The sequence below is a fragment of the Pseudobutyrivibrio sp. genome (assembly GCF_015057185.1).
GTDB lineage: Bacteria > Bacillota > Clostridia > Lachnospirales > Lachnospiraceae > Pseudobutyrivibrio.
Genome location: NZ_SVEV01000022.1, coordinates 1 through 57,671 on the forward strand (window position 1 = coordinate 1; position 57,671 = coordinate 57,671).

At 38.3% G+C, this 57,671-nt stretch carries 52 protein-coding genes; 45 read left to right on the forward strand and 7 right to left on the reverse strand.

Translation table 11 applies throughout. The annotated features are described in order from the left end of the window. The 15 genes from E7276_RS09810 to E7276_RS09880 form a co-directional block, all read left to right on the forward strand. Positions 1-1,073: hypothetical protein (locus E7276_RS09810; RefSeq protein ID WP_294216917.1), on the forward strand; the 1,073-nt coding region annotated here is incomplete at its 5' end. Positions 1,074-1,238: 165 nt separating this feature from the next. Continuing rightward, positions 1,239-2,084 (forward strand): hypothetical protein, encoded by an 846-nt coding sequence (locus E7276_RS09815; RefSeq protein ID WP_294216919.1) that lies wholly within the window; start codon positions 1,239-1,241, stop codon positions 2,082-2,084. Between the two features lie 113 nt (positions 2,085-2,197). Next, on the forward strand, positions 2,198-2,956 hold the full coding sequence (locus E7276_RS09820; RefSeq protein ID WP_294216921.1) for a LytR/AlgR family response regulator transcription factor: 759 nt from the start codon (positions 2,198-2,200) through the stop codon (positions 2,954-2,956). Position 2,957: 1 nt separating this feature from the next. Continuing rightward, on the forward strand, positions 2,958-4,346 hold the full coding sequence (locus tag E7276_RS09825; RefSeq protein WP_294216923.1) for a sensor histidine kinase: 1,389 nt from the start codon (positions 2,958-2,960) through the stop codon (positions 4,344-4,346). 320 nt (positions 4,347-4,666) lie between these two features. Next, complete coding sequence (locus E7276_RS09830) at positions 4,667-5,653, forward strand: hypothetical protein (protein WP_294216924.1); 987 nt, start codon at positions 4,667-4,669, stop codon at positions 5,651-5,653. A gap of 172 nt (positions 5,654-5,825) precedes the next feature. Next, the gene (locus E7276_RS09835) at positions 5,826-6,191 is read left to right on the forward strand and encodes a VOC family protein (protein WP_294216927.1); all 366 of its coding nucleotides are present in this window, start codon (positions 5,826-5,828) and stop codon (positions 6,189-6,191) included. A gap of 333 nt (positions 6,192-6,524) precedes the next feature. After that, positions 6,525-7,814 (forward strand): GNAT family N-acetyltransferase, encoded by a 1,290-nt coding sequence (locus tag E7276_RS09840; RefSeq protein WP_294216930.1) that lies wholly within the window; start codon positions 6,525-6,527, stop codon positions 7,812-7,814. Positions 7,815-7,897: 83 nt separating this feature from the next. Beyond that, positions 7,898-8,371 (forward strand): Cys-tRNA(Pro) deacylase, encoded by a 474-nt coding sequence (ybaK, locus tag E7276_RS09845; protein WP_294216931.1) that lies wholly within the window; start codon positions 7,898-7,900, stop codon positions 8,369-8,371. Between the two features lie 17 nt (positions 8,372-8,388). After that, positions 8,389-8,673, forward strand: coding sequence for a hypothetical protein (locus E7276_RS09850; RefSeq protein WP_294216933.1), 285 nt, complete (start codon positions 8,389-8,391; stop codon positions 8,671-8,673). Positions 8,674-8,703: 30 nt separating this feature from the next. Further along, positions 8,704-9,342 carry a lactate utilization protein gene (locus E7276_RS09855; protein WP_294216937.1) on the forward strand — a complete coding sequence of 213 codons (639 nt, stop codon included), beginning with the start codon at positions 8,704-8,706 and terminating at the stop codon, positions 9,340-9,342. A gap of 209 nt (positions 9,343-9,551) precedes the next feature. Beyond that, positions 9,552-10,115, forward strand: coding sequence for an RNA polymerase sigma factor (locus E7276_RS09860; protein ID WP_294216941.1), 564 nt, complete (start codon positions 9,552-9,554; stop codon positions 10,113-10,115). Then, entirely contained in the window at positions 10,112-11,122 is a 1,011-nt protein-coding gene (locus E7276_RS09865; RefSeq protein WP_294216944.1) for a DUF4179 domain-containing protein, read from the forward strand. Before E7276_RS09860 ends, E7276_RS09865 begins: the two co-directional genes overlap by 4 nt. Before the next feature lie 150 nt (positions 11,123-11,272). Beyond that, positions 11,273-11,917 (forward strand): flagellar filament capping protein FliD, encoded by a 645-nt coding sequence (gene fliD / locus E7276_RS09870; protein ID WP_294216946.1) that lies wholly within the window; start codon positions 11,273-11,275, stop codon positions 11,915-11,917. A gap of 87 nt (positions 11,918-12,004) precedes the next feature. Then, positions 12,005-12,160, forward strand: coding sequence for a hypothetical protein (locus E7276_RS09875; protein ID WP_294216948.1), 156 nt, complete (start codon positions 12,005-12,007; stop codon positions 12,158-12,160). 23 nt (positions 12,161-12,183) lie between these two features. Next, positions 12,184-13,077, forward strand: a complete 894-nt coding sequence (locus tag E7276_RS09880) for a hypothetical protein (protein ID WP_294216950.1) — start codon at positions 12,184-12,186, stop codon at positions 13,075-13,077. An 86-nt stretch (positions 13,078-13,163) separates the two neighbouring features. On the opposite strand, the gene E7276_RS09885 is transcribed toward E7276_RS09880, so the two are convergent. Then, positions 13,164-14,693, reverse strand: a complete 1,530-nt coding sequence (locus E7276_RS09885) for an alanine/glycine:cation symporter family protein (RefSeq protein WP_294216954.1) — start codon at positions 14,691-14,693, stop codon at positions 13,164-13,166. A 232-nt stretch (positions 14,694-14,925) separates the two neighbouring features. On the opposite strand from E7276_RS09885, the gene E7276_RS09890 reads away from it, so the two are divergent. Together E7276_RS09890 and E7276_RS09895 are read left to right on the forward strand one after the other, a co-directional pair. Then, on the forward strand, positions 14,926-16,872 hold the full coding sequence (locus E7276_RS09890) for an ATP-dependent helicase (protein WP_294216956.1): 1,947 nt from the start codon (positions 14,926-14,928) through the stop codon (positions 16,870-16,872). Beyond that, positions 16,869-18,434 carry an ABC-F family ATP-binding cassette domain-containing protein gene (locus E7276_RS09895; RefSeq protein WP_294216958.1) on the forward strand — a complete coding sequence of 522 codons (1,566 nt, stop codon included), beginning with the start codon at positions 16,869-16,871 and terminating at the stop codon, positions 18,432-18,434. The genes E7276_RS09890 and E7276_RS09895 overlap by 4 nt, the downstream gene beginning before the upstream one ends. A gap of 16 nt (positions 18,435-18,450) precedes the next feature. Here E7276_RS09895 and nudC read toward each other — a convergent pair whose 3' ends face one another. Then, the gene (nudC, locus tag E7276_RS09900; RefSeq protein WP_294216960.1) at positions 18,451-19,281 is read right to left on the reverse strand and encodes an NAD(+) diphosphatase; all 831 of its coding nucleotides are present in this window, start codon (positions 19,279-19,281) and stop codon (positions 18,451-18,453) included. Between the two features lie 12 nt (positions 19,282-19,293). Continuing rightward, positions 19,294-20,067, reverse strand: coding sequence for a histidinol-phosphatase (locus E7276_RS09905; RefSeq protein ID WP_294216962.1), 774 nt, complete (start codon positions 20,065-20,067; stop codon positions 19,294-19,296). Between the two features lie 158 nt (positions 20,068-20,225). Here E7276_RS09905 and E7276_RS09910 point away from each other — a divergent pair, with 158 nt between their 5' ends. From E7276_RS09910 to E7276_RS09955, 10 genes are all read left to right on the forward strand, one after another. Further along, the gene (locus tag E7276_RS09910; protein WP_294216965.1) at positions 20,226-20,975 is read left to right on the forward strand and encodes an SGNH/GDSL hydrolase family protein; all 750 of its coding nucleotides are present in this window, start codon (positions 20,226-20,228) and stop codon (positions 20,973-20,975) included. 152 nt (positions 20,976-21,127) lie between these two features. Then, positions 21,128-21,589 (forward strand): LytTR family DNA-binding domain-containing protein, encoded by a 462-nt coding sequence (locus E7276_RS09915; protein ID WP_294216968.1) that lies wholly within the window; start codon positions 21,128-21,130, stop codon positions 21,587-21,589. Continuing rightward, the gene (locus E7276_RS09920) at positions 21,586-22,293 is read left to right on the forward strand and encodes a LiaF transmembrane domain-containing protein (RefSeq protein ID WP_294216969.1); all 708 of its coding nucleotides are present in this window, start codon (positions 21,586-21,588) and stop codon (positions 22,291-22,293) included. Before E7276_RS09915 ends, E7276_RS09920 begins: the two co-directional genes overlap by 4 nt. 186 nt (positions 22,294-22,479) lie before the next feature. Then, positions 22,480-23,220, forward strand: coding sequence for an ABC transporter ATP-binding protein (locus E7276_RS09925; protein ID WP_294216971.1), 741 nt, complete (start codon positions 22,480-22,482; stop codon positions 23,218-23,220). After that, positions 23,220-24,143: a SufB/SufD family protein gene (locus E7276_RS09930; protein ID WP_294216973.1), complete on the forward strand. Its 924-nt coding sequence runs from the start codon at positions 23,220-23,222 to the stop codon at positions 24,141-24,143. Before E7276_RS09925 ends, E7276_RS09930 begins: the two co-directional genes overlap by 1 nt. A 167-nt stretch (positions 24,144-24,310) precedes the next feature. Continuing rightward, positions 24,311-24,667 carry a hypothetical protein gene (locus E7276_RS09935; protein WP_294216974.1) on the forward strand — a complete coding sequence of 119 codons (357 nt, stop codon included), beginning with the start codon at positions 24,311-24,313 and terminating at the stop codon, positions 24,665-24,667. A gap of 195 nt (positions 24,668-24,862) precedes the next feature. Continuing rightward, positions 24,863-26,911 carry a methyl-accepting chemotaxis protein gene (locus E7276_RS09940; protein WP_294216976.1) on the forward strand — a complete coding sequence of 683 codons (2,049 nt, stop codon included), beginning with the start codon at positions 24,863-24,865 and terminating at the stop codon, positions 26,909-26,911. 83 nt (positions 26,912-26,994) lie between these two features. Next, positions 26,995-27,546, forward strand: coding sequence for a DJ-1 family glyoxalase III (locus E7276_RS09945; RefSeq protein ID WP_294216979.1), 552 nt, complete (start codon positions 26,995-26,997; stop codon positions 27,544-27,546). Between the two features lie 19 nt (positions 27,547-27,565). Next, complete coding sequence (locus E7276_RS09950) at positions 27,566-28,090, forward strand: S-ribosylhomocysteine lyase (protein WP_294216980.1); 525 nt, start codon at positions 27,566-27,568, stop codon at positions 28,088-28,090. A gap of 20 nt (positions 28,091-28,110) precedes the next feature. Next, on the forward strand, positions 28,111-28,797 hold the full coding sequence (locus tag E7276_RS09955; RefSeq protein WP_294216983.1) for a 5'-methylthioadenosine/adenosylhomocysteine nucleosidase: 687 nt from the start codon (positions 28,111-28,113) through the stop codon (positions 28,795-28,797). A 623-nt stretch (positions 28,798-29,420) separates the two neighbouring features. Here the strand turns inward: E7276_RS09955 and E7276_RS09960 are convergent. Then, positions 29,421-31,211 (reverse strand): sensor histidine kinase, encoded by a 1,791-nt coding sequence (locus E7276_RS09960; RefSeq protein WP_294216986.1) that lies wholly within the window; start codon positions 31,209-31,211, stop codon positions 29,421-29,423. Beyond that, positions 31,208-32,767 carry a response regulator gene (locus E7276_RS09965; RefSeq protein ID WP_294216987.1) on the reverse strand — a complete coding sequence of 520 codons (1,560 nt, stop codon included), beginning with the start codon at positions 32,765-32,767 and terminating at the stop codon, positions 31,208-31,210. Before E7276_RS09965 ends, E7276_RS09960 begins: the two co-directional genes overlap by 4 nt. Before the next feature lie 104 nt (positions 32,768-32,871). Between E7276_RS09965 and E7276_RS09970 the strand changes: the two genes are divergently transcribed. From E7276_RS09970 to E7276_RS10000, 7 genes are all read left to right on the forward strand, one after another. Further along, positions 32,872-34,389, forward strand: coding sequence for a sugar ABC transporter ATP-binding protein (locus E7276_RS09970; RefSeq protein WP_294216989.1), 1,518 nt, complete (start codon positions 32,872-32,874; stop codon positions 34,387-34,389). After that, positions 34,389-35,378, forward strand: coding sequence for an ABC transporter permease (locus E7276_RS09975; protein ID WP_294216991.1), 990 nt, complete (start codon positions 34,389-34,391; stop codon positions 35,376-35,378). Before E7276_RS09970 ends, E7276_RS09975 begins: the two co-directional genes overlap by 1 nt. 102 nt (positions 35,379-35,480) lie before the next feature. Further along, positions 35,481-36,485: an ABC transporter permease gene (locus tag E7276_RS09980; RefSeq protein ID WP_294216992.1), complete on the forward strand. Its 1,005-nt coding sequence runs from the start codon at positions 35,481-35,483 to the stop codon at positions 36,483-36,485. Between the two features lie 70 nt (positions 36,486-36,555). Beyond that, positions 36,556-37,662 (forward strand): rhamnose ABC transporter substrate-binding protein, encoded by a 1,107-nt coding sequence (locus tag E7276_RS09985; protein WP_294216994.1) that lies wholly within the window; start codon positions 36,556-36,558, stop codon positions 37,660-37,662. Positions 37,663-37,794: 132 nt separating this feature from the next. Continuing rightward, positions 37,795-39,477 carry a phospho-sugar mutase gene (locus E7276_RS09990; protein ID WP_294216996.1) on the forward strand — a complete coding sequence of 561 codons (1,683 nt, stop codon included), beginning with the start codon at positions 37,795-37,797 and terminating at the stop codon, positions 39,475-39,477. Positions 39,478-40,381: 904 nt separating this feature from the next. Next, positions 40,382-41,200, forward strand: coding sequence for an MBL fold metallo-hydrolase (locus tag E7276_RS09995; RefSeq protein WP_294216998.1), 819 nt, complete (start codon positions 40,382-40,384; stop codon positions 41,198-41,200). A gap of 150 nt (positions 41,201-41,350) precedes the next feature. Beyond that, the gene (locus tag E7276_RS10000; RefSeq protein ID WP_294217000.1) at positions 41,351-42,868 is read left to right on the forward strand and encodes a flotillin family protein; all 1,518 of its coding nucleotides are present in this window, start codon (positions 41,351-41,353) and stop codon (positions 42,866-42,868) included. Between the two features lie 99 nt (positions 42,869-42,967). On the opposite strand, the gene E7276_RS10005 is transcribed toward E7276_RS10000, so the two are convergent. Further along, a complete protein-coding gene (locus tag E7276_RS10005; protein ID WP_294217002.1) occupies positions 42,968-44,365 on the reverse strand; it encodes an MFS transporter in 1,398 nt (465 codons plus the stop codon). Positions 44,366-44,518: 153 nt separating this feature from the next. On the opposite strand from E7276_RS10005, the gene E7276_RS10010 reads away from it, so the two are divergent. Genes E7276_RS10010 through E7276_RS10025 form a run of 4 tightly spaced genes read left to right on the forward strand, consistent with a single transcriptional unit; the run spans position 44,519 to position 49,395 of the window. Continuing rightward, positions 44,519-45,583, forward strand: a complete 1,065-nt coding sequence (locus tag E7276_RS10010; RefSeq protein WP_294217005.1) for an AraC family transcriptional regulator — start codon at positions 44,519-44,521, stop codon at positions 45,581-45,583. Between the two features lie 31 nt (positions 45,584-45,614). Beyond that, positions 45,615-46,712 carry an acyltransferase family protein gene (locus E7276_RS10015; protein ID WP_294217007.1) on the forward strand — a complete coding sequence of 366 codons (1,098 nt, stop codon included), beginning with the start codon at positions 45,615-45,617 and terminating at the stop codon, positions 46,710-46,712. 11 nt (positions 46,713-46,723) lie between these two features. Then, complete coding sequence (locus tag E7276_RS10020; RefSeq protein WP_294217009.1) at positions 46,724-48,091, forward strand: MBOAT family O-acyltransferase; 1,368 nt, start codon at positions 46,724-46,726, stop codon at positions 48,089-48,091. A gap of 8 nt (positions 48,092-48,099) precedes the next feature. Continuing rightward, complete coding sequence (locus tag E7276_RS10025) at positions 48,100-49,395, forward strand: alginate O-acetyltransferase AlgX-related protein (protein ID WP_294217014.1); 1,296 nt, start codon at positions 48,100-48,102, stop codon at positions 49,393-49,395. Between the two features lie 612 nt (positions 49,396-50,007). On the opposite strand, the gene E7276_RS10030 is transcribed toward E7276_RS10025, so the two are convergent. After that, a complete protein-coding gene (locus tag E7276_RS10030; protein WP_294217016.1) occupies positions 50,008-51,072 on the reverse strand; it encodes an SGNH/GDSL hydrolase family protein in 1,065 nt (354 codons plus the stop codon). An 84-nt stretch (positions 51,073-51,156) separates the two neighbouring features. Between E7276_RS10030 and E7276_RS10035 the strand changes: the two genes are divergently transcribed. From E7276_RS10035 to E7276_RS10065, 7 genes are all read left to right on the forward strand, one after another. Beyond that, on the forward strand, positions 51,157-52,650 hold the full coding sequence (locus E7276_RS10035) for an NAD(P)H-hydrate dehydratase (RefSeq protein WP_294217018.1): 1,494 nt from the start codon (positions 51,157-51,159) through the stop codon (positions 52,648-52,650). 54 nt (positions 52,651-52,704) lie between these two features. Next, positions 52,705-53,523: an NUDIX hydrolase gene (locus tag E7276_RS10040; RefSeq protein ID WP_294217019.1), complete on the forward strand. Its 819-nt coding sequence runs from the start codon at positions 52,705-52,707 to the stop codon at positions 53,521-53,523. A 13-nt stretch (positions 53,524-53,536) separates the two neighbouring features. Then, entirely contained in the window at positions 53,537-54,286 is a 750-nt protein-coding gene (gene nadE / locus E7276_RS10045; RefSeq protein ID WP_294217023.1) for an NAD(+) synthase, read from the forward strand. Between the two features lie 9 nt (positions 54,287-54,295). Continuing rightward, on the forward strand, positions 54,296-54,715 hold the full coding sequence (locus E7276_RS10050) for a hypothetical protein (protein ID WP_294217025.1): 420 nt from the start codon (positions 54,296-54,298) through the stop codon (positions 54,713-54,715). A gap of 1 nt (position 54,716) precedes the next feature. Beyond that, positions 54,717-55,742: an asparaginase gene (locus tag E7276_RS10055; protein WP_294217029.1), complete on the forward strand. Its 1,026-nt coding sequence runs from the start codon at positions 54,717-54,719 to the stop codon at positions 55,740-55,742. Continuing rightward, positions 55,717-56,874: an alanyl-tRNA editing protein gene (locus E7276_RS10060; RefSeq protein ID WP_294217032.1), complete on the forward strand. Its 1,158-nt coding sequence runs from the start codon at positions 55,717-55,719 to the stop codon at positions 56,872-56,874. Before E7276_RS10055 ends, E7276_RS10060 begins: the two co-directional genes overlap by 26 nt. 78 nt (positions 56,875-56,952) lie before the next feature. Beyond that, positions 56,953-57,669, forward strand: a complete 717-nt coding sequence (locus E7276_RS10065) for a YARHG domain-containing protein (protein WP_294217035.1) — start codon at positions 56,953-56,955, stop codon at positions 57,667-57,669. The last annotated feature ends 2 nt before the right edge of the window (positions 57,670-57,671 follow it).

A 57,671-nucleotide genomic window follows, 5' to 3' on the forward strand; every position in this document is an offset into this window, starting at 1 on the left:
TAAATACTAAAAATCCAGGAAATTTTAAAGACCAGTGGAATTTACCATTTCACTGGAATTTACAATTTCAAGTTAGCGATTTTACTGAATTTGCAGCATTATGCTCCTATATTCGAGATACAGAAAACTTGGCTGATGAAACTATGAAATTTGTGGATAATGTAGCAGCTGATGATATTTTTGAGCGAATGAATTATCTTTCAGCATTTTCTATTGAGGTAGGAAAATTTGAATTTGCTGGACTTAGTAATTTAGCTGCTGAAAAATTAATGCCGCATATCAATAGGCTAATGGAAGTTTTGATTAATTCAGGTATAGGGGATATTGAAGGTGCAAGGATTAATGTGGTACCAACAGAAAGTAATATATCTAGTACAGGAGTTATTTCTTCACTAAGCCTTGAATATGATGTTGATTTAAGTGAGTCAGAGCCGAAAGATAATAAGGTTCAGGAAAAAGATTTAGGCATGGGATTTGTTCTTACGCCTGGTATGGGACATGGAATGACGGCTACACAGCTAATCAATGAAGATATTGATGATGTCATTGTTAGAGTAAATATTTCTAATGGCTCATCTTATGATGTAAATCTTTCTGAGGTAGATCCAAGAAATGCTACAGCTATAGAAATGTTTGCTTATTGTCAGTATGCTGATGAAAATGGTACGGGAATAGCTGGAAATCATTTTGGTAGTTGGAGTGCCCTCAAGAGTTTTATGGACCCATTAGGTGGACTAGAACTTTCATCTGTTGAAGAAGCGGCAACTAAGAAATTAAACTGGGTGCAAGCTATTTCTGAGGCTGACGTATCATTTAAAAGAGAATCAACTGGTGAAGTTATGGATGTCCAGGATGTATTAAAGATGCTCATTGAGACGTACAGTAAGCTAGAATCAAAGAATGAAGAGGATGATTGGCGAGGCATGTCTGATGAGGAATGGGAAAAGCTTCTTGATCGAGTTGATAATGATATTAATGCTATGATTGAGCGTATTAGAGAAGAAGCCGAAAAAGCAAAAGAGACTCATCAGAAAGAAGATGAATTAGACGAACAGGTCACAGAAGAAATATAGATATCTATTCAATACATTATTACTGCTATTGATTACATCTCTATAAATGAGCAGATGTAATGGTCGATAGATATTACATCATGGAAGTTATGAGTGCTTTTGGCATTGTTTCAAGGAGGAAATCTAATTTGAAGCAATGCCATTTTTAATGGAGGTGTAAGAACTATGTATGGTATGTCAGTGCAACAGGCAATATTTAACTATTCCGGTTCTTTAATACAAGGAATGCAGAAATATACTAAAATTAATAGCTCAAACAGTAGTTTCTCAGAAACACTTTCGAAGATTGACTCTGCAAAGAGCTCTGGAAAGAAAAGAATCCAGCCAGAAGAAAGTACAGTAGATAAATACATATCAAAACATAAGGATAGAAAAGCTGATGTTGATAAGATGGTTAGTGCTGGTGAAAATGTTATAAAGCAGTACCTTGGTGAAAATTACAATCCTGATGATTTGACATTAGAAGAATATAAGAGTCTCATTAATGATGTGATTTCTAAGATTCCTTATGATTCCAGTCAACTTAATGATGTTGAATATATAAATATTACGGAAGAAGGCTATAAACAGATGAAATCGGATCCTAAATATGAGGCATGGGTACTTGGATATTTTAAAATTGACAGGGCTGTGCATTTTCCATTTGGAGCTCAGGGACACTACCATGCTGAACACTTTGGAGCTTCAATAGAAGAACATCATGGGGAAGGCTATCCTTTAGAGTATGCTGATTCTAAAGATGATGAAAGCTGGTGGGAAAAGAGACAGAAACGTCATGATATGTTAATGGAGCTTATGGAAAAATATTATGAAAAACGTCATATGGAAAGAGAAGCAGCTACGAAGAAAAATGCAGAAAGAATGATTGCTTCGGATGCTTTTAGTTTATTCGGAGCTAAGGGGGTCGATAATGTTTTCTCTGAAACTAGTTATTTGGGTGGAGAGATTAGTGCCGCAGCTGAATTTTTTATGATGATGTTCACAGGAACAGGAAATGGAGCAGCACAGTAGAACGCAATGCGTTTATTCTATTTATGACATTTATCAGTCCATTTATGACAATAAATTCTAGTTGAGATATATTTAAGGTATACTTTTTAATAAGATGAAAAAGGGGAAAGAAAATGGTTGTAGGTATATGTGATGATGAAATAATAGTTAGAGAATCTTTAGAAAAGTATGTATCTGAATTACTTGGTACTGCCAAATGTGTTCAATTTTCCTCTGGAGATGAAATTTTACACTATTACTTATGCCCAAACAAACCTGAAATAGATATTCTGCTTCTAGATTTAGCTATGGCTGAAACGGATGGTATGGTTGTTGCAGAAACCATTCAGGCTAAAATAAAGGAAAAAGAGCAAAGTTTGAGAATTACAAAACCTTTAATTATTTTTGTGACTGGGATACAGGACAGAATGGCTGAAGCATTTAATGTTAATGCCTTCGATTACATAGTTAAGCCTATAAACAAAGATAAATTTAAAAATACAGTATTGAGTGCTGCAGAGGAAATAAAAAGAATTGATTTGATGCCTAATTCTTGCAGAGAAGAAAAACTTATAACAATAAAAAATGGTGGAACTACTTTTTCATTGAATGAGAAAGATATAGTTTGCATTGAAAGTGTAGGAAGAAAAGTTGTTATTCATGCACTTGGACGGAAAATTGAAATTTATGGAAAAATTGGCGAATGGGAACAGAACTTGGGTGATACATTTTTCAGAGTGCATAAAAGTTATCTCGTAAACATGAAGCATGTGAAAAAATATACCAGAGGAGACATCACAATGGCTAGCGGTCAACAGGCATTACTGTCAAAGTATAGGTATAATGATTTTGTCCAAAGTTATATGAATTATATTGCAGATAGGGAGAGTTGATATGACAGAGGCTACATTTCAAATTATACAGAAGATATATGAGCTTACATTAATTCTTATTCAATTAGAGATTATTGTGAGCTTATTTTTCATTTTTGTTCCAAACGAAGGAATTACAATACGTAAGAGGAATCTTTTTATAGCAACTATATCAGTAGAGCGTTTGGTGATTAGTTTTGTTACAGCTGAAACAAAAGGGGTGTTTTTGGTTATTTCTGCCGTGACAGTATTATTGTTTTTTTATAAGAGAGATAGGGAAATGTTGCCATTGTTGGTATATCTTTATTTCTTATGGAATAGTATTTTTAGTATTTGCTTTATTTTTACAGGGTTTTTATCTGATAGTATTTCTGATTTTCTTTTAGAGCGCATAGATTATGCCTCAGGCGATGCTATGGAAAGCGTGTATAATCAGCTTACAATCTGGATAGTAATAATGGCATTTATCTATGTGGTTTGTGTAACCTTCGAGCTGGTGATAGTGAAAAGAATAGTTAGAAAGAAATACCTTATGACGGTTAAGCAGGCAGGCTTGTTGTCGGTATATTCAGTAGTTGCAGTATTGATGATGTATATGCTAAGTGAAATATCTATTATTCCGTTGGATAAAGAAGTCTTTATCTTTAGTGAGCAGGACATAGGTATAAGAATTAAATTGCCAGTGATGGCTGTATTACTCTTTTTAGGCCAACTTTCTGGAGTAGTGTTATGGCAGGAGTTCCAAAAGTTAAAAGAACAAGAACTTGAAAATCAGAAAATTATAGCAAGTACAAATTATGCAAAAAAGTATATAGAAGATTTAGATTCTTATCATACTAAAATCCGTATACTTAGACATGATATGGCTGGCAAACTTATGACATTACGCGGATTGATAGAGTCTCATAGTAATGAAGAGGTAATAGAATATTTATCTCAAATGGGAATAGAACTTAATAGTACTATGCATAAGTTTAATACTGGAAATGCGTTGATAGATGTAATTGTTAACGAAAAGAGTGCATTGGCAGAAGAAAAAGGGATATTATTTGAAAGTGATTTTTTATGGTCTAATGTAATTAGTATTCCTCCATATGACATAGGGGTTATTATGACAAACTTGTTGGACAATGCGATTACAGAGTGCATGGAATATAATCATGAAAGAAGGATAATATTAAGGGGCATCAAAAAAGATAGTTTCTTTATAGTGGAAGTTAAGAATACCTTTACAGGGACGATAACTAAATTTGATGATGGGCTCCCTGTGACAACAAAATCTGGAGAACATGGATTGGGGTTAAAAAGTGTTAAACAGATAGCGGAGAAATATTTTGGTGGTATTACTATAGAGAATAAGGACGGATGGTGTAGCGCAATGGTGATGTTGCAGAATTTAGACCAGTTATGACACCCTGGTGCCCAGTTGTTACAAAGCTATTCTTTATCATGTTTTGATGGACGATACTAGATTTAACAGTAGTTAATCATCCAAGCAGATAAGGAGGCACTTATGAATTTTGGAATGGATTATTTCAGCTTGTTAACTGGAGCCTTTAGTACTATCGATAATAGTAATATAGTGCGTTGAATAATTACGGACTATCTTCGTTCTTTGGAAGCTGGTTTATTTAACAGATTAGAAATATAAAAGCAATAGGTGTTAAGGAAAGCATCTGCATTCTATGGATGGATAGAGTGCAGATGCTTTTGTTTTGTGAGGTGTTACATATGAGAATTGGCGAAAGTAATGTAAATAGCTATTCAAACAGACAATATTCAAAGACATATGGTGGAGGAGTGGCACATGGCGCTTCCTTTGGAGGCGTTGTTGAAAGTAGAGTTGAAAAGGAGCAAACTAATTATAGAGCAGAGGGAAAAGTTAAAACTCAGGATGGGAGAGAAATAGATGTTGACTTAAAGATGGAAATGGCAAGAACCAAAAAGCATGATACTTTTATTCAGATGAGTTCTCCATTGGATGTATTGTGTGATCCATTAATTATCAATATAGATGCAAAATCTGCAAGCCTAAGTGATTCAAAGTTTAAATTTGACTTAGATGCAGATGGAAAGGATGATGAGATTTCTTGTCTTGGCAAAGGGAGCGGATTTCTGGCATTAGATAAAAATGGTGATGGACATATAAATGATGGCACTGAGTTATTTGGTGTGAAGAGCGGAGATGGTTTTAAAGATCTGGCTGAGTATGATAAGGATAATAATGGCTGGATTGATGAAGAGGATGAGATTTTTAATGATTTAAAGGTATGGTATCGAGATGAAAATGGGATTGACCGTTTAATAGATCTGAAAGAAGCTGGCGTAGGAGCAATTTATTTAGGTTCTGAATCTACTGAATTCACAATGGAAGGAAACGATGAGGCATTAGATGGTAAATTAAGAAGAACAGGGTTCTTCCTGAAAGAAAATGGTGAGGCAGGTACCATCCAGCATGTCGATTTAGCTATAAAAGGCAGAGAAAATGAATTGTTGACAGTAGAAGAACAAATGGAAAAGGTCTTGGATAACATAAAATCTAATCAGAGCCGAAGCAGGAGAAATAATAATAATGCTCAGAGAGAGGCAAAAGCAAGAGCTCAGAAGGCTGCAAAAAGGAAAGCGGATTTAAAGAAGCATTATGAAAAACAAGAGGAATATCGAAAAATGGTGAAGGAATGGCACGAGAGCAAACCTAATCAAAATTTACTTAACTAGGATTAACTTTGGTACTTCTTTGGTACCAAAAATTCTAAAAACCATAAAAAATAATGCGAATATGAATAATCACATTAAAAGAAACACCGAAATTATGCCCTTCGAGGTTTTCCTCGGAGGGCTTTTTTTATTATCTTAGATTAGCTATGATAAAAGAAAAAGGAGAGGAATTATGAAGCTTAGAAATATTCTGATTGTAGTTAAAGATATAGAAAAATCCAAGAAGTTCTATCATGACTTGTTTGGACTTGATATGATTCTAGATAATGATGGCAATATGATACTTACCGAAGGGCTTGTTTTACAGGATGAGGCTATCTGGAAGAAGTTTTTAGATAAAGATATTAAGTATGAGAGTAATGCTTCTGAGTTGTATTTTGAGGAGCGTAACATAGAGGACTTTGTGGAAAAGCTTGATAGACTTTATCCTGATATTAAGTATGTAAACAGATTGATGACACATTCGTGGGGACAAAAAGTAGTTAGATTTTACGATTTAGATGGTAATCTAATTGAAGTGGGCACCCCTATGGGATAAATAAGGCTACAATAGATTTAGACTAGATAATTTATAAATAATAAGGCGTGGTTATATTCACCGAATATAAATACATATTGACATAATACTGTGGATTATTTATACTACCAACTAAATAATTAAGAAGGAAAAACAAATGGTTAGACTTTATCTCACAATTAATCACACAAATAATGCCAATCCCGTGAATAATAATCAGGGGATTAGTTTTGATGTGATTGATGAGAGACATGGTTGAATTATCTTTAATATATTAATCTGGTACACAAAGCCTCATCAAATCATTAGTGATTTTGATGGGGCTTTTATTATATATAAATCAGGAGGATATTTATGGAACTAATTAGAGTACAGGATTCAGACTACAAAAAAACATACGACTTGCTAATGACTTTTGACAATGATGAGAATGGCTTTATTAATCCTGTTTATGGATACGATTATGAGCGATTCCTTGAATGGATTGAAATAAAAAAAGATTGGTCCCTAGGTAAGAATCTTCCTGAAGGATTTGTGCCAGATACAACATTTGTATTGGAGGATGAAAGTGAGTATGTGGCAATTTTTAACTTGAGACATTGCCTAAATGATTTTCTTAGAAAGGGACCTGGCCATATAGGTTATGGTGTAGGTAAAGCGTATAGAGGAAGAGGATATGCTACAAAGGGGCTGAAATTAGCACTTGCTGAGGCGAGAAAGAAAAACATCCATGAAGCCTATCTTTCTGTAAACAAAGACAATACACCTAGTTTGAAAACGCAGCTTAACAATGGAGCATACATTCACCATGAGGACGAAGAGAAATATTACACAAGAATAAACCTAATAGATGATAAGGCCCCTAGGCAGGATATTGTAAGGGATTTTTACACCGCATATGATGAGCATGATAGATTGGAAAAGTCGGTTCATGGAAAGCTTGAATTTGCAACTACAATGTACTACATCCACAAATATTTAAAGCCAGAAGATAAAATCCTAGAAGTGGGAGCAGGAACAGGCAGATATTCCATTGCACTTGCAAAAGAAGGTCATGAAGTTACTGCGGTTGAACTAGTTGAAAAAAATATTGATATTCTAAGAGAAAGTAGCGAAGATATTTTAAACCTCAGGGCAATACAAGGGGACGCCACAGATTTAAGTGACTTAAAGGATGATACATTTGATATTACTCTAGTCTTTGGTCCAATGTATCATCTGTATGAGGATGCTGATGTTCAAAAGGCTATTGATGAGGCAATCAGAGTAACAAAGCCAGGTGGAACTATATTATTTGCCTTTATCTCAATATATGCCATATTGTATTCAAACTATTTCTATGGTAACTGGGACAAAGCAGAGGAAATAAACTTCGCTGAAGACTATAAAATAAAGCATTTAAAGGAACAGCTTTTTACGGGATATGATATAGTGGAGTTTGAAGATTTGTTCAAAGAAAAAGCTGTTGATTGGATTACCACCGCCGGGACTGATGCATTGCTTGAACCAATTGAGCATCGTGTTGATTTCAGCTTAGAAGGAGAAAACTTTGATAAATTCTTTAAATGGTATTTGCACATTGCGGAAAAACGTGAGCTTCTAGGTGCAACAAATCATTTACTATACATATGCAGAAAGAGATAACATGAAAGCTTATTATCATTTGCCAGGGCTTTTTGAGTATAATACAATTGATAATAATTCCTGAGAAATAAGAGGATAAAACAATGAAGAACAATGATAAAACAAATGTAATGCGTGTGCTTGATTCTAAAAAGATAAAATATGAAAGTCATTCTTATGAGGCCGACGCCACACTTACTGGCGAGCAGATAGCAGGCATTCTTGGGGAAGAGGCTGATAAGGTTTTTAAAACACTTGTAACTCAAGGAAAAACTGGAACATATTATGTTTTTGTCGTTCCAGTTAAGGAAGAACTTGATTTAAAGAAGGCTGCCAAGGCGGCTGGAGAAAAATCTATTGCTATGATTAAGCAAAAGGAGTTACTTGGCCTTACTGGATATGTACATGGCGGTTGTTCGCCTATCGGTATGAAAAAGCAGTTTACAACATTTATACATGAAACAGCAGAAAACTTTGACAAGATATTTGTTAGTGCTGGAAAAGTAGGTTTTCAAATTGAATTGGCGCCAGGTGATTTAATCAAAGTGGCAAATTGCAAGGTGGCAGACATAATATAATTCAGGCAGAGGGACAAATGGAAAATAAAGAACTACAAGATTTATATCAAAATATGCTTCAAATTCATGGCAAAGTCGATAACATATTTCAAACAGTTGAGGTGCCATCCATGCTTAGAAATGAGTATAATAACAAGGTTTCTCAATACGAGAATATGTTTGAATCTGTTGAAACCATGAAATCAATTGCCAAGACTGAGGAAGCCAAGGATAGTTTGGTAAATCAACAGATTGAAATTCTAAAAGTCAGAATAAAATGCGAGGTAGCACTGGCAGAAAAAGCTAACGCATTAAAAAAATAGAATTATTGAAGTGGTTAAAGGAGGAGTCTAATGAACGAAAATATTTACAAGCGAAATGAACTTTTGGCTCATAAGGTTATCAAGGGACTTGAGTCTAGAAATATGACGGGTTATTATGCTGCCGATAAAGAAGAGGCACTTAAAATAGCTTTAGAATTAGTTCCTGAAAATTCAACTGTTACAATGGGTGGTGCTATGTCTGCTAGAGAGATTGGGCTGGTGGATGCAATAAAAAATGGAAATTATCATTTTATTGAAAGAGAAGGAGCATCTACTGCAGAAGAGAAGCGCAAAGCTACGCTTGAAGGATATGATGCAGATTATTTCTTGTCTAGCGCAAATGCCATAACAGAAGATGGGGTAATGGTAAATATTGATGGAAATTCCAATAGAGTTTCATTTATTGCTTTTGGCCCTAAGCATGTAATATGTATAGTTGGAATGAACAAGGTTTGCCCAGATGTAGACGCTGCTATGAAGCGTGCAAGAAATGTGGCTGCGCCAATAAATGCACAGCGCTTTGGGTTAAGCACACCATGTGCTAAAACTGGCTCTTGTATGAACTGCAAATCTCCTGATACAATTTGTTGTCAGTTTTTAATTACAAGATACTCTCGTCATACTGATAGAATTCACGTAATACTAGTAAATGATGCATTAGGTTTTTAGATATATTTAAATAATTAAAAATTAGAATTTTTTTAAGGCTTCCGAAGGTTATCGGGAGCCTTTTGATTATAAAGTTGATGAGTGATAAAGCTTTTAGTAGCATCTATATTGGTTTATATAGATTTTTTGGGAAAACTATGTAATATCCGTAGATTTTTTACGGCATTATAAGTGTAAGGCGCTTACAAATAAGAACAAAGGGGGAAGAAATGAAAGACCAGGAAATAATTGAAATGTATTTCAAAAGAAATGAAAGAGCAATAGAAGAGACCGATTATAAATACGGAAATTATTTGGAGTCAATTGCCGTAAATATCCTAAATGACCGACAAGACACTGAGGAGTGCATAAATGATACTTATTTAAAAACATGGGATAGAATACCACCTACAAGACCAAGAATGCTAAAAGCCTTCTTGGCAAAAATTACTAGAGAACTTGCATTTGATAAATATAGAGCTTCTCGAAGTAAAAAGCGTGGTAGCGGCACTATACATGAAGTTTTAGATGAACTTGAGGAATGCATACCAGCAACAAATGGTGTTGAGCAATCAATTTTAGAGAGCGAGCTACAAGGGATAATAGCAGACTTTGTCAAGGGGCTGCCAGAAAAGGAAGCTTATATTTTCCTAAGCAGATACTTCTACGTAGAAGATATTGCAACCATATCAAAGAAATTCGACATAACTAAAAACAATGTTTCAGTGACACTTAGTAGGTTGAGAGCGAAGCTACAAGTTCGTTTGATGAAGGAGGGGTATTTGGTATCATGAAAAAAGAAAATCTATTTTTAGCTTTTAATGGTGTGGATGATATTTTGATTGCTAATTGCGCCAAATATCAGTCTAACAATAAAATAATAAAATTTAATAAAAAGTTTTCAATGGCAGCTTGTATATGTCTTATACTTTTGACAACCATAACAGCAACTGCTGCTATTCATCATTTCTGGGGACGAGGTCTGAGTAGCTATTTTAATGCCTCTGATGAGCAACAACAGACGCTTACAGATCAGGGTCAGGCAATAGTATTTTCTGAAGAAGAGGACTACTCAAGTTATGCCATAACAGACAGTGGAATAACATTAACTCCTGTTGCTATAGTGGCTGATGATAACAAGATTAATCTTACAATAAAGTATTCCGGTGCAGATTTAGGAGAAGGATGCGAACCAAATATTCAAATTGATGATATATACATACAAGGTTATGAGGGCGATACATTAGGCATTAGTATGGGAATCAGGGATGATGAATTCATGTTTACGATTGATGGAACAGATTCTATTGATTCAAGCATGACTCTAACTGGTAAAATGTTGCATATAGAATTAAGTGATTTTAGCATCGTAAATAGTGATTTCTCAGAGGATATTATAGGCGGTAAATGGACATTTGATTTACCTATTCCTGAGGTAAGTAATGCAATTGAGATTGAATTAAATCAACAATTACCTGAGCTTGAATGTGAAGTAGCTTCTATTAAGATAAGTCCAATTTCAGCAGAGATGCGCTATAACATAACTGAAGAAGTTAAAGAAAAATGGTTCGAAATTCCACTTGGACAACAAAGCGTACCATATATTTCAAGCTTAATTCTAGAGGATGGGACAGTTATCGATTGTGAAGATTTCGATAATTTACATGATATTGATGGGCTAAATAACAATGCACTATATTCTGTAGAATTTAACAATATAATTGATCCAAATTCCGTTAAATCAGTCGAGCTAAAGGATATTAATGGAAATACGGCTACAATAGATTTGCACAATTTTTAACCTCAAAATTATATAGATTGATGATTAAATTTAGAAATGATATGTCGATAAATAAGTGTAAACATATATAAAGGCTAAGGATGGCGTCTATTTCAATGGAATGAAGTTGAGATAGACGCTTTTATTTTAATCAAAATCTAGGAGGGTGCGATGAGTTCAATAAACAATTCTTATGAATATTATCAGTCGAATCAAGGTTTATTATCTATGCTCAATAAAAGTAAGAGTGGTAATCCTCTAATTAATCAGCTGATTGCTAATAATGAGATGGAATACCAGCAAAAAATGGAAAAATATGGTCTTGGAACTGGTAACACCAATAATAAATATAAGAATGTTGAAACATCAGCAAATAATTTGGAAGATGCGTTGGCGAGCCTTGGCAAAGATGAACTGTATACATCTGAAAGTGGCGAAGAATACGACAATACACAACTAATAAAAACAATTAATAATTACGTTACCGCATACAACAGTACTATTACATCCCTTGTAAATTGTGGCGGCTCACTTAAAAATATTTTCAGCACAGAGCTTAATGAGGCATTCAAGAATAAGACGGAGGCATTTAGTAATATTGGAATTACAATGTCAAAGGATGGAAAGCTTTCAGTGGACCAGGAAAAGCTAAAGGCTGCTAATCCATCAGATGTAAAAAGCATATTCAATACAGAATCAGATTATTATAAATCTATAATGAGCAGCACCAGCTCTATGGATGCTATTATTAATAAAGCGTTAGCCATGAAATCTGGAACATATAATTCTAGCGGTTTAATTAACGGAGTATTATAGAGTAAATTAAGGCATTCTACTTTAGGTAGAGTGCTTTTTTATTGGGTTTTTGTTACCATAGTATCTAGAGAAGAGAGGGGGAGCATAATGGATGCAAAATATACAGGACAAATAATTTCAGAAAGAAGAAAAGATAAGGGACTATCACAGAAAGCATCACTTGGTATGATAGGATTTATTGGGATAATCATATCTAATGGGTTAGTTAGTATTCGAAATGGAATTATAGTAAAGCATAAGTAGATATATATAGATAGAAAGTAAAAATGATAGCATATTACCACCTTCCAGGTTTATTTGAATTTTATGAATTATATAAGGCGTTCTTGCCGCTGTATAGAGAGCATCCAGAGTACTTTTATGATTGGTGTGAGATTGGGTCTATCTATGGCGCACCAGCCGATTGCATTTGGGGTGGCGGGAGAGTTGGTTTCGGAGATGAACGAGCAACAGATGTAATCAAATTACTTAATGAATATGATATCTCTGCTAGATTGACGTTTAGCAATTCTTTGTTACAACAAGCCCATCTACAAGACAAGAAATGTAATCGATTATGTGAGTTATTTGAAAAGACTGTAAAAGTGCAAAACGGTATAATTATTTATTCTGATTTGTTACTAGAATATATTAAGAAAAACTATCCAGACTTTTATTTTGTATCATCAACAACAAAGGTGCTTATAGATTTTAAGGATTTTGAAGCAGAGCTTAATAGAGATGACTTCAAATATGTTGTACCTGACTTTCGTTTGAACAAAGAGCTTGATAAATTAGGTGAGTTGTCCACAATTCAGAAGGATAAAGTAGAATTTTTGTGCAATGAATGCTGTTCCTTTTCTTGTATGGAACGCAAAGAATGCTATGAAAATGTTAGCAGGAAGAGCTTAGGAGAAGACTGTGATGACCACATTTGCCCATCACCCCAGGCTAAGACTGGCTATAGATTTTCAGATGCCATGAAAAATCCAGGCTTTATCAGCATTGAGGACATTAAGAACACATACATGCCATTAGGATTTTCCAATTTTAAAATAGAAGGTCGAAGTCTTGGCAGTGCCATCATACTTGAATTTTTGCTATATTATATGACCAAACCAGAATATCAGCTAAAGGTTAGAGAAGAAATATACCTGGATAGTATGCTAGATTTATTTTGAAACACATAAACCGTTCAGCCTAGTAGGGCTGAACGGTTTTTTGTATAATTAAAAGGTATTTAGGCAACCATAATTGGGAGCCATTATTATGCGGTTTCTTCACATTCTTTAGTAATAAGCTCTCTTTCGTTAAGCTCCATCTCGTGAAGCTCTTGTATATCATCAATGGCAGAAAGCATAGGCTTAACATCCTTGCCAAGGATTTTTCTTTGAACATAATTATGAGTAATTTTCATAACAGTTCCAGAAAGAGCAACAACACCGATAAGGTTAGGAATTGCCATCATTCCGTTGAATGTATCTGAAAGGTCCCAAGCAAGGGATAAATCCATTGTTGCACCAATAACAATAAAGAGTACAAATATAATCTGGTAAAACTTTATTCTCTTACGACCAAATAAGTATTCAAATGCTTTACTTCCGTATTGGCTCCACCCAAGAACAGTAGAAAAGGCAAACAACAGAATTGCCACTGCAATAAAGTAAGAACCAAATTTGCCAAATACAGTTGAGAAAGCCTCTGCTACAAGAGCAGTAGAAACCTGGTCAGAAAGTACTGCGCCTGTATTTAAATCTACTAAACCGCTGGAAAGTACTGCAAAAGCAGTGATTGAACAAACAATGATTGTATCAGCAAAAACCTCAAAAATACCCCACATACCTTGGATAACAGGCTCTCTAACGTTGGAACTAGAGTGAACCATAACTGAGGAACCAAGACCAGCTTCATTTGAGAAAACGCCTCGCTTCATACCCCATTGAACAGCCATAGCAACACCGCTACCAACGATTCCACCGCCTACAGCTTGTAATCCGAAGGCTCCCTTGATAATTGAAGAAAAAACAGCGCCTGCCTGATCTATGTGAACGAAGCAAACAATAAGTGCACAAATCAAATAGATAACAGCCATAAAAGGCACAAGCTTTTCAGTAACTGATGCAATTCTCTTTAAACCACCAACAATTACGAGGCTGGCAAGAATCATTAGGAAAATACCAGTGACAACAAAAGGAATTCCAAATGCTGAATTAATATTTACAGCAATTGAGTTAATCTGACCCATATTGCCGATACCAAATGATGCAATGATACAAAATACGCTAAATAGTACAGCTAGAACAGAGCCTAAATGTTTGCAGCCTCTTTTTGAACCAAGTCCATCGTGGAGATAGTACATGGCACCACCGCACCACTCATTTTTCTCGTTACGTCTGCGATAATAGATACCAAGAACATTTTCTGAGAAGTTTGTCATCATACCGAAGAATGCCACAATCCACATCCAGAAAATTGCTCCAGGACCACCTGATGCAATAGCAGCTGCAACACCAGCAATATTTCCTGTGCCAATAGTTGCAGCAAGGGCAGTGCAAAGACTCTGGAACTGAGAAATTTGTGTATCTTCTTTATCTGTATGAGCTGTTACATGAGAATCCTTGAAAATACCGCCGATGGTGTTTTTCATCCAATGCTTTATGTGTGATAGCTGGAAAAATCTAGTAAGGATTGTCATTAAAATGCCTGTACCTACTAAAAGAATCAGCATTGGAAGGCCCCAAACAAAATTATTTACGGCTGAGTTGATTTTTTCCACATTAGCGAGAAAGCTGTCCATAAGATATCCTCCGAATTGTCATAAAATGTAAAAAAAGGTGCACATGAAAGTCATGTAACACCCTTGTTGTAACTTAAAAAAGAGTTTAGCACATTAAAGCGGCAAAGTCTAGAATTAATTGCAAACAAAAATGTTGAAACAGAGGAAATTAATTAATATACTATATGAAGTCAGTGTTATGAAATGTCATGGGGCAAGGAAACTTGCCCCTTATTTTATGTTAGGATGAGAAATGACAGAGCAGGATTTTTTAAATAAATTTGGTAAACACCTTAGCACTCAGCAAATAGAAGCAGTTAAGCAGGTTGAAGGCCCAGTGCTTTTGCTTGCTGTACCGGGAAGCGGCAAGACAACAGTTTTGGTAAATCGCTTGGGATATATGATTTATGCTAAGGGGATAAGGCCGGAGAATATTTTGACCTTGACCTATACAGTAGCAGCCACAAGGGACATGGCAGCTAGATTCCAAAGACTCTTTGGAGAAGATTTGTCCGACAAGCTGGAGTTTAGAACCATCAATGGAATATGTGCAAAAATTATTGCATATTACGGGAAAATGATAGGTAAAACTTCTTTTCAGCTGTGTAGTGATGAAAAGGATACCGGACAAATTTTAACAAACACATATATACAGGTTGTTGGGGAATATCCAACAGAAAGTGATATAAAGGGGATTCGTACTCTAATAACATATTGCAAGAATATGTATTTTGGCCCAGATGAAATAGAAAAATTAGGCAAAGAACAGGACATCGATCTACTTAAGATTTATGAAATCTATAATAATGAGCTGAAAAATCGAAGCCTGATGGATTATGACGACCAGATGATGTATGCCTATAGGATTATAAAGGGGTCCCCTGTAGTTTTAGATCATTATCGCAAAATATATCAGTATATTTGCGTGGATGAGGCTCAAGATACCTCAAAGATTCAGCATATGATTATCTCCTTGCTTGCCGGAAATAATGGTAATTTATTTATGGTTGGTGATGAGGACCAAAGTATCTATGGATTTAGAGCAGCATATCCAGAGGCACTTTTGAATTTTGAAAAAGAGCATATTAATGCCAAGGTCCTAGTTATGGATAAAAACTATCGTTCCAACGCAAAAATTGTTGAGGCTGCTGATATTTTTATTCAGCATAATAAGGATAGGCATAAAAAACACATATGCGCTACAAAGGAATCACATAGTGATGTTAGTATATTAAAGCTTGAACGCAGCAAACAATATGAACATCTTCTTAACTTGGCAAAGCATCTTGGTACTAAAACCGCTATTTTATATAGGGATAATGAAAGTGTTTTACCACTTGTTGATTTGTTAGATAGAAATAATGTTTCATATAATATAAGAAATGCAGATATTGGATTTTTTACAAACAGAGTTGTAATGGATATAATCAACACCCTGCGATTTGCATTTGTGCCAATGGATGCAGATTTGTTTATGAAGATATATTTTAAATTCCAAACATATCTTTCCAAGAAGGATGCAATTGCTATGTGCCAGTTGGCGGAGCGTAACCATTCTGGAATACTTGATGCAGCAGAATGTATAGATTTAAATGGCCATGTGTTAGGAAATTGTCGCTCTCTAAGGACACATTTCAAAAATATGGCAGGAGAGAGCCCATCAAAAGCTATTAACAGAATAGAAAACTTTATGGGATATGGCGATTATTTAAATTCTAATAATATCGATACAAACAAAATCTATATTTTAAAGATGCTTGCTAAAAATGAAAAGGATATTCCTTCCTTCATTAATAGGCTTAATGAGCTTAGAAAGCTAATAGTAGAAAAGGAATATGATAATAGCTCGAAGCTTGTTTTATCAACAATCCATTCAAGCAAGGGCTTAGAATACGATTCAGTAATACTCATGGATGTGCTTAATGGCGTATTCCCTAGCAAGGTCGTTAGAAATATGGCCAAAGCATCCTTGCAAGAGAAAAAGGATTTCGAGGAAGAACGCAGAATATTTTATGTAGGAATGACTAGAGCAAAGGAAAATCTTACAATCCTACAATACAAAGACAGGGCGTCAACATTTATCAAAGAATTAAGCCCTACAGAGGAGAAACAAGAAACGGTTTCAGAAGTGAAATCTTACTTCAAGGCGCCGGCAAGCTCCTATTATAAAAGAATGATGTCAAAGGAGATTACTCAATGAGTATTTTAAATGTAGAGCATTTATCACACGGTTTTGGAGACAGAGCAATTTTTGAGGATGTGTCTTTCAGACTGTTAAAAGGTGAACATATTGGACTTGTTGGAGCAAATGGTGAAGGTAAGTCTACATTCATGAACATTATCACTGGCAAGCTCCAGCCAGATGAAGGAAAAATTGAATGGTCAAAGAAGGTTCGAGTTGGATACTTGGATCAGCATACAGTTTTGGAAAAAGGTATGACAATAGGCGATGTACTTCGCTCAGCATTCGATTTCCTTTATGAAATGGAACAGGAAATGAATGATATATATGCCAGCCTAGGAGATGTGACTGACGATGATGAGATGAATAAGAAAATGGAAGAGGCAGGTACAATTGCTGACCTGCTTACCATGCATGATTTTTATATGATTGATGCCAAGGTAGAAGAGGTTGCCAGAGCCCTTGGCTTATTAGAACTAGGCCTTGACAAGGATGTAACCGAGCTTTCAGGTGGACAACGAACCAAGGTTTTAATGGCAAAATTGCTATTGGAAAAACCAGACATTCTTCTACTAGATGAGCCTACAAACTATTTGGATGTAGAGCACATTGAGTGGTTAAAGCGATACCTTAACGATTACGAGAACGCATTTATTCTTATATCTCATGACGTGCCATTTTTGAATTCAGTTATTAATCTTATTTATCACATGGATAATAAACAGCTAAATCGCTATGTGGGAGATTATGACAAATTCCAAGAAGTATACGAAATGAAAAAGAGTCAGCTTCAGGCTGCTTATAACAGACAGCAGAAGGAAATCGCTGAATTAAAGGATTTCGTTGCTAGAAATAAAGCGAATGTGGCCACTAGAAACATGGCAATGTCGCGACAGAAAAAGCTGGATAAAATGGATATGATTGAGCTTGCCCAGGAAAAGCCAAAGCCAGAGTTTTATTTCAAAGAGGCTAGAACTCCTAGCCGAGTTATATTCTCCACAAAGGATTTGATTATTGGATATGATAAAAATGAACCATTATCAAAGCCTTTGAATTTGGAAATGCAGAGAAAACAAAAGATAGTTCTCACTGGTGCTAACGGTATCGGAAAAACCACACTTTTAAAAAGTATTTTAGGACTAATTCCACCCATTTCAGGAACAGTATACCAGGGAGAGTTTTTGGAAATCGGCTATTTTGAGCAGGAGATGGATCAGCATATTTCCACAACATGTATTGAAGAAATCTGGAATGAGTTCCCATCATATAATCAAAACGAAGTAAGAGCCGCATTGGCAAAATGTGGACTTACAACAAAGCACATTGAGAGCTTATGTAGGGTACTTTCCGGTGGAGAGCAGGCCAAGGTGCGTCTCTGCAAATTGTTAAATCGTGAGACAAATCTTTTACTTTTAGATGAGCCCACTAACCATTTGGATGTGGACGCAAAGGATGAGTTAAAGCGTGCCCTCAAGGAATATAATGGTAGCATTCTTATGGTTTGCCATGAACCAGAGTTTTATGAGGGTTTGGCAACTGATGTATGGGATTGCAGCCAGTGGACAACTAAAACAATATAAAATAAATAAGGAAGGCCTATATGCGGCCTTCCTTAAAGTTTGTCATCATTTCATTTGTAAGACTATATTCTAGCGGTTGTAATACCACATCTTCTCTATTTACCCATTCGGCAAATTTTAATTCCGAAGAATCCATTTTAATGGTGTCGTCACCATCTACTTCGCAGTAATATCCTAAAAGAATATCGCTGGCAATTCCCCAAGGTTGGGATTTATAGTAACGAATATTTTTAACCTTTATGCCGGCTTCCTCCATTACTTCACGCTGAACTGTTTCTTCCATGGTTTCGCCTATTTCAGTAAAGCCAGCAATCAAAGCATAATGAGCAAATCCAGTTCTATATTTGGTTAATAGGATTTTATCCCCATTAATAACTCCAACAATTACAGCAGGGTTAATTCGTGGGTAGATAATGTTGCCACAATGTGGACAAACCATTGCTCTTTCCTTGTTAGAGTGGATATTTTCATGACCGCACTTTCCACAATACTTTGTAGTTTCATACCATTCGGCCAACTGCAAAGCAGTAAAAGCAGCAAATACATAGTGTTGAGGTGAAAGATACCAACTTCTTAACTGCTTCATATTATAGAGCTGAAAGCGGTCTTCCTTGAGCTGGTAGTCGGTTACATAAAAGAAATCTTCATCATCTATTGAAAACATGTAAATAGGAGTAGAGGTTTCTTTAAAATCCTTTAGCATTGGATATGCAAGATTCTTTGTATCCTCATTTAAATCCAACAGGAGCTGACCCTGCTCATGTACGATGATTAAACTATTCTCTGATGCAACTGCCTCAGGCTTGTAGCTATTTGAAAGCTTCTTAGGAAAAATATCTTGAATCATAACATTCCTCTATTAAACTGGTTTAAGTTCAATAATATTATCTTGGATAGGTTTTATCTTGTTTTTGTTTAAAAAGTCTATAAATCCAGAAACACTGTTAGGTTGCATAACATGCACAGGATTGTGAGCATCGCAACCAATTACAAATTTGGCTCCCATTGATGCTGCCAGTGAATAGAATCTGTCACTAGGGTAATTTCTGTCAGTCATGAAGCCTAACATGTTTACCTCAAGAGGAATATCTAAATCTATAGATGTCTGTATAATCTCTTTCATGTGCTTTTGGAACACTTCATCTGGTCCAACATAATTAATTAAATCAGGGTGGGCCAAATAGCTAAACTTGCCGGTCTTCATTCCTTCGACTGTAAATTCTACATATTCAGCAAGGGACGACTCCTGAGTAGTCATAGCACCAGCGTAGAATCCATCAATTTCGTTTGGGATAAAATGCTGACCTTGAATAATATAATCAAGTGGATATTGACGGATGTGCTCTAGCATTTTATCAAAGAATTTACGAGTGTATTCTACCTCGTAGCCGATCAAAATCTGGATGTCAGATTTGTATTCGTCACGAAGCTTAACAAGAGTGTCAGTATAGGACTCAGCCTCTTCCATTCTCATACGAATATGAGACTCATAATCAGCTGGATAAGGCTGGGGAACATGATCGGAAAATCCGAGAATCTTAAAACCATTTTGAATGGCATTTTCAATATATTCACGCTCCGTTCCAAATGCATGATTGCAACGGGCTGTGTGTGTATGATAATTTGCTAACATATTTAATACCTCTAATCGTAGGGAGTATATCACAAAAATTTGCATTTTGCATGGAAATAAGTAAAATAGTACGAATAGTTAATGGAACACATTTTAGACACAAAAATGTTCTAGAATGCTAAAAGTTTTTGGCTTAGAGAAGAGGTTTATTTAGAAATATGTATAAGAGAGTATTAAGAAGTGCTGGTGTCTATGTTTTGCTAGTTGCAATGCTTGTTCCTTGCAAAGTAACTAATGCAGAAGAAGCTACTTATAATGTAGAAACAAATGTGGACACTGTTGCAGAAGTAAGTGCTGAAGCTCAGGCGGTAGTGCCAACTGAGGAAGAATTGCAGGCTGCAGTTACAGCTGTAACAAATGAGCAGGCTACAAGACAGCTGGTTTTCATCGGAGATTCCAGAACAGTAGGAATGAACAATGCAGTTGGTAATGACGGTAACCTTTGGTCTGCAAAGGTTGGCATGGGATATTCATGGATGAAAAATACTGGTGTTCCAGCAGTTGAGTCAAATATTAATGCCAATTCGGATGTGGTAATTCTAATGGGTGTTAATGATGTAAGATCAACATCCTATACAAGTAAATATATTTCCTATTTGAACGAAAAGGCTGCCACATGGAAGTCCTTAGGTGCAAACGTTTACTATGTATCCGTTAATCCTATGGTATTTGAAACATCATCATATCCAGGTATTAGTAATTCAATCATTGAGGCTTGGAACACAGCCATGATTCAGGGACTTAGTGAGGACATTACTTATATTGATACCTATTCGCAGGTGTTAGGACAGCTTTCATCTAGAGATGGTATCCACTACAGCAACAGTAGCTACAGGACAATTTATGCTTTGGTTCAACAGGAGATTATTCAGGACAAGGTTGCCAAGGAATACAATTATGCCATTTAAAGGTTAGTGTATTAAGGCTTGAGACATTGGTCTCAGGCCTTTTTTATTGCCCATTATTTACCTTTCACATAGAAATAATTACCTCTTGTCCCAAAATGTTGAGTTTAAAATCATGTTATGTAAAATAAAATTATAAGGAGGCGCCGATAGTTATGAGAATAAACATTGACGTAGATCCTTCACTAGAACAAGATATGATAACCATTCACTGTAAAGAGATAACAGATGAGATATTAGAGCTGCAGCGGCTGTTATCCAATCAAGCAAGTGGTGGTCAAAAAATATCAGCATTTATGGATGATACAGAATACTATCTGGATCTGAAAAGCATTATTTTCATGGAAGCTGATGGTAATTACATATCAATTCATACGGGGAAGGAAATCTATAGGACTAGGCAAAAATTATATGAGCTGGAAGAAATGCTTCCAAGAGATTTTCTTAGGGTTTCGAAATCGACAATAGTTAATACCACGATGATATCTTCAATCAAGAAGAATATCACAGGAGCAAGTGAGGTTGCTTTCAAAAATAGTGTTAAGAAAGCATACGCATCAAGAAATTATATAAAAGCATTATTAGAAATTATGGAAGAAAAGAGGTTAAAAAGATGAAAGAAAGAAGAGATAAAAGTATTTTATGGGGTTTAGCAGTTATAGCATTTGGTGTGTTTATCCTTTTAGATAATATGGGAATGTGGCCAGAGCTACCATTAATGAAAATCGCAGTTTTAATTATTGTTGGTATTGTATTTTTAGGCTGCCTCAGAAAAGCAGACTTTCTTGGAATGTCATTTAATTTAGGTGTTGCTGCATGTTTATTCTCTAAAGAAATAGGAATTGGAAATGTATCTGTTCCAATAATTATGTTGGTAGCAATTCTTATTGGTGTAGGCTTATCCTTAATTTTTGGCAAAAGTCACTTTTCAAACTTTAGTCATAAGGATTTCAGTGATCGAAACGTATCTTCATTTTCCCAGGGGGAGGGAGAGTTTGATGTGGACAACAACCTTGGAGCAAAGACAGAATATATTCAGGTGAAGAACATTCGCCGCGGAAAAATCGATAATGCTCTTGGCAAAATGACAGTTTATATGAATGGCTCTACAATTGACCCAGCAGGCGCATTTATCGACATGGATAATGGTCTTGGAAAGCTAGTTGCATTTATTCCAAAGGAATTTAGAGTAACATTTGTTACAGAAAATGGGCTTGGTAAGGTAAACATTCATGGGGATTGTTCACATGATGAAACACTTCCACTTGTAACCGTAAAATTGGACAACGGACTAGGAGATGTGGACATTTATTTTGAATAATAAAGCCGTTTTTGACTGGCTACTGAGAAGTATTCTCAGTAGCCTATTTTTTTGCAAAAATATACATGAAATTTTGTAGTTTCGTGGTATTATAGTATGGCGTTAATAATAGACCTATTGTTTGTAGGGTAAATACCGCTGGCACGGTTATCCTACATGTTATTTTTAGTTAGAGGAGTTATAGTTATGCTTGAAATCAAAAACCTTACTTACAGGGTTGATGATGAAGGTGATTCTACAAAAGAAATCATCGACGGACTTAACCTTACAGTAGAGGATGGCAAATTCGTTGTCATCACAGGACCAAACGGTGGCGGCAAGTCTACACTTGCCAAACTTATCATGGGTGTAAATCAGTTAACATCTGGTCAGATTATCCTTGATGGTGTGGATATCTCAGAGAAAAATATCACTGAGCGTGCAAAAATGGGTATTAGCTTCGCATTCCAGGCACCAGTTCACTTTAAGGGAATCAGAGTTATTGATTTACTTAGACTTGCAGCAGGCGAGAACATTTCAGTAGCAGCTGCATGCGAGTATCTTTCAAAGGTAGGACTTTGCGCTAAGGATTATGTTGAGCGTGAGGTTAACAGCTCACTTTCAGGTGGTGAGCTTAAGAGAATCGAGATAGCTACAGTTCTTGCTAGAGGAACAAAGCTTTCGATTTTCGATGAGCCAGAGGCAGGTATCGATCTTTGGAGTTTCCAGAACCTTATCAAGGTTTTTGAAAATATGAGAAAGACTGTTAATGGCACTATTATTGTCATCTCTCACCAGGAGCGTATTCTTAACATTGCCGATGAAATCGTTGTAATCGAAAATGGTAAGGTTAAGAAGAAGGGACCAAAGGATGAAATCCTTCCTGAGCTTCTTGGAACATCTGCAGCAGCAAGCATTGCTTGTGAGAAGTTAGGAGGTGACCAGTAATGGCTCTTGATGCAATTCAGATGAATATTTTACATGAGGTTGCTGATTTAGATAGCATTCCTCAGGGTGCATATAACATCCGCGCAAATGGTGCAAGCGCAGGACGTAATACTACAGCAAATATCGATATTGTTTCAAAAGAGGACAAACCAGGTATCGATATTATTGTTAAGCCCGGTACAAAGGGCGAGAGTGTTCATATCCCAGTAGTTCTCTCAGAAAGTGGACTTAAGGATATGGTATACAATGATTTCTATATTGGTGAGAATGCTGATGTAACTATCGTTGCTGGTTGTGGTATTCACAACTGTGGAGATCAGGATTCTCAGCATGATGGTATCCACACATTCCATGTTGGCAAAAATGCCAGAATCAAATACGTAGAAAAGCACTATGGTGAAGGTGATGGAAAGGGGGCTCGAATCCTTAATCCAGTTACTAATGTTTACCAGGAAGAGGGCAGCTACGTTGAGATGGAAATGGTTCAGATCAAGGGAGTTGACTCTACAGTTCGTACAAATCTTGCTGAATTAAAGGAAGGCGCTACACTTCTTATTCATGAGGCTCTTATGACTCATGGTGATCAGAAGGCAACTTCGGATTACAAGGTTATTCTTGATGGAGAGGGCTCTAGTGCAGACGTTGTATCTCGTTCGGTAGCTAAGGATGATTCAGAGCAGATTTTTGAGGTTGCCATCGAAGGAAATACAGCATGTAATGGTCATGCAGCATGTGATGCCATTATCATGGGAAATGCCCATGTAGTTGCTATTCCAAAGCTTGACGCTAAGAATGTTGATGCAGCTCTTATCCATGAGGCAGCTATTGGTAAAATCGCTGGAGACCAGCTCATTAAGCTTATGTCACTAGGTCTTACAGAAGAAGAGGCAGAGGAGCAAATTGTAGCTGGATTCCTTAGATAATTTTCTAAGGCTGATAGATAGAGTGTTACACGGTTTTACCTAGACATATTTTATTATTTGTTTCTTAGTGAATAATCTGAGAAAATATTTTTTAAAATTTGTGTATTTTGGTTTAGCCACTTTGGTGAGTGCTATTATGGTCTTACGCACCCGTTGGAGGTAATGATATGGCAATAGCACCTATTAGTGGTTTAAGTTCATACACACCAACAGCAAGTATTCAGCCTATGAATTATGCTGTGGACAATGAGTCTGATTTTTCCGCTGTCTACAATAATGAGTCAGTAAAGAGCGGTTCGTCTGTTACAGGCGCCAAGCCAGTCCAGTATCCTAATGCTAGGGTTGAAGAAGCAAAGGAGTCTACTCTTATTGATCCTACAAAGATGCTTGAGGAGAAAAAGAGAGCAGCCAGTGCATTTAACGAAATCGCTCAAAACTATGCTACAACCTTTACAGGCTATGCAAGTTCTGGTATTGGAAATTCATATGGCATGGCAGGAAGCAGATTTGATGCATTTGCTTAATCAAATGAAATATTGATTTTTAGGACCGCATGAGCGGTCCTTTTTTGATGGAATAATTATTGTTTAGAGAAAATACACACATATTAAACAATTTGTACTAAATGATTTGATATATTTATTCTGTTTAAGTAGGCGATTTAGCTATGTATTCGTTAGGCTTTTTAAGGAAATGCCACACTGTTGGCGGAGGTTTTTATGAGAATAAAAAAGTTATCTATCAGAATTACTTTATTTATTGTTTTGGCTACAACAATTGGTATTCTCATTCTTAGTTTATTGTCATCCTATAATATGCAAAAGATTATGGAGAATGAAGCCAAGGAAGAGCTGGAATCTTTAGTAAATCAAATTACAGTCCGTTTAGATTTATATATGGAAAAGGAGTATGTATATTTGGACGGATTTATGGAAGCTAAGGAGATGGTTGATTTAGTAGAGGATTCCACCAATCCAGATACAGTAGGCATGGCTCAGGTTCATACAGAAAAGTACATGAATGCTATACCTAATTGTAAAAGCTTGCTTTTTGCAGGATATGAAGGAGTAGTAATTACTCATAATCTGCCAGAGATGATAGGTTACAGAAATAGTGAGGAAATAGAAAAAAAGATTCGGACGCTATACTACAATGATACGGCAACGCCTGTATATAGCAGTGTTACAGCAGTGTCACCGGCTACTAATGAGGTAAGTTTAGTATTCTCAAAAAGCGTATATAAATCAAACGGAACACCATCAGGATACTGCGCTGAGGAAATAGATATAACAGAGTTTTACAAACTTTTGACGGAAGGAATTAATGTAACATCTAATCAAGATATTATTTTGACAGGTCTTAAAAACCCTACAGTATATTTCTCAACAAATCAGGATGAGATAGCACAAAGCCCAGAGAATGAAGCAGTTTTGTCTGCCATGAACCAAATAACATCAGAGGGAAAGGAATCTGGAAATATAAGCTATAAACAATCTGGCTCAGGTAAAGAAATGTATGGATATTATATGTATCTGCCAGAGAGAGATTGGCTCTTATTTGTAGGTGCAGACATAGAGCAATTATATGACCAGGCGCAGCATGCATCTTTTCAGTTCTTGGAAATAGGTGCAGTGGTAATTGTGGTTATTGCAATTGTATTAGCCTTTATTATTGGATATCTAATCAGACCAATTACCAAGATTCAGGAAGCTCTTACAAGGGTTGCAGCCCTTGATTTGTCAGAGAATAAAACTATTGATTCATTTGAAAAACGTGCTGATGAAATAGGAAAATTGGCAAAGGATACAAGGAGCGTAATTTATAACCTAAAGGGCGCAATGGGTGTATTCAAAGAATACAGTAATATGCTTGATGAAAATTCAGGAAATCTGGACAAGGCATCTAAACAGCTTACAGCAATTACCAGTGAAAATAAGGATATTGCTGATGGCTTATCATTAAAGATAAATGAGACAAATGAAGCCATCGAGACAATTCATGCGGAAATAGAGAACATCGTGTCCTTGGTGGATGAGGTTTCAGAAAAGGTTCAGGTTGGACAGGAGGATTCGGAGAAATTAATCCAATCTGCAGAGGAAATTAATGGAAAGATTAATACAGAAATAGAAAGCAACATGGCTACATTGCAGGAGACAATGGCGAATATGCAGGAAGCCCTTGAAAGCTTAAATGCCGTTGAGCAAATTAACGCTTTGGCTGAGGACATTATGTCTATTACATCTCAGACAAACCTGCTTTCTTTAAATGCTTCTATTGAGGCCGCTCGTGCTGGTGAAGCAGGACGAGGCTTTGCTGTAGTTGCAGGAGAAATTGGACAATTAGCTGACCAATCAAAGGAAACTGCAATGAACATTACTGAGATTGTAGCAGCAAGCAACAAATCTGTTGCCGATGTACGTGATCAGGTTACTAAACTAATTGACTTTATCAAGAATGATGTAATCGCCAGCTTTGAAGTATTCTCTGCTCAAAGTCAGCACTATGATGAAGGCATCACTGAAATCAAGCAAGCAGTTGCTGATATCGGTACCGTAATGGATAACCTATCGAAATCAGTAGATGAAATTGCAAATCAGATTTCTTCTGTAAATGATGCTTCTCTTGAAAATACTGATGGCGTTTCAAGTATCCTTGGCATGAATTCTGAGACAAACGATATTTCGGATAATATTGAATTGTTAGCAAAGAATAATAGAGACAATGCAGATGACCTGAGAGCAGCCATAAATCAGTTTAATGTTGATTAGTGTTTCTTTAGAAAAACTTTGTATAATAGTTGCTTCAAGCTTATAATGTAATGAGTGATTCATTGATTAGATGGGAGGTAACTATGAGCAAAGTATTAATATTTATGGCAGAGGGACATGAGGAAATCGAGGCCCTTACAGTTGTAGATTTACTTAGAAGAGCTGGAATCGAAATTGAGATGATTTCAATTACTGGTAATAAAAAGGTTCCAGGCTCACACGGCATTACTACTGTATGTGACAAGTATCTTGAAAATGCTGATTTTGAAGGTGCAGACATGCTTGTGCTTCCAGGTGGAATGCCAGGTACACTTAATCTTGAGCTTTGTGAGCCTCTTATGGACCAGATTCACGGGTTCAATACATCAAAGAAGGGGCTAGCTGCAATATGCGCTGCACCTACTGTTTTTGGTAAAGCAGGAATACTTGAAGGCAAAAAGGCAACATGCTATCCAGGAATGGAAAAGGATTTGCTAGGAGCCAATGTATCAACAGACGCTGTTTGCCACGACGGCCACATTATTACTAGCCGTGGTATGGGTACAGCAATTCCGTTTGCCCTTGAAATAGTTAAAACATTCCAAGGCGATGAAGCAGCAAACAAGCTCGCCGCAGGAATTGTATATAAGCAATAATAAATAAGGAGATATAGATATGGATTTAATACCAAGTTTTTCTGTTGACCACACAAAAATCGTTCCAGGAATTTTTGTAAGCAGACAAGATGAAGTTGGAGGCAGCATCGTTACAACATACGATGTACGTGTAAAGCGTCCAAATAGAGAACCAGTTGTTGATGTTGCTGCTATGCATTCTTTAGAGCACATCATTGCAACATACCTTAGAAATGAACCAAATTGGAAAGACCAGGTGATTTACTGGGGACCAATGGGATGCCTTACAGGCTTCTACCTCATTCTTAAGGGAAATAAAAAGCCAGAGGAAATCTATGATTTACTTCTTGCAGCATTTAAATCAGTAGAGTCATGGGACGAAGTGCCAGGAACTACTCCAGAGAATTGTGGACATTACCTTATGCACAACCTCGGCATGGCTAAGTGGTATGCAGCAGAGTTTGCAGAGTATCTTACAGCAAATGCCGGCAAACCAGAAATCTTCGAGTATCCAAAGTCTGAGAGACTTGTAACTGATGATGGACGTCAGTTCTTTGATTCCTAAAAGATAATAGGAGGCACCAAATGAAATTAGGTATTATAGGCGCGATGCAGATTGAAATCGAAAATCTCAAACCTTCAATCAAAGGGGCGAAAACCGAGACAATTAGCGGAGTAGAATTCATAACAGGAACAATTGATGATATAGAAGTAGTGGCAGCAGTCAGTGGCATCGGCAAAGTATTTGCTGCAGTATGCACAGAAATCATGGTTCTACACTTTGGAGTAGACCACGTAATCAACATTGGAGTTGCCGGCTCACTTGTACGTGACCTCAAGGTCCTCGACGTAGCAGTAGCAGAGTCAGCAGTTCAGCACGACATGAACACTACAGCCCTCGGCGACCCAGCAGGTCTCATCTCAGGCATCAACGTAGTCAATTTCGAAGCCGACAAGGAACTCAGCAAACTAGTCACAGAAGTCCTAGAGGCTAGAAACATACCATACGAAACAGGTGTCATCGCATCAGGCGACCTTTTCGTAGACACAGACAGACAGCGTACAACCATCCATAAAAAATTCGACGCAATCGCAGCCGACATGGAAGGCGGCAGCATCGCCCACGTATGCTACATCAACAACGTACCATTCACACTCATCCGCTCCATCTCTGATGCGGACGGCAGTGCTATGGACTACAATACCTTTGCAGGCAAGGCAGCGCAGCAATCCATCGCCATCGTCCTTGACCTCATCGCAAAGCTTAAGTAGGCTAAGGCCCACCACCCTTGTAAGTGTTGGCCGCCAGGCCCATGCCCACTGGTCCCGCCCACCCTGGGTGCTGTGTGCTTTGCAAGAATATTATGTTTTCCATATATGCAAAGACTCGCATCCTTTATTAGCATGTGTCTTTCTCATGTCTGGACAATTTTGAAAAAAGTATTTTATGGGCGGACACAAAACCTAAAATTAGTACAACTCAGGCTCAGGGGGAATTGGGCGATTTTGGAGTGAACCTAGAAAAATAAAAGCTGGATTATCAATATATTGGCATGCGCCGCTAGGACGGCGGCGCAAGTGCGACACGCGACACGATGTCGTATAAAGCACGGTGCCAATATATGATAATCCAGCTTTTTAATTTTTCTTGGTGAACGTATTATGAGCCCAATTCCTCCTTGAGACCTGAGTTGTACCAATTAGAATTTACTAATATGTCCGCCCAACAAAAATACAGTTTTCAAAATAGTTCATCCATAGAAAGACACATGCGAGATGCTCCCTTTTTGCATATTGGAAAACTATAATATTCGCAAAATTGCACACAGCACCCAGGGTGGGCGGGACCGGTGGGCATGGGCCTGGCAGCCAGGATAGGCAGTGGGTGGTGGGCCTTAGCCTATAAGCTGTGGGATGCGGATGGTTACCTCGGTGCCGCTGCCTTCTGTGCTTGAGTAGGTGAGTCCATAGCCTGGGCCGCATAGGAGCTGGAGCCGGTGGTGTATGTTGGAGATGGCTACGTTGCTTCCTTTTGTGGGGCCGATTGGCTTTTCGGAGAGTACGGCTTTGATTTTGTCGGCTGGGATGCCGACGCCGTCGTCTGAGACGATGATTAGGATGTCGTCATTTTCTTCCCATCCGGTTATGATGATGGTGCCAGATTTGTTTGCTTTCTCAAGAATGCCGTGTAGGATGGCATTTTCTACGATTGGCTGTAGGGTGAGCTTAGGGATTGTGAAGTTGGTAAGCTCGTCTGGCATATCTATGACTAAGTCTATTGCATTTCCATGGCGCATGTTCATAAGGTCTACGTAGATTTGGACATGCTCTAGCTCGTCAGCGATTGAATTGATGGTATTCTTTCGGCTAAGGGTCAGCTTGTAAAAACGAGAAAGTCGCTGGACTACTTCGCTGACTTCATCGGTGCGGCCTTCCTTAGCCATCCAGTTAATCATGTCCATGGTGTTATATAGAAAATGAGGATTAATCTGGGCTTGTAGCGCATTGAACTCGGCGATGCGAAGGTTTTCTGCGGTGCGTTGCTCCTGGAGAATCAGCTCCTGCATTTCCTTTGCCATATAGTTGTAGGTGGTGATAAGCTCACCAACCTCGTCTGTTGAGTCCGGCTCAGGAATAGGAATAGGTGGACCGTTTTTGGCAGCACTCATTTGGTGAACCACCTTGGAAATACGTCCGGTGATAGAACGGGACATAAGGATACCTAAAATTATTGCGATTATGATAATGGACATAACAAGGATTATAAATCTGCGCACTACAAGATTGCCCTGTTTGATAAGCGGCTTTTCTGGAATAACAGTAACAATAAACCAACCAGGGGTCTTAACATAATTTAAGGCAACGTAAACCTTTGCCCCTAAAACATCCTTTGGAATAAAGTTGTTTGAAGACATAAGGGATTCGCTAATGTTTGAGTATGTTAAACGATAGGTTGCTGAAAGCGCCAAATCAGTTGAGGCAACGATTTCCTCACGGTCATTGATGATGTAGGAAACACCGTTGTCAAAGGTCATATTGTCCTTGAGAATGTTTGTGTAAATATCTGAGGAATAATAGAGAGCCATATAGCAAGGATAGATTTCTCCCTCGTCATAAGTTGTCATATAGGTTATGTAGGCGTTGTCCCCAAGTTTTTCCTTTTCAAATTTACCGAGGTAGGCAGAAGGACAGTATAAGGCTGAGCTATGCTTGCCCTGAAAAATACCATACCAGTAAGTACCCTTTGCCTTTGAAATAGGATAGAAAATGTCCTGAGAGCTTGGGGCTGAAAAGAAGGCAGAATCATCAGGAATACTCATGTAGATGCGGACCTTAATTCCATCGTCCTCTAAGGCTGAGATGTAATCATGAAAGTCCTCAGCCTCGGTGGAATTAGCAATCAGATTAAAATCGCAGCCAGTACTTGTAAAGAATATTTTTTCAAAGTAAGGATTAGCAGAAATATTAGAAGAGATTTCTGAGATTCCATCTACCACATTGGTTACCTTTGGAGTGGTAACGTTGGCTGCAATCTGAGCATTTTTTACAGTTTCAGAAATAATCATATCGTAAAAACGATTCATAAATACGATAGAAAGAACCAAAAATGGAACAAGAATTGCCCCTGCAATTAATAGTGTAAATTTTGTCTGAATCTTGAGATTTTTAAAGGAGCTTCTAATCATCTCATCACCTTCTCTCTGTATTCGGAAGGGGATAAGCCCACTATTTTTTTGAAGGATTTACCAAAATAGTTGCCATCGTTGTAGCCTACCTTGCTTGATATTTCAGAAATTTTGTTTCTTGGGTCTACAAGTAATTGCTTGGCTTTGTCCATTCTGTATTCAGTGATGTATTGGTTGAGAGTGGTGCCAGTTTCTGTTTTGAAGAAGGTGCATAGGTATGAAACAGAAAGATGGGCATAGTCACTGATATCCTTTACGGAAAGGGCAGGGTTGTTGTAGTTGCTGGCAATGTAGTTTTTAATAAGATAAATGGTCTTGTTTTCTGAGACAGTTGAATCTAAATCTGAGAAAAATGCATCTATTTTATCCATTAACAGCTGATGGAGTCTGTCATATGAAAAACAGCTGTCCATAATATCCATTATGTTTTCATTGTTCTCAATAGATAAATCAGTTATTAATTGATTTGCAGTTCTAATTTGATATAGGGTAGAAAACAGGTTGAAATAATATGTTTTAACCTGATTAGGCATTAAAATTGTTGAATTTTTGCAACAGCTATAGAGCCTGTCTAAAAGGGTTTTTACCTGTTTTTGGTCGTTAGCTTCTAATGCACTGCTAAATTCACTTATGATAGTCTCAATACTGTAGTCAGGGCTCTTGGTGCTAACTTCAGGAAGCATAAGGGACCCCTCATCAAAGAAGAAGCTTTTTTGCAAAAGAATAACGGCTTGCTCGTAGGAATGATAGGTGTTTTCAATTCCCTCAACAAGTCCACCAACAGCAATATAGTAGCTGCCCATGTCTTTGAAAGCGGCTTTTATATAGTCGCAAACATTTTTTACAGAATTATGAGAAATAGGACTATCGCTGTATATGTGATAAACAAGATGATATAGTCTTTTTTCAGTATAAATAATGTGAATGTGGCTGCTAGAAAGCTCTGTACGAAGATGCTGATAAATATATGGCAGCTCAGAGCTGGCCTCTGATGCTGAAGCCAATTTCACAATAATAGTGCAAAGATATTTAAATTTATTTTTCTGATTGTAGTGAATATAAAATTGATCAGAAAGCTGCTCAATAGATTCCTTACAGGTGTTGTAAGGAGTAGTAAGATAATAAGCCAAGGAATCAGCAGCCTGATTGGCGCTAACCTGCTGGGCAGCAGACTCCCTTTTAAGTCTAAGGCATAGCTCGATTGCCTTGTGAATAGCAGACTCTAATTCTTTAGAATCGATAGGCTTTTCTATATAGTTAATGGCGCCCATTTTGATGGCGCTCATAAGATATTCTTTGTCAGAATAGCCACTCATGAATATGGCTACGATATCTGGATTGATTACCTTTATTCGTTCAAGCATCCCGATGCCATCTAATCTAGGCATGCGAACATCACATAAAACGATATCAGGATTAAATGAACCTGCTGTCTGAAGACCATTAATTCCATCATCAGCTAGCTCTACCTGGTCAATGCCAAGTGACCCCCAATCGAAGCTGCTTACCAAGCCATTACGTGTCAATTCCTCGTCGTCAACGATAAGAAGTTTCATAAAAAAAATTTACCCCACATCAAAAAAAATTACTCTAATTAATTCCCAAAACTAATGATAGCATAATAACAGAGGATAAAGAACAAAAAAAGGGGGAAAATCTTGTGTCTGAGTACATTCTGGAATTAAAAGGTATCACAAAAATATTTCCAGGCGTTAAGGCTCTAAACAACGTACAGTTCCAGCTGAAAAAAGGTGAAGTACATGCGTTGATGGGCGAGAATGGAGCTGGAAAATCTACTTTTATCAAAGTTATCACAGGTGTTCATAAAGCTGAAGAAGGTGAGATGTTCCTTAACGGTCAAAAGGTTGATTTTAAGGGACCAAGAGATGCACAGGCAGCAGGTATAGCAGCGGTATATCAGCATCCAACATCATATCCTGACCTTTCAGTTACAGAGAACATTTTCATGAACCATGAAATTAAAAAGCATGGCATAATCCAGTGGAAGGAAATGAATAAAAAGGCTCAGGAATTCTTAGATGAGCTTGATGCAGATTTCAAATCTACTGAGGAAATGGGAACACTTTCTGTAGCACAGCAGCAGATGGTTGAGATTGCAAAGGCTATTTCAACAGGAGCCAACATCATCATTTTAGATGAGCCAACAGCTGCACTTACAGCAAATGAAGCCGAGAAGCTTTATGAGATAGTAGAGAAGCTGAGAGATAAGGGAGTTTCAATTATCTTCATATCACATAGATTTGAGGATATGTATAGACTAGCAACAAGAGTTACCGTATTTAGAGATTCTCAGTACATAGGAACCTATGACGTTGATAAAATCACAAATGCTGATTTGATTAAGGCCATGGTTGGTCGTGAGATTAGCGATATGTATCCAAAGCCAGAGGTTGAATTTGGTGAGGAAATGCTAAGGGTTGAGAATCTATCACGGGTAGGTTACTTTAAGGATGTTAACTTCAACGTACGAGCAGGAGAAATCATTGGTCTAACAGGGCTTGTTGGTGCAGGACGTACAGAGGTTGTTGAAGCAATCTGTGGTATCACAAAGCTTAATTCCGGAAAGGTGTTTTTACAGGGCAAGGAAGTAAATATTAAGAATCCTACAGATTCAAAGAATCTTGGTATTGTACTTCTCCCAGAAGATAGACAAAAAACTGGATTGATTCTTAGCTGGGGACTAGGAAGAAATGTAACACTTCCAGTATTCGACAGAATCTCAAAGAAGGGCTTCTGTGATGAAAAGAAGGAAAGAGATTTATCAAAGAAACTTCTTGAGGAAGTAGATACAAAGGCTGTTTCAATATTTGATCCAGCAAGCTCATTATCAGGTGGTAATCAGCAAAAGGTTGTTGTTGCAAAGGCCCTTGCACAGGACAACATGAAGGTAATTATCATGGACGAGCCAACAAAGGGTGTAGACGTTGGCGCCAAAGCAGAGATTTACTCAATTATGGGTGAGCTTGCAAAGCAGGGCTATGCAATTATTATGATCTCCTCAGAAATGCCTGAGATTTTAGGTATGTGTGACAGAATTTTTGTAATGTGCAACGGACATATTACAGGCGAACTTACAAGAGGCGAGGTAAGTCAGGAAGCAATTCTTGAACTTGCAATGGAAAAAGGCAAGGAATCTAAAGAGGAGGTTGTTTCATAATGGAGAATAAGAGTATATGGAAGAAAATTACATCTTCCAGAGAGGTATCTCTTCTCATAGTTTTAGTTATTCTGTGTGCATTGATTACTATTAAGACTCCTTCCTTTTTGGAATGGGCTAATATATCAGAAATCTTAAAGAACAATGCAACGACAATGATTATGGCACTTGGAATGTTGCTGGTGCTATTAATCGGAGGTATTGATATTTCAATTGGTTCAACTCTTGCATTTTCAGGAATGACAATTGGAATCATGTATAAGTACAATCACTTATCATCAACATTACTTGGATTTTTAATTGCATCAGGAATCGGTATTGCATGCGGACTTGTAATTGGTTTAATAATTGCATACGGCAAGGTTAGTCCAATTATTTGTACCTTGGGTACCATGTATGTTTATCGAGGCTTTGCTTACTTAGTTGCAAATGATGAGTGGGCAGGTGCAGATGCACTTGGAACCTTCAAGGATTTCGCATTAAAGGATTTCCTTGGAATCAACTCGGCAGTGTGGATTACAATCATCTGCTATGTGGTCTTTTTCATAGTAATGAAATGGACAAAGTTCGGACGTAATATTTATGCAGTAGGTTCTAATGAAGAGGCTGCAGAAATTTCAGGTATTAATGTTAGGTTGGTAAAGACCTGCGTATATACAATTATGGGTGGTCTTTCAGGTCTTACCGGTGCATTAATGACATGTGTATATGCTTCAGCGCAGCCAAACATGGCAACAGGAAAAGAAATGGACGTTATCGCTGCTTGCGTAATCGGTGGTGTATCCATGACAGGTGGTAGAGGTTCAGTTGCTGGTGCATTAATTGGTGCTTTAATCCTTTCCGTTATTTCTAAGGCATTACCATTAGTTGGTATTGATGCTTTAGCTCAAAACACAGTAAAGGGCATAATTATCATAGCTGTTATCATCCTCAACGTAGTAACTCAGAGAATGATGGACAAGGCAGCTCTTGAGAAGAGAGAGATGTGAGGAAGGTGCGATTATGACGAAGTCATAATTTGCATCGCACCGACCGATGTGTCAGGATTGGCATAGCCAATCGTGACGATTCAATTTAAGGAGGGAGAAAAAGTGGCAGGAAAATCAGGAAGAACCATTGCCAACACTATAGACCAGCCTTGGAAAAAGGTGGTTCTCAGTTGGGAAGGCGTTTTAGTATTATTATTCATAGCAATCAATATTTTATGTGTATGCATTTCTCCAGTTTATAACGTAGAGAATTTGCTTAGAGAAAGTCCAAAGTATTTGGCAGAGATGTTACTACTGTTCCCAATGGCATATTTGTTAATATTGGGAGAAATTGATATTTCAGTTGGCTCTATTGTTTGCTTAGCAGCAACAATGGCATGTATGGCTTCAAATGCAGGAGTACCATTTATTGGAGTTGTATTAATCTCAATTCTTACTGGAGTTGTCTGTGGTGCATTTAACGGATTTGTAACAGTTAAATTTAGAGAGCTACCAACAATGATTATTACTCTTGGAACACAGATTGTATTTCGAGGAATCGCAGAAATCGCACTGGGAAGCGGCGGATCTATCTCACTTACAGATTCATCTGGATTTAAGATGTTAAACGGAAAGGTTGGCATATTCCCATATTCTTTCTTTTTAATAATCATATGTGCTATCGTATTTACGGTAATAGCTGACAGAAAGAACTATGGTAGAAAGCTTTATGCAATTGGTAGTAATGCAAAAACAGCTTACTACTCAGGAATAAAGGTTAAGCAGACAATATTTATTGCATTCGTTGTAATTGGATTGTTTGCAGGTCTTTCAGGACTTTTCCTTACATCTACAGCATACGGTGCAAATACTACAACAGGTAAAAACTTCGAAATGGATGCAATTGCCATGGCAGTATTTGGCGGTGTATCAAATATGGGTGGTAAAGGAAAGCTTTACGGAGCATTTGTTTCCGCATTTACAATTATCTGCTTGAGAATCGGTCTTGGACAGATAAACGTAAACTCACAGGTTATTTTGATTATCCTTGGTATGTTATTAATCTGTGCTGTACTTCTTCCTAATATTGCAGGAATGATTAGTGCAAAAAAGAAGACAGCAAAATAATTACCGGTATCCATTCCGAGAGGGGAATTGATATAAAAACCAAAAACAATATATTGGGAGGTTAAAAGAAATGAAGAAAAAGCTATTGAGCGGGCTGCTTTGTGCAGCAATGGTAGGATCGTTATTTGTAGGTTGCGGATCTTCAAGTGATTCAGCTCCTGCAGATGATGGAGCAGCAGCAGACACATCTGCACCAGCAGCAGATAGTGGAGAGGCTGAGACAACAACAGGCGGCGGTGCAGCTGGTACATACGCACTTGTACCAAAGAGCGCTGGTAACCCATTCAACGAGAAGGAAGCTGATGGATTTACAGCAGCAATCGAGGCTATGGGCGGAACAGCAGTTGTTCAGTATCCTGAGTCAGCTACAGCTGATGCACAGATTACAGTTATCCAGTCACTTATTTCTCAGGGCGTAGATTCTATCTGCGTAGCTGCTAACGATGAGAATGCTCTTCAGGCAGTTTTAGAGGAAGCTATGGATGCAGGCATTAAGGTTTGCTCTGTTGACTCTTCAGTAAATAAGGACAGCCGTGCAGTACACTGCAACCAGGCAGGTGTTGATGAAATCGGTCTTGCTCTTATCGATGCAGTTTATGATATCTCAGGCGGCGAAGGACAGTTCGCTATCCTTTCAGCTACATCACAGGCTACAAACCAGAACGCTTGGATTGATTCTATGAAGTCTTACATGGAGTCAGATTCTAAGTATGCTGACCTTGAGCTTGTAGAAGTTGCTTATGGTGATGACGAGTCTCAGAAGTCTACAGATCAGACACAGGCTCTTCTTCAGAAGTATCCAGACCTTAAGGTTATCTGCTCTCCTACAACAGTAGGTATTGCAGCAGCAGCTAAGGTTCTTCAGGATCAGGGTTCTTCTGTAAAGCTTACAGGTCTTGGTCTTCCTTCAGAAATGGCAGCTTACATTGGTGATGGCGATGATTACTCATGCCCATACATGTTCCTTTGGAACCCAATCGACCTTGGTGCACTTGGTGCTTACACATCTGTAGCACTTGTAAACGGTGACATCACAGGCGCAGCTGGCGACACATTCTCATGTGAACTTGGCGACTACACAGTAGTTGATGCAGCTGATGGCGGTACAGAGATTATCCTTGGTGCTCCATTCAAGTTTGATCCAAGCAACATCGACGAGTGGAAAGAGGTTTACTAAAATCTAGTTCTTAAAACAATAAGGCTCAGGGATGCTCCCTGAGCCTTTTCAAATGCCTACAGGTTGACATGCATTTGGATAAAACTTAAAATTAAAACAGTTTTAAGTTTAAGAAAAACAGGAGATAGGAATATGTATATGAACGAATATGAGCGTTGGCTCGCAGCAGATCTTGAGGACTGTGATCTTAAGCCAGAGCTTAACAAAATCAATGGGAATGAGGAAGAGATAAAGGACAGATTCGCTGTTGCACTTGCATTTGGTACAGCTGGACTTCGTGGTGTACTTGGCGCAGGTACTAACAGAATGAATATTTATGTAGTACGCCAGGCTACACAGGGTCTTGCCAACTGGGTAAAGACACAGGGCGGCAACCAGACAGTTGCTATCAGCTATGACAGCCGTCTCAAGAGCGACGTATTTGCAAAAACAGCTGCAGGCGTTCTTGCTGCAAATGGTATCAATGTTCGTATTTACGATGCACTTATGCCAGTTCCAGCACTTTCATTTGCAACTCGTTATTACAAGTGCAATGCAGGTATTATGGTTACAGCTTCTCATAACCCTGCTAAATACAATGGATATAAAGCATACGGTCCAGATGGCTGCCAGATGACAGATGATGCAGCTGCTATCGTATATGCGGAGATTCAAAAGACTGATGTTCTCACAGGTGCAAAGGTTATGTCATTTGCAGAGGGTGTTGAAAAGGGTCTTATCAAATTCGTTGGTGATGACTGCAAGGATGCATTCTATGCAGCAATCGAAGACAGACAGGTTCGTCCAGGCCTTTGCAAGACAGCAGGTCTCAAGCTTGTTTATTCTCCACTTAATGGTTCAGGACTAGTTCCAGTTACACGTGTACTTAACGATATCGGTATCACAGACATCACAATCGTACCAGAGCAGGAATATCCAAACGGATACTTCACAACATGCAGCTATCCAAACCCAGAGAATTTTGATGCTTTAAAGCTTGGTCTTGATCTTGCTAAGGAAGAGGGCGCAGATCTTATGCTTGCTACAGATCCTGATGCAGACCGTGTTGGCATCGCTATGAAGTGTCCAGATGGCTCATACGAGCTTGTATCTGGAAATGAAGTAGGTGTACTTCTTCTTGACTACATTGCAGCAGGACGCATCGAAAAAGGCACAATGCCAAAGAATCCTGTAGCAGTTAAGTCAATCGTTTCTACACCACTTGCTGATGCAGTTGCAGAGCACTACGGAGTAGAACTTCGTTCAGTCCTTACAGGCTTCAAGTGGATTGGAGACCAAATCGCAGGACTTGAGGCAGACGGCGAGGTAGACAGATTCATCTTCGGATTCGAAGAATCATACGGATACCTTGCAGGTCCATATGTACGCGACAAGGATGCCGTTATCGGCTCAATGCTTATCTGCGAGATGGCAGCATACTACCGCAGCATCGGAAGCTCGCTCAAGCAGCGTCTTGAGGAAATCTACACAGAGTATGGTCGTTACCTCAATAAGGTAGACTCATTCGAGTTCCCAGGCCTCTCAGGTATGGATACAATGGCTGGCATCATGACCTCACTTCGTGAGAATCCACAAGCTGACATTGCAGGCATCGCCGTAACAAAGGTTACAGACTACAAGAACACAGCTGAGACAGGACTTCCATCAGCAAACGTACTTATTTACGCTCTCGAGAATGGATGCACCGTAGTCGTTCGTCCATCCGGCACTGAGCCAAAAATTAAGACATACTTCACAACCAAAGGCAAAGACTTAGATGAAGCTCAAGCCATGAAGGACAAGCTCGCCGATGCATTAAAGCCACTATTCAAATAAAAACACTTTGGAGCCACCCAATACAGTGGCTCCTTTTTTATGCCCTGCCTTGCCTCCTGGTCCCACAAATATTTGTCACACGGCCCCCTGTTCTTAGTCCAGATCAACTGGCCCTGCACTCAGGTCCATCACATTAGTTCAGGTCCCTGCCCCCATGGCCTCTGCCAACAGGTGTAGCTAACACTTCGCAAGAATATTTTGTTTTCCTAATATGCAAAGACTCGCATCTTGATTAGCATGTGTCTTTCTCATGTCTGTACAATTTTGAAAAAGGTATTTTATGGGCGGACACAAAAAACTATATTTAGTGCAACTCAGGCTCAGGGGGAATTGGGCGATTTTGGAATGAACCTAGAAAAATAAAAGCTGGATTATCAATATATTGGCATGCGTCGCTAGGACGGCGACGCAAGTGCGACACGCGACACGATGTCGTATAAAGCACGGTGCCAATATATGATAATCCAGCTTTGTGATTTTTCTTGGTGAATGTATTATGAGCCCAATTCCCCCTTGAGACCTGAGTTGTACCAATTAGAACTTACTAAAATGTCCGCCCAACAAAAATACATTTTTCAAAACAGTTCATCCATAGAAAGACACATGCGTGATGCTCCCTTTTGCATATTGGAAAACTAAAAATATTCGCGAAACTGTGTTAGCTACACCTGTTGGCAGAAGCCACGGGGGCAGGGACCTGAATTGTTTTCATAGAGGACCAGAGTGCAGGGACAGTTTGACTGTGGCTAAGGGCAGGGGACCGTAACAAAAGTAAAGGTGGGACCAGGGAGGCAGGTATAGGAAATGGGAAGGAGCCACTGTACTGGGGGATGCTCGACTTTTTATTTGAATTGGGGCATAATAATACAAAAGCGAGTTGTAATGCAGAGAAAAGAGGCTTGATATGGATACTAGGATGACGGTGATTGTGGATAATGTTTCGGCTGATGGAATCGAGGGAGAGTGGGGACTTTCGATTCTGATTCAGCTGGGAGGTAAGCAGATTCTGTTGGATGCAGGGGCGTCTGAGCTGTTTGTCCAGAATTTTGAGAAGCTTGGTTTTGACATTAGGGATGTGGATTATGGTGTGCTCAGCCATGCACATTATGACCATGCCAATGGTATGCCAAAGTTTTTTGAGGAGAATTCGAAGGCTAAGTTTTATGTGAGAGATAAGGCGGCTGAGAATTGCTACTATAAGAAGTTTTTTGTAAAAGAGTATATTGGAATACGAAGGAATGTGCTTGAGAAGTATAAGGACAGGATTGAGTATGTTTCCGGAGATTATAGGCTTTGTGAGGGAGCTTATCTGATTCCACACAAAACAAAGGGCCTGTCACGTCTTGGGCGTAGAGAGTGTATGTACTGTCGTACTGATAAAGGCTGGAAGGTTGATGATTTTTCCCATGAGCAGAGTCTTGTGCTAGAGATTGAGAAGGGACTTGTTATTCTTAATAGCTGTTCACATGGTGGCGCCCTTAATATAATTAATGAGGTTAAAAGTACATTTCCTGATAAGAAGATTTGTGCTTATATAGGTGGTCTCCATTTGTATAACAAGTCGAAGAAGGAAATTAAGAAGGTGGCTCAGGAGCTGAAGGATAGTGATATCCAGTATATATATACAGGACACTGCACAAAAAGTAGAGCTTATGGCATTTTGCAGGAGGATTTAGGAGATAGACTTCATAAACTTCATGTAGGGCTAGAGATTGAGTTTTAGGGATACTTGGCTTGGATTTCAGAATGAGCAGATGTAGATTTTATTATTCAAGAAAGTATTTACTTACTACTTTAGATATGATATAACATAACTATTCAATCATTGTATTTGGTTGAATAGTTTTTTTATTGTGAAAGAGAGGAAAATGTTATGGCAGGTACAACAATTGCATTAATTGCACTTATAATCGTATTGCTTATGGTTATAGTGGCAGGGTACGTAAAGGCGCCACCAGACAGGGCTTACATCATTTCAGGTTTGAGAAAGAATCCTAGAATTTTAGTAGGTCGCGCAGGTATCAAGATTCCATTTTTTGAGAGAGTTGATAAATTATATTTAGGTCAAATGACAGTTGATATTAAGACCGAGCAGTCTGTTCCTACAAATGATTTTATCAACGTAAATGTAGATGCTGTTGCAAAAGTAAGAATTGGCACTGATGCCGCTTCTATACAGCTTGCAGCTAAGAACTTCCTTAATAAGAATCCAGAGCAGATTACAATGGATTTGCAGGACTCTTTACAGGGTAATATGCGTGAGATTATCGGTACATTGTCACTTAAGGTGATTAATACTGATAGAGATAGCTTCTCTGATCAGGTTATGGAGAAGGCATCTAAGGATATGAACAAGTTAGGTATCGAGATTCTTTCTTGCAATATCCAGAACGTAACAGATGAAAATGGTCTTATTAATGACCTTGGTATGGATAACACAGCCAAGATTAAAAAGGACGCAGCAATTGCAAAGGCACAGGCAGATAGAGACGTTGCCATTGCACAGGCTGAGGCAGATAAGGCTGCTAATGATGCTAGAGTAACAGCTCAGACAGAAATCGCTGAGAAGAATAATGCTCTTGCAATTAAGCAGGCAGAGTTGAAGCAGCAGGCAGATACAGCAAACGCCGTTGCCGATGCAGCATATTCAATTCAGCAGCAGGAACAGCAGAAGACAATTGAGACTGCTACAGTAAACGCACAGATTGCTAAGGCAGAGCGCGAGGCAGAGCTTAAGCAGAAGGAAGTACTTGTTAAACAGCAGGAGCTTGCTGCACAGATTGAAAAGCAGGCAGATGCTGAGAAGTACCAGGCAGAGAAAAAGGCAGAGGCAGAATTAGTTCAGAGACAGAAGAAGGCAGAGGCGGCTAAGTACGAGCAGGAGCGTGAGGCTGATGCTAAAAAGGCACAGGCCGAGGCTCAGAAGTTCGCAGCAGAGCAGGAAGCAGCTGGTATCAAGGCTAAGTATGATGCAGAGGCAGCTGGTATCGCAGCAAAAGGTAAGGCAGAGGCTGAGGCTATCAAAGCAAAGGGTCTTGCTGAAGCTGAGGCAATGGAGAAGAAGGCAGAGGCATATCGCAAGTACAATGGCGCTGCTATGGCAGAGATGATGATCAAGGTAATGCCACAAATCGCAGCTGAAATTGCTAAGCCACTTGCAGCAATCGATAAGATAAATATTTACGAGACAGGTGATGCTGGTGAAGGCGGAGCCGCAAAGATTTCTGGTAACATGCCAGTAGTTTTGAAGCAGGTATTTGATACAATGAGTGAGGCAACAGGTGTAGACCTTGCTGAAATCATGAAGGCTAATACATACGATGCTAAAGTTAACAAGAACGTTAACATTAGTGGGGCAGAGGTTTCAGTAGCTGCAAAAAACGAAGACTAATTAATAGATAAAAATAAACCAGATCAATATCTTCAGCTAGAAGAAATTGATCTGGTTTTTTATTTTAGCTGGAGTTTTGACTAGCAAAACTCTTCACTATTATTTTTCCTGACGTGCATCTAATGCTGCATAAATCTCAGCCATCTTGTCTGGAGAAAGCTTGTAGAAGAAGAACACTGCAACGTTTGAAATAAAAATAATTGCTGCTGGGAATAAGTTTACTATAGCATTGATACCGAGCTTTGCTGCCTCTGTCTGTTCTGCATTTGGAACATAACCGATGGCTGCAAGAAGTAATACTGTAACAGAACCTGTGATAGCTGTAGCAAGCTTTACACCAAAGCTAAGGAATGCATATGTAAGACCTTCCTCGCGGATACCATATTTGTAGTCCCCGTACTCAATACAGTCACAAAGCATACCGAAGCAGCAGTTAGCGTTACACATACTCAAACCAATAATTCCACTGATGATAATGAGGAACAAATTGTTGTTAGCTGGAATAGCAAACATAACAATCATTCCAGCAATCTGGATAAGAGAAGTAATAAGTAAGTATCCCTTTTTACCAAATGTTTTTGTACCCCATGGTAAAGTAAAGTTTCCTACGAATTGCATCATTGTCATTGTTGTAAAAATAGGTGCAATCATAAGTGGATTACCAACAACATAGATTACATAGTATGTAAGCATTGACATACGAGCCATAGAGCCCATAGCACCAGCGAATACTGCAAATACAGTTACTACTAAATACTTGTTTTTGAATAATACAAGAAGTGATTCCTTTACAGATTTCTTCTCAACGTTTACAGGGCGAGAAATCTGAACAGTTTCCTTACATTTCCAACCACATAACCAGAAGCATGGAAGCATTAATGCTGAACAGATTAATACTGTCATGAAGTAGCCATGAGCTGTTGGAACATCACTTTTACCAAAGAAAAGAATCATTGGCATAACAGCTGCTGATAAAAACATTTGAACAATAGCACTACCGATAGCTTTACAAGTAGTGTAGTTCATACGAACCTGAGAATCTCTTGCGATAACATTTAAAAGTGCGTTGTATGCAATATTAACAGCTGTATAAGCCATACCTGCACCGATGTAGCAAACAAGGCAAATAACAACTTTTGCCATACCTGTAACTGGGAACACAGTAAATGTTAATAAGTTAAAGATTGCAAGGAATGGTGGTGCAAATAAAACATAAGGTCTAAATTTACCCCATCTAGATTTGGTGCTATCTGCTATACCACCCATCATTGGATCATTAATAGCATCCCATACTCTTGCTATTAACATGATTGTAGAAATTGCTGTTGCGGATAGTCCAACAATATCTGTGTAGAAAATTGTTAGATAGGTATTAATCATATACCATGAAAGCTGTGAACCTACCTCTCCAAGACTATAGAAAACACCTAATCCCCATTTGGTCTTTTCCTTCACTGCCGCAGTTTGTGGAGCACTAAAAGATACATTTGCGTCCATTTCAAAATCCCCCTTTATGAATTTGACAATAATGAATGATTTTTTATACTTAAGTTAAAAATCATTATTTAATTATTATTATAAGGGCTTGAATTATATTAAAATTGTAAAAAGCAAATCAACGAAATTGTAAGAATCTATTTGAGAAGAAGTATGGGGAAAAGAGAATTTTTATTAAATGAATATGAGATAGCTCATAAGAAGGTGTTTGAGGGGAATGACAGGGGAAAGCTTTATTTTAGGCCCCTTACTGTGACTGATATAGAAAGCAAAAATGAGTACTATCAAATGGAAAAAGAGATATTTGAAAAGTACCATATCAAGGATGAATCTGATGTATATAGACTAAAACCACTGCACGAATCTGAAGAGGATAAGTATGTAGCCATGACAAGAATTGGAAGATATACTTTTCCCTTTTTACATAGACATGATTTCATAGAAATCCAGTATGTGTATCACGGAGAATGCAGACACTATATTAACAACAATCTTCAGGTTCTAAAGGAAGGTGATATTTGGTTTTTGGGAGAGGGGACAGTACATGCAAACGAGCTTCTCCATGATGATGACATTGCCTTTAGCTTTATGATTAGTAAAGAGCTTTTTGGAGTAGCTTTTTTTAATCTATTAAAGGATGATAAAAAGCTATTAGATAGTTTTAGTAATATTCTCAAGAGTAAATCATCTGGTAGCTATATTTTATATAGAACAGGTGATGATGAATGGCTCCACAACGAGATACTTAGCTTATATGAGGAGAATATGTGTGGGGATTCCTATATGAATGAGAGCATTTCACTTGGAATTCACCAAATACTGATATATTTAATGAGACATTATCGTTCTGAGGCTTTTGAAATGGAAGCCAAGGATGATAAATATGAAATACAGTTTATACCGTTATTCCATTACATGACTGATAATTATCAGACTGTAACACTCCAGTCTATGGCTGATGATTTTGGCTATAGTGAAATCTATTTAAGCAACTTAATTAAAAAGTCTACAGGAAAATCCTTTATAGATTTCATTACTGGGGTGAGAATGGACCTGGCGAAAGATAAGCTGCTTCATACAGCCTTTAGCATAACCCAAATTGCACAAGATGTTGGGTTTTATGATGCTAGTCATTTTACAAACAAGTTTAAAAGGCTGTATGGCATGACTCCTAATGAATATAGAAAAAACAGCAAAAGTCACATTTTAGGAGTATAATAATATTGATATTAATTTTGGAGTAATTAAAATGACACAGACAAAGAAAAATGGGCGAGTTGAGTTATTACGTTTTATTTTTGCTTTGGGGATATTGTTCTTCCATATTACCAAGCGTTTCATGGAGGACGAGTTACAGAACATGGCCGATGGACAGCTGAATTTCTTCGGTCGAGGTTATATTGGGGTTGAGTTTTTCTTTATTGTATCAGGGTATTTGCTGACAGCGGGAGCATATGCCAAAAGAGAAAAGTCTACAGAGCTTATAGGTACAGAGACAGCTCTTGTAATGAAGAAAAAGTTTTGGAATATTTTTCCATATCATCTATTTGCCATAGTTCTTACTATTATCGTAAATGCGTATTTTCTAGAGCATACTGCTCTTGATAGATATCATTATGTTGTTGATTCATGGGCATCAATTTTTTTCCTTCAGGTGTTTGGATTCGATAGCACATGGGTAAATAAGCTTACATGGTATTTGGATGTATGGCTTATGGTTACATTTATTTTCTATCCGCTACTTAGAAAATATTATGATGTGTTCGTAAAGATTATTTGTCCACTGTTAGCCCTGTTTATTTTGGGATATATGGCACATGAGTATGAAAGTATTGCAGGTATTGATGGCTGGACAGGTCTCTTTTATAAATGTTTTTTACGTGGCATGTCAGAGATGGCATTAGGCTGCTGTACATATAGCTTGACACGTCAAATTAATAAATATCACTTTACAAAATTAGGAAAAATACTGCTGGCTGCTACAGAGATAGTTTGCTACTTCTTGGTATTTCGTTTTGCTTGTACATCAATGGATGCCAAGTATAGCTTCCCAGTCATTTTTATCCTTTGGATAGCAGTTATTTTGACATTCTCAAATATTAATCCAGGTCATGGGATTTTTGATAGACCTATTGTTTATAAGCTTGGCAAGGCTAGTCTACTAATCTATCTCAATCAGTTCTATGCTATTAGAATTGTTCAGGAGGTATGGCCAAATGTAAGCTTTGCAATGCATGTTGTACTATGTTCAGCAATTACCTTTGTGGGAGCGTTTATATGCGATTTTGTGGTGAATTTCATCGGCAAAAAGCATCTTATTAATAGATATTTAATCAATAATTCGTAAGGGAGAATAAATTGGTTTTCAGCTCACTAGTATTTTGCACTATCTTTCTTCCAATATGTCTCTTGGCATACTACGGTGTGCCAAGGATAGTAGGGAAGAATGCGGAGCGCAAGCTCACACTTTCAAATTACATACTGCTCGGATTTAGTTTATTATTTTATGCCTTCGGTGGGGTGAAATATCTGCTCCTTATTTCTGGAGTTATTATCATCAACTGGTTGGCAGGGTTTTTGTGCTCTAAAAAAAGACATGGCTTAATAGTGAGACGTCTAGGTCTCATTTTTGCCATAGTCTGCGATTTGGGAGCACTTTTTTTCTTTAAGTATTTAAACTTCTGGATACCGGTAGTATTACCTGTTGGTATTTCGTTTTTCACATTTCAGGCTTTATCCTACGTTATTGATGTTTATAAGGATGATGCAGAGCTACAGAGCAATCTATTCTTCTTTGCACTTTATATTTCATGCTTTCCACAGTTAGTTGCAGGACCAATTATTCATTACAAGGACGTGGCGACGCAGCTGGTGGATAGAACAGTTAGTGATCAAGGCTTTGTAGTAGGAATAAAGCGCTTTTGCTTTGGCCTTGGAAAAAAGGTCCTTATCGCAAATACGTTAGCAGAAATAGTAGATAAAATATGGAAAACTGATATATCAAATCTAGATGCCACAACAGCATGGCTGGGAGCCATATGCTATACCTTCCAAATATACTATGACTTTAGTGGATATTCGGATATGGCAATTGGTCTTGGTAAAATGTTTGGATTTGACTTCAAAGAAAACTTTAACCATCCATATCGTTCAGAATCCGTTAGAGAATTTTGGAGACGTTGGCACATCTCTTTATCCACATGGTTTAGAGACTACGTATACATCCCACTAGGTGGAAGCAGATGCAGCATGTCTAGAACCTGTGTAAATATATTTATAGTATTTTTATTAACAGGTATTTGGCACGGTGCTAATTATACCTTTATTGTTTGGGGTGTTGTTTACGGACTTCTATTGATTTTTGAAAGACTTTGGTTTGGGAAAATTCTTGATAAGAACCCTGTAAAATTTCTAAATAGAATTTTGATATTTATTGTGGTAACAATCCTTTGGGTAGTATTTAGAGCAGATAGCATCTCATCAGCTGGTATATATATTTCTAGAATGTTCATAGGTGGTGCCAATATACTAAATCTTCTAAACTACTTATCAGGAATAACAGTCCTTGCATTTATATTTGCATGCTTATTTGGCGGCTTTGTGCAGGCTCACATTAACATAAAGTTTTTGAAAAACAGCATGGTTGCAAGTCTTGTATTATTGGCACTTAGCTTGATTTTCCTGGCAAATGGAACCTATAACCCATTTATTTACTATCAATTTTAGGAGAGAAAATGAGTTTTACTAAGTTAAAAAACATTATCTTCATAGTGCTATTCTTTGGAATTCTCGTCTTTCCATGGATAGGTGGCGGTATTCTTAGGGTGGCATCACCCTCTACCTACGAGAAACTCTCCACTGTAGAGACCGAAAAACGTCAAATGCAGACCATTGAATGGGATAACCTATTAAATACTGGAGAAAGCATTTCTGGCTTTGTAGACGACAGAATTCCATTTAGATATACGTTGATTTCTTGGTATAAATCCATGAGTGATGCCATGGACGAAAAGTATCAGGTGGTGGCCACAGCAGTAGGCTCACGCTTTTATCAATCCGCATTAGGTCTCAAAAAACAGCTGGGAACTATTGCTGGAAACGGAAACAAAATAGCAGTTGCTATTACAAGCAATCAGGAGGTTATACTTGAGGAACCGGCCGTATCCGATGAGAATTATTTCCCGTTACATGTATACCAGGATGTAATCATAGCCCGTGACGGCTGGCTGTTTTTGTATGGTGAAAACGAAATCCAGTGCTACCAGGGCACAAATCTATTAACAGAAGAGGAACTACAAAATTACGCTTCTAAAATAAACCAACTACAGGCTTTATGCTCAGCCCAAGGCAAGGAGCTATACATTTATATAGCACCTAACAAATCCCAGGTGTACAGCCAATATATGCCAACAGTTGATATAGCAAGCTCCTATAAGAGAGCGCAGCAGCTAACCAGCTACGTGACTGAAAACTGCAGCACGCCATTCTTATATCCACTGACAGAATCACTAACTGCAGCAGGCATCTACCAAACCTACTACAAGTATGACAGCCATTGGAACCACCTTGGAGCTTTATATGGAACCAACGCATTATACGCAGCCATGGGCGTTGAACAAACAGACCCATCCCAATGGATTACAGGCACCAGTGATGCCGACAAATACGAACTATACACCTACATGGGCATCCCAGACGATATGGTCACCCATGACGACATCGAATACACAATGGACTACCGTCCTGAGGTCACCGTCAACGGACTTAACACCGAATCCATGGTATGTCACACCACAAGCGACGGAGCCAACGACAAAAAGCTCTGCGTAATCGGAGACAGCTTCAGAGTCAACATGATGCCATACCTAGCCAAAGACTTCACCAGCTGCACCTTCTGCCACCGTGACTACATGAACGAAATCCACTCCGACATAAAGAACGCCGACATAATAGTCATCGAGGCCGTGGAACGCTACGACTACGAGGCCTTCAACGCCATCCAACGCACCATCAATGTCCTCAGCAACTAGCATCCCTCTAAGGGCCCCACATACAACATCAGGCCAGCCCGGCCCTAGGCCCCACCCGCCAGGTATGCCGTGAACTTTGCAAGAATATTTTGTTTTCCAAATATGCAAAGACTCGCATCTTTTATTGGCATGTGTCTTTCTCATGTCTGGACAAATTTGAAAAGCTGTTTTCTATAGGTGGACACACAAAACTTAAAAAAATTGTGCATTTCAGGCTCAGGGGAACTTGGCGCGATTTTGGAGTGCGCTTAGAAAATTAAAAGCAGGATTATCAATATATTGGCATGCGCCGCTAGGAGGGCGGCGCAAGTGCGACACGCGACACGATGTCGTATAAAGCACGGTGCCAATATATGATAATCCTGCTTTTTAAATTTTCTTAGCAAACGTAATATGAGCCCAAGTCCCCTGAACCCTGAGATGCACATTTAATAAATCTGCAGTGTCCACCTAGTTGGAAAACACTTTTCAAAATAGTTCATCCATAGAAAGACACATGCGGGATGCTCTCTTTTGCATATTGGAAAACTACAATATTCGCAAAATTGTTCACGGCATACCAGGCGGGTGGGGCCTAGGGCTGGGCTGGCCTGGTACCTAGTGGCAGGGCCCTTAGAGGACTGCTATTAGGTGGGCCGCGATGGCTGCGAAGCCGGCGTCGTTTGGATGGCCTGCTAGGAAGGAGCCTATTGTGTAGACGGTGCCGTCTGGTGTGGTGTAGGTGTCTCCTTCTTGGAGCTGGTATTCGGCTACGCCTTGGATGTCAGAGAGGCTTACGTAGGTACAGCCGGTGGCAGAGGCTACGGCCTTTTTGGTGCTGATGATGCTTGAGTATGCCCAGAAGTTGTCTAGCATTACGATGCGGGCATTAGGGTTGTAGGCTCTGATGTAGGTGATCATGTCGGTGAGGTCTTCCTCAAAGTGGGTTTCGTGACCTTTGACGTTTTCGCCTAGTTCTATGACGATTGTTCCGTACTGGTAGTTTGTGATGTATGGATCTAGGTCGTCTAATTCGTAGTTACGTGTGTTTGAAAATTCCCATGCTCTAAGTGACATGTAGTCGTAGGAGCTGTAACCCTTTGCGGCTACGGTAAGGTGTACGTAGTCGTTGTCAGGTGTGGATGCTCCACAGCCCCATCCTGAGCCCCACCAATCGCTGGTGGCTGGATACATGGTGATTGAGTTGCCAATGAATAAAATGTCCTTGGTGGCTGTTGGCTGACCCTTTGATGTGGATGGCATAGGAATGTCGATGTATTCCTCAGATACGTCATCGAAGGAGATGTAGCCATAGTCTCCATTGGTCTTTATTTTGTAGAAATCAGTCTGTTCGCAGGTTCCTACGATAGAAACTCGTTGGTCAACAGAGAGTGTGCCAATGATTTCTGCGGCATCGTAAGGCTCTTGGCGGACTGTGGCATCCGCCTGTGCGAAGTATGTGGCCTCGAATTCCTTGAAGGTGTATTCTTCCTCTTCTTCGGCATTCTCAGTGGCTTCCTCAGCGGCAGCCTCTTCTTGGGCCTGGGCTTCTACGCGGGCTTGTTCTTCAGCTTCTTGTTGTTCCTTTGCAGCCAGCTCGGCAGCCTTTTGCTTATTTTGATATATAACTAGGCTAGCAAATGCAATAATAAGAACTACAAGTGAAATCCATAGTGAAATGACAATTTTCTTTTTCAAAATATTTCTCCTGTTAGATAATTAGTATTATAATTACTGTATTATATCACTTTATAAAATATAAGTCATTTAAGGGGTTTTACTATGAAAGCAATTCTATCAGCGAAGTCTATGGCGGCATGCGATGCTGCCACAATCAATGTGCATAAGGTTCCTTCGTTAGTTCTTATGGAGAGAGCGGCAAAGGCTATTGTGAACCATATCATTAATAGTTATCCAGAGGATTATCGTATATGCGTAATATGCGGTCCTGGTAATAACGGCGGAGATGGTGTGGCAATAAGTAGAATGCTAAATTTAGCAAAGAGACATAGCACAATAATTCTTCTTGGAGATGAAGATAAATATTCAAGTCAGCTAAAGCAACAAATCGAAATAGCAGAGAGCTATAATTTCCCAATCTATCATGGAGTGGACAAATCAATATTTGATGAGAGCGATTTATTTGTTGATGCCATGTTTGGAATAGGGCTTGCCAGAGGCTTGGAGGGTGAATTTTTAGAGGCGGCAGAGCTTGTTAATAATTCTAAAAAGCCTGTTATCGCAGTTGATATTCCATCAGGTTATGATACAAATTGTGGAAAACTCCTTGGAAAAGCAGGGGTAAAGGCTGATACAACAATCACATTTGCATATTTGAAAAAAGGACTTTTGTTGGGAGACTGCAAAGGGGCAGCAGGAAAGGTTCAGGTGGTGGATGTTGGAATTTACCTAGATGAGCCAGATAAAGAAAAATGCTTTTTTGTAGATAAAGATATTTTAAAGAAAATGCCAAAAAGAGAGGTAACTGCAAATAAAGGAACTTGTGGAAAGCTCCTTGTGATTGCCGGCTCAAGTAGCATTTATGGAGCATGCTATTTGTCGGCAAAGGCAGCCATCACTGCCGGGGCAGGACTTGTAAAAATATTTACTCATAAAAATAATGTGGCATCTATTCAGCAGGCACTGCCAGAGGCAATGTATTATGGATATGAAGCGTTTGAAGAAAAACAGCTGCTTGAGGAAATGAAGTGGGTGGATGCTATATTAATTGGTCCAGGACTTGGTACCTCTGAGACAGCAGAAAATATCGTAAATACGGTGCTTAAAAATTCAACAGTTCCAGTGATAATAGATGCAGATGGGCTTAATATTTGCAGTAAAAATCTTGAGCTTCTAAAGGAATGCGCTAAGAGCAATAAAATAATCGTGACTCCTCATTTAAAGGAAATGGAGAGATTGACAGGGGTACCTGTTGATGAAATAAATTATTCCATGGAAAAGGTGGCTAGAGATTTTTCATCTTCCTGTGGGGTTATTACAGTATTAAAAAATTTTACTACTTTAATTACTGATGGAAATATAATTCATTACAATGGAAGCGGTAACCAATCCCTTGCCACTCCAGGCTCTGGAGATGTGCTTGCAGGTATTATCGGTGGCCTTTTAGTTCAGGGAATAAAACCATATAAGGCGGCAGTAGCAGGGGCTTATTATCATGGCACATGTGGGGAATATGTTTCTAAAAGAGTGGGTATTAAAGGCGTCCTAGCTAGTGATATTATTGAGGAAATGGCAAAAATAAATGTATTGACATAATCAAGAAATAGTAATAAATTACTACTATATGGGAATATAAATAAGGAGGACGCAATGACACAAACATTAAAGGATAAAAATGGTTTGACTGAAGAAGAATTCCTTGCACAATATGATCCTGGTGATTATCCAAGACCTTCCGTTACAGTAGATATGTTATTACTAGGTCCAAAGAAAGATTTGTCAGGTTTAAGAATATTACTAATCAAAAGAGGAGGACATCCATTTCTTAATTGCTGGGCTCTTCCAGGTGGATTTGTTCATCCTGATGAGACATGCTATGAGGCTGCTAAAAGAGAGCTTCGTGAGGAGACTGGTGTAAAGGATGTTTACCTTGAGCAGGTTTACACATTCTCAAAGCCTGACAGAGATCCACGTACTCGAGTAATGAGTGTGGCATATATGGCTCTTACAAACAAAATTGTCCCTGTTAGAGGTGGGGATGATGCTTTAGAAGCAGCATGGTTTGATTTTGAGTATGATGATGGAATGATTCATATTTTCAATGAGGATATCGGTGTTGATATTCAGTATGAATTGACAACAAAGCGATTCAAGAATGGACATATAAAATATCCTAATCTTGTACCTACTCTTAAGACAAAGACTATGCTTGCCTTTGATCATGTTGAGATTATTATCGAGGCAATGAAAAAAATTAGAAAAGAAATAGAGTATACAGATTTACCTTTCAGCATGGCTGATGTAAAGTTCACTCTTCCTGATTTACAGGTTATTTATGAGCTATTATTGGGCCACAAGCTTTACAAGGCAAACTTTAGAATTATGATTGCTGACAGAGTTGAGCCATTAGGCGAAAAGGGCAAATCAATTATCGGACGAAGAATGTCTGAATTATACATACTTAAGTAGGAGGCTCAAATTAATGAGAGAGTTTGATGTGGAGAAGCAGACAAAACAGCTTATAGAATACACGAGAGAGTGGTTCAATCGATTTGGCGATAATACTCGTGCAATCATTGGTATTTCAGGTGGCAAGGATTCATCTGTTACTGCAGCAGTTTTAAAGGAAGCAATTGGAGCAGAGAGAATCAGAGCTGTCATAATGCCAAATGGAGTTATGTCAGATATTGATGATGCCAAATTATTAGTTGATACACTTGGTCTTACATATGAAATCGTGCCAATAACAGACTATTACGATGCTGCTATTAAAACCTTTGAAAATGCAAAGACATTTGAGGTAACAAAGGATCTCAAAATCAATCTCGCCCCTAGACTTAGAATGTCTACATTGTATGCAATTGCTCAGGGACAGGGCGTTACTTCTTTTGTAGTTAATACATGCAATGCATCTGAGGATTACGTAGGCTATTCTACAAAGTTTGGTGATGCAGCAGGTGATGTATCACTTTTACAGGATTTTACAGTTACAGAGGTACTTCAGATTGGAGAATATCTTGGACTTCCTAACCAGTTAGTTCATAAGACACCATCAGATGGTCTTTCAGGTATGTCCGATGAGGACAAATTAGGATTCAAATATGCTCAGCTTGACGAGTACATTTCTGATTCTAATGCTGATATTCCGGCTGATATTCGTGCTTCAATTGATAAAAAGCACGCAGCAAATTTACATAAGCTTCAGCTTATGCCAGCTTATAAGAGACACTAGGAGGGTTTTATGAATTACAACGTGGAGAAGATATTTTTGGACTTGCCAAGAATGAGCAAGGTACACACAAAAGCTGATTATGAAAAGTACACTAAGGTGTTTACTGAAGAAAGATATGGTGAGTTAGAGAGTCTTGTTAAGGCTGACAACGTAGAAGAGCAGTGTGAGCTTTTCTGCAATGATGTTTTTGAAAACTATAAAAAGTTTGGTAAGGTTCGTGGTGGGGACCAGATGAATCTTAACTATTTTATGATTTTCTTCATTTTCCCTACAATCCTTACAAAGGAAGAAAATGGCGAAGCTATCTGCAATACACTTAGAGATATTTGGAACAAGAAATTTGATGCTAATATAAATTATACAAATTACGATTCTCTTTATGATGGCTTCCGTACAAAAATTTTTGGAATACCAATTGGAAAGAGCTAAAATGAAAAAGATTTTAATGATAGGTACAGGTGGAACTATTGCATCTAAACAAACAGATGCAGGGCTCACACCTGGACTTACGGCTGAGGACGTTTTGTCCTACATTCCAGCAGTTGAACATGTTTGTGAGGTTAATACTATTCAGATTCTTAATCTAGATAGCACAAATATGACTCCAGTGCATTGGAAAAAAATAGTTAAAACAATCGAAGATAATTATGATAGCTATGACGGCTTTGTTGTATGTCATGGTACTGATACTTTGGCCTATACAGCAGCTGCTCTTAGCTATATGATACAAAATTCTGCAAAGCCAATAGTTGTAACTGGTTCACAAAAGCCAATTAGTCGTGACGTTACAGATGCAAAGACTAATCTATTGGATTCTTTTATCTACGCTTCAGATGATGCATCTCAGAATGTCAGCATTGTTTTTGACGGCAAAGTTATATGCGGTACAAGAGCAAAAAAGGAAAGAGCAAAAAGCTACAATGCATTCTCAAGCATTAATTTTCCATATTTAGCTGTAATTCAGGATGGAGTTATTATTAGATATATTCCTGAGGTGCCAGTTAGAGGCATCCCTATTTTTTACTATGAGATGTCTGACCGTGTAACATTACTAAAGCTATATCCGGGCATGAAGGCAGATGTATTGTCATATCTTTTTGAAAACTACGATATTGTGGTTATTGAGAGCTTTGGTGTAGGTGGCATGCCTGCAACTCTTATGGAGACCTTCTATCAGGAGATGGAAAAATGGCAGGGCACTGACAAGCTTGCAGTTATGACAACTCAGGTAGCCAATGAAGGCAGCAATATGACTGTTTATGAGGTAGGACGCCAGATTAAGGCTGATTTCCACATGATAGAGGCCTATGATATGACCTTGGAGGCTACAATTACTAAGCTTATGTGGCTTAGAGGAATGAATTACAACAACAAGAGACTTCGTGACGTTTTTTATACTGAAATAAACAGAGATATGTTATGGAGAAAAAATGAAAACAATTCCATTGTACGATAAGGATGCCTTCGCTAAGGAATTTGCGGCGAAGGTGATTTCTTGTGAAGAGGTTTTTACCGGCGACAGAAAACTTTATAAGGTAGTGTTGGATCAGACACTGTTTTTCCCAGAGCAGGGGGGACAGACCAGTGATATAGGTACGATTGATTCATCAAATGTAGTAGACGTCCAAATCGAAAATGAGATTATCTACCATTATTGTACTAGCGGCTTTCTTAGCGGCGAGTCAGTAAATGCCAAAATCGATTGGAATCATCGATTCAACAATATGCAGCAGCACACCGGTGAGCATATTTTCACAGGATTGGCTCACAAAAAATATGGAGCTGACAATGTTGGATTTCATTTAAGTGATAACACAGTTACATTGGATTTAAATGTTGAATTAAACCAAGAGCAAATCAGAGAATTAGAACTGGCTGCTAACCAATTGATTGCAAAGGATGTAGAGGTTAGGGCCTATTATCCAGAACCGGCATTGTTGCCAGCAATTGATTATCGCAGCAAAAAGGAAATATCAGGGCCAGTACGACTTGTGGAAATCGAAGGTACAGATATCTGTGCTTGCTGTGCACCACATGTTAAAACCACAGGTCAGGTAGGTATTTTAAAGGTTGTTGATTTTGGAAAGTACAAGGGCGGTACTAGAGTGTACATTTTGTGTGGACTTAGAGCTCTTGAGGATTACAACCGCCGAATGAGTATTCTTGCTAAAACATACCAGAAACTAAGCTGTATGGAAGATGAGATTCCTGAAAAGGTAGCTGGTATAATCGAGGACAACAAGCAGCTGAAATTCAGCGTTTCCGAAGTGAAATTTAGTGCTCTTATGAGCCAAATTGAAAAATATCCATCAGATTTGATTGATGTGACAATATTCACCGAAGACTTAGATGCTAAAAATATGCGCGACGGAGTTAATGCATTGGTTGAAAAGCACGCAGGCTTATGTGCCATTTTCTCAGGAAATGACGAGGATGGATATAACTTTGTTATTGGCAGCTCTACAAGAGATTGTAGCGCCATTGCAACTGGACTCCGTGAGCTTTTAGGTGCAAAAGGCGGCGGTAGCAAGCAAATGGCGCAGGGAAATGTTATGGCCACTAGAAGCCAAATCGAGAACACATTGTAATAAATATGTAACAAATTGTAACAATTGTGTTATACTACACTTAACGAAGTTGTAACAAGCAAATGAAAAGGGAAGAATATGGAAAATTTAAAAGAGATTTTGAGCAATGTGTTCAGCAATGCAAACGTCCGTAGATGGATTGTGGAGGGATGTATTTGTATTGCACTTGGAATTAGTGTTGCTTGTATTACATTTAATGTGCTAAATAAAGAAAAGAAAGAGCTTACAGTTAGTGCTGAGGCTGCGGCTTCGCCAGTTACAGAAGAGGAAACTACAGCTGAGGTAAATGGTGAGGGCTTGCCAGCAGATGATCCAGATGCAGATGTTGTAATAGAGGTTGTAGAAGGAACCTCTGATGATGAGGTAGATAATACTTCAGCCTATGGTTATGCACCTGAGATTGCTGATTGGTCATCTGAGGAGATAGATGCTGCTATCCAGGAGAGAAGCGGATATATTTCAAAGACAAAGTATCAAAGCGCTGTAGCCCATTTATGGGAGAGTCAAAGAGAGGTGACAGATGTTGCCTGCTACTGTATGTATCTTTTTAACACAGATTCAACCGTTTATACAGCAGCTGATTTTGAGGATATGTCTCCAGAAATCATTCATTTAGCAAAAAATGAAATATATGCAAGACACGGATATTCTTTCAAGGATGCTGATCTTTACAATTATTTCATGGCACAGATTTGGTACACACCATCGGTGCTTCCAGCAGACTTTAGTGAGGATGTTTTTACTGAAACCGAGGTAAAGAATCTTGATATGCTTAATGAAATAGATACTCTTTAATA

Bases quoted from the DNA above. Each gene is read 5' to 3' on its own strand.
- E7276_RS10060 (WP_294217032.1), top strand. From the start codon at position 55,717: ATGAAAACAATTCCATTGTACGATAAGGATGCCTTCGCTAAGGAATTT.
- E7276_RS09945 (WP_294216979.1), top strand. From the start codon at position 26,995: ATGAGCAAAGTATTAATATTTATGGCAGAGGGACATGAGGAAATCGAG.
- E7276_RS09840 (WP_294216930.1), top strand. From the start codon at position 6,525: ATGGAACTAATTAGAGTACAGGATTCAGACTACAAAAAAACATACGAC.
- E7276_RS09835 (WP_294216927.1), top strand. From the start codon at position 5,826: ATGAAGCTTAGAAATATTCTGATTGTAGTTAAAGATATAGAAAAATCC.
- E7276_RS10040 (WP_294217019.1), top strand. From the start codon at position 52,705: ATGACACAAACATTAAAGGATAAAAATGGTTTGACTGAAGAAGAATTC.
- E7276_RS09920 (WP_294216969.1), top strand. From the start codon at position 21,586: ATGAAAGAAAGAAGAGATAAAAGTATTTTATGGGGTTTAGCAGTTATA.
- E7276_RS09950 (WP_294216980.1), top strand. From the start codon at position 27,566: ATGGATTTAATACCAAGTTTTTCTGTTGACCACACAAAAATCGTTCCA.
- nadE (WP_294217023.1), top strand. From the start codon at position 53,537: ATGAGAGAGTTTGATGTGGAGAAGCAGACAAAACAGCTTATAGAATAC.
- E7276_RS09895 (WP_294216958.1), top strand. From the start codon at position 16,869: ATGAGTATTTTAAATGTAGAGCATTTATCACACGGTTTTGGAGACAGA.
- E7276_RS10050 (WP_294217025.1), top strand. From the start codon at position 54,296: ATGAATTACAACGTGGAGAAGATATTTTTGGACTTGCCAAGAATGAGC.
- E7276_RS09875 (WP_294216948.1), top strand. From the start codon at position 12,005: ATGGATGCAAAATATACAGGACAAATAATTTCAGAAAGAAGAAAAGAT.
- E7276_RS10025 (WP_294217014.1), top strand. From the start codon at position 48,100: ATGAGTTTTACTAAGTTAAAAAACATTATCTTCATAGTGCTATTCTTT.
- E7276_RS10035 (WP_294217018.1), top strand. From the start codon at position 51,157: ATGAAAGCAATTCTATCAGCGAAGTCTATGGCGGCATGCGATGCTGCC.
- E7276_RS09825 (WP_294216923.1), top strand. From the start codon at position 2,958: ATGACAGAGGCTACATTTCAAATTATACAGAAGATATATGAGCTTACA.
- E7276_RS09925 (WP_294216971.1), top strand. From the start codon at position 22,480: ATGCTTGAAATCAAAAACCTTACTTACAGGGTTGATGATGAAGGTGAT.
- E7276_RS09960 (WP_294216986.1), bottom strand. From the start codon at position 31,211: ATGATTAGAAGCTCCTTTAAAAATCTCAAGATTCAGACAAAATTTACA.
- fliD (WP_294216946.1), top strand. From the start codon at position 11,273: ATGAGTTCAATAAACAATTCTTATGAATATTATCAGTCGAATCAAGGT.
- E7276_RS09985 (WP_294216994.1), top strand. From the start codon at position 36,556: ATGAAGAAAAAGCTATTGAGCGGGCTGCTTTGTGCAGCAATGGTAGGA.
- E7276_RS09965 (WP_294216987.1), bottom strand. From the start codon at position 32,767: ATGAAACTTCTTATCGTTGACGACGAGGAATTGACACGTAATGGCTTG.
- E7276_RS10055 (WP_294217029.1), top strand. From the start codon at position 54,717: ATGAAAAAGATTTTAATGATAGGTACAGGTGGAACTATTGCATCTAAA.
- E7276_RS09855 (WP_294216937.1), top strand. From the start codon at position 8,704: ATGAACGAAAATATTTACAAGCGAAATGAACTTTTGGCTCATAAGGTT.
- E7276_RS09995 (WP_294216998.1), top strand. From the start codon at position 40,382: ATGGATACTAGGATGACGGTGATTGTGGATAATGTTTCGGCTGATGGA.
- E7276_RS10005 (WP_294217002.1), bottom strand. From the start codon at position 44,365: ATGGACGCAAATGTATCTTTTAGTGCTCCACAAACTGCGGCAGTGAAG.
- E7276_RS09975 (WP_294216991.1), top strand. From the start codon at position 34,389: ATGGAGAATAAGAGTATATGGAAGAAAATTACATCTTCCAGAGAGGTA.
- ybaK (WP_294216931.1), top strand. From the start codon at position 7,898: ATGAAGAACAATGATAAAACAAATGTAATGCGTGTGCTTGATTCTAAA.
- E7276_RS09955 (WP_294216983.1), top strand. From the start codon at position 28,111: ATGAAATTAGGTATTATAGGCGCGATGCAGATTGAAATCGAAAATCTC.
- E7276_RS09910 (WP_294216965.1), top strand. From the start codon at position 20,226: ATGTATAAGAGAGTATTAAGAAGTGCTGGTGTCTATGTTTTGCTAGTT.
- E7276_RS09915 (WP_294216968.1), top strand. From the start codon at position 21,128: ATGAGAATAAACATTGACGTAGATCCTTCACTAGAACAAGATATGATA.
- E7276_RS09865 (WP_294216944.1), top strand. From the start codon at position 10,112: ATGAAAAAAGAAAATCTATTTTTAGCTTTTAATGGTGTGGATGATATT.
- E7276_RS10010 (WP_294217005.1), top strand. From the start codon at position 44,519: ATGGGGAAAAGAGAATTTTTATTAAATGAATATGAGATAGCTCATAAG.
- E7276_RS09940 (WP_294216976.1), top strand. From the start codon at position 24,863: ATGAGAATAAAAAAGTTATCTATCAGAATTACTTTATTTATTGTTTTG.
- E7276_RS10000 (WP_294217000.1), top strand. From the start codon at position 41,351: ATGGCAGGTACAACAATTGCATTAATTGCACTTATAATCGTATTGCTT.
- E7276_RS10065 (WP_294217035.1), top strand. From the start codon at position 56,953: ATGGAAAATTTAAAAGAGATTTTGAGCAATGTGTTCAGCAATGCAAAC.
- E7276_RS09860 (WP_294216941.1), top strand. From the start codon at position 9,552: ATGAAAGACCAGGAAATAATTGAAATGTATTTCAAAAGAAATGAAAGA.
- nudC (WP_294216960.1), bottom strand. From the start codon at position 19,281: ATGATTCAAGATATTTTTCCTAAGAAGCTTTCAAATAGCTACAAGCCT.
- E7276_RS09850 (WP_294216933.1), top strand. From the start codon at position 8,389: ATGGAAAATAAAGAACTACAAGATTTATATCAAAATATGCTTCAAATT.
- E7276_RS09990 (WP_294216996.1), top strand. From the start codon at position 37,795: ATGTATATGAACGAATATGAGCGTTGGCTCGCAGCAGATCTTGAGGAC.
- E7276_RS09930 (WP_294216973.1), top strand. From the start codon at position 23,220: ATGGCTCTTGATGCAATTCAGATGAATATTTTACATGAGGTTGCTGAT.
- E7276_RS09880 (WP_294216950.1), top strand. From the start codon at position 12,184: ATGATAGCATATTACCACCTTCCAGGTTTATTTGAATTTTATGAATTA.
- E7276_RS09935 (WP_294216974.1), top strand. From the start codon at position 24,311: ATGGCAATAGCACCTATTAGTGGTTTAAGTTCATACACACCAACAGCA.
- E7276_RS09885 (WP_294216954.1), bottom strand. From the start codon at position 14,693: ATGGACAGCTTTCTCGCTAATGTGGAAAAAATCAACTCAGCCGTAAAT.
- E7276_RS09820 (WP_294216921.1), top strand. From the start codon at position 2,198: ATGGTTGTAGGTATATGTGATGATGAAATAATAGTTAGAGAATCTTTA.
- E7276_RS09830 (WP_294216924.1), top strand. From the start codon at position 4,667: ATGAGAATTGGCGAAAGTAATGTAAATAGCTATTCAAACAGACAATAT.
- E7276_RS09890 (WP_294216956.1), top strand. From the start codon at position 14,926: ATGACAGAGCAGGATTTTTTAAATAAATTTGGTAAACACCTTAGCACT.
- E7276_RS09815 (WP_294216919.1), top strand. From the start codon at position 1,239: ATGTATGGTATGTCAGTGCAACAGGCAATATTTAACTATTCCGGTTCT.
- E7276_RS09905 (WP_294216962.1), bottom strand. From the start codon at position 20,067: ATGTTAGCAAATTATCATACACACACAGCCCGTTGCAATCATGCATTT.
- E7276_RS10015 (WP_294217007.1), top strand. From the start codon at position 45,615: ATGACACAGACAAAGAAAAATGGGCGAGTTGAGTTATTACGTTTTATT.